The 56,132-nt window shown below is 70.1% G+C and carries 54 protein-coding genes (2 of these 54 running past the window's edge); 19 read left to right on the forward strand and 35 right to left on the reverse strand.

Features of this window, described 5'->3' with window-relative positions; all coding sequences use genetic code 11:
- A protein-coding gene (locus tag ACQCO7_RS08065; RefSeq protein WP_464071162.1) for a hypothetical protein crosses the window boundary here: on the forward strand, positions 1-288 show its 3' portion. The gene continues 1,731 nt to the left of window position 1, outside the view; 288 of the gene's 2,019 nt are visible here — the last part of the coding sequence; its start codon lies off the left edge, out of view; it ends in the stop codon at positions 286-288.
- Between the two features lie 320 nt (positions 289-608).
- Here ACQCO7_RS08065 and cbiE read toward each other — a convergent pair whose 3' ends face one another.
- The 5 genes from cbiE to ACQCO7_RS08090 form a co-directional block, all read right to left on the reverse strand.
- Complete coding sequence (cbiE, locus tag ACQCO7_RS08070) at positions 609-1,808, reverse strand: precorrin-6y C5,15-methyltransferase (decarboxylating) subunit CbiE (RefSeq protein WP_464071163.1); 1,200 nt, start codon at positions 1,806-1,808, stop codon at positions 609-611.
- Between the two features lie 81 nt (positions 1,809-1,889).
- Positions 1,890-2,528: a GNAT family N-acetyltransferase gene (locus tag ACQCO7_RS08075; protein WP_464071164.1), complete on the reverse strand. Its 639-nt coding sequence runs from the start codon at positions 2,526-2,528 to the stop codon at positions 1,890-1,892.
- A 133-nt stretch (positions 2,529-2,661) separates the two neighbouring features.
- Positions 2,662-3,498 (reverse strand): MetQ/NlpA family ABC transporter substrate-binding protein, encoded by an 837-nt coding sequence (locus ACQCO7_RS08080; RefSeq protein ID WP_464071165.1) that lies wholly within the window; start codon positions 3,496-3,498, stop codon positions 2,662-2,664.
- A 66-nt stretch (positions 3,499-3,564) separates the two neighbouring features.
- Complete coding sequence (locus tag ACQCO7_RS08085) at positions 3,565-4,290, reverse strand: methionine ABC transporter permease (RefSeq protein ID WP_464071166.1); 726 nt, start codon at positions 4,288-4,290, stop codon at positions 3,565-3,567.
- Complete coding sequence (locus ACQCO7_RS08090; protein WP_464071167.1) at positions 4,287-5,321, reverse strand: methionine ABC transporter ATP-binding protein; 1,035 nt, start codon at positions 5,319-5,321, stop codon at positions 4,287-4,289. The genes ACQCO7_RS08085 and ACQCO7_RS08090 overlap by 4 nt, the downstream gene beginning before the upstream one ends.
- Positions 5,322-5,701: 380 nt before the next feature.
- On the opposite strand from ACQCO7_RS08090, the gene ACQCO7_RS08095 reads away from it, so the two are divergent.
- Entirely contained in the window at positions 5,702-6,061 is a 360-nt protein-coding gene (locus ACQCO7_RS08095) for a hypothetical protein (protein ID WP_464071168.1), read from the forward strand.
- The gene (locus tag ACQCO7_RS08100; RefSeq protein ID WP_464071169.1) at positions 6,042-6,470 is read left to right on the forward strand and encodes a hypothetical protein; all 429 of its coding nucleotides are present in this window, start codon (positions 6,042-6,044) and stop codon (positions 6,468-6,470) included. Before ACQCO7_RS08095 ends, ACQCO7_RS08100 begins: the two co-directional genes overlap by 20 nt.
- 84 nt (positions 6,471-6,554) lie before the next feature.
- Here ACQCO7_RS08100 and ACQCO7_RS08105 read toward each other — a convergent pair whose 3' ends face one another.
- Both ACQCO7_RS08105 and ACQCO7_RS08110 read right to left on the reverse strand, forming a co-directional pair.
- Complete coding sequence (locus ACQCO7_RS08105) at positions 6,555-7,052, reverse strand: GNAT family N-acetyltransferase (protein WP_464077172.1); 498 nt, start codon at positions 7,050-7,052, stop codon at positions 6,555-6,557.
- A 109-nt stretch (positions 7,053-7,161) separates the two neighbouring features.
- Positions 7,162-8,343, reverse strand: a complete 1,182-nt coding sequence (locus ACQCO7_RS08110; protein WP_464071170.1) for a glycerophosphodiester phosphodiesterase — start codon at positions 8,341-8,343, stop codon at positions 7,162-7,164.
- A 205-nt stretch (positions 8,344-8,548) separates the two neighbouring features.
- On the opposite strand from ACQCO7_RS08110, the gene ACQCO7_RS08115 reads away from it, so the two are divergent.
- Positions 8,549-9,238, forward strand: coding sequence for a lysophospholipid acyltransferase family protein (locus ACQCO7_RS08115; RefSeq protein ID WP_075825572.1), 690 nt, complete (start codon positions 8,549-8,551; stop codon positions 9,236-9,238).
- 71 nt (positions 9,239-9,309) lie between these two features.
- Here ACQCO7_RS08115 and ACQCO7_RS08120 read toward each other — a convergent pair whose 3' ends face one another.
- From ACQCO7_RS08120 to ACQCO7_RS08150, 7 genes are all read right to left on the reverse strand, one after another.
- Complete coding sequence (locus ACQCO7_RS08120) at positions 9,310-10,824, reverse strand: MFS transporter (RefSeq protein ID WP_464071171.1); 1,515 nt, start codon at positions 10,822-10,824, stop codon at positions 9,310-9,312.
- The gene (locus ACQCO7_RS08125) at positions 10,821-11,372 is read right to left on the reverse strand and encodes a TetR/AcrR family transcriptional regulator (protein ID WP_464071172.1); all 552 of its coding nucleotides are present in this window, start codon (positions 11,370-11,372) and stop codon (positions 10,821-10,823) included. The genes ACQCO7_RS08120 and ACQCO7_RS08125 overlap by 4 nt, the downstream gene beginning before the upstream one ends.
- A gap of 79 nt (positions 11,373-11,451) precedes the next feature.
- Entirely contained in the window at positions 11,452-12,399 is a 948-nt protein-coding gene (locus ACQCO7_RS08130; RefSeq protein WP_464071173.1) for an aldo/keto reductase, read from the reverse strand.
- Between the two features lie 55 nt (positions 12,400-12,454).
- Positions 12,455-12,676 (reverse strand): hypothetical protein, encoded by a 222-nt coding sequence (locus tag ACQCO7_RS08135; RefSeq protein ID WP_464071174.1) that lies wholly within the window; start codon positions 12,674-12,676, stop codon positions 12,455-12,457.
- 105 nt (positions 12,677-12,781) lie between these two features.
- The gene (locus ACQCO7_RS08140) at positions 12,782-13,279 is read right to left on the reverse strand and encodes a hypothetical protein (protein ID WP_464071175.1); all 498 of its coding nucleotides are present in this window, start codon (positions 13,277-13,279) and stop codon (positions 12,782-12,784) included.
- A 53-nt stretch (positions 13,280-13,332) separates the two neighbouring features.
- Positions 13,333-14,763, reverse strand: coding sequence for an argininosuccinate lyase (gene argH, locus ACQCO7_RS08145; protein ID WP_464071176.1), 1,431 nt, complete (start codon positions 14,761-14,763; stop codon positions 13,333-13,335).
- 88 nt (positions 14,764-14,851) lie between these two features.
- A complete protein-coding gene (locus ACQCO7_RS08150; protein ID WP_464071177.1) occupies positions 14,852-16,045 on the reverse strand; it encodes an argininosuccinate synthase in 1,194 nt (397 codons plus the stop codon).
- 221 nt (positions 16,046-16,266) lie between these two features.
- Here ACQCO7_RS08150 and ACQCO7_RS08155 point away from each other — a divergent pair, with 221 nt between their 5' ends.
- The 7 genes from ACQCO7_RS08155 to ACQCO7_RS08185 all read left to right on the forward strand — a co-directional run bounded on the left by ACQCO7_RS08155 (position 16,267) and on the right by ACQCO7_RS08185 (position 26,576).
- Positions 16,267-17,160 carry a hypothetical protein gene (locus ACQCO7_RS08155; RefSeq protein WP_464071178.1) on the forward strand — a complete coding sequence of 298 codons (894 nt, stop codon included), beginning with the start codon at positions 16,267-16,269 and terminating at the stop codon, positions 17,158-17,160.
- 155 nt (positions 17,161-17,315) lie between these two features.
- The gene (locus ACQCO7_RS08160) at positions 17,316-22,151 is read left to right on the forward strand and encodes an HD domain-containing protein (protein ID WP_464071179.1); all 4,836 of its coding nucleotides are present in this window, start codon (positions 17,316-17,318) and stop codon (positions 22,149-22,151) included.
- Positions 22,148-22,495, forward strand: coding sequence for a hypothetical protein (locus tag ACQCO7_RS08165; RefSeq protein WP_464071180.1), 348 nt, complete (start codon positions 22,148-22,150; stop codon positions 22,493-22,495). Before ACQCO7_RS08160 ends, ACQCO7_RS08165 begins: the two co-directional genes overlap by 4 nt.
- Positions 22,495-23,109, forward strand: a complete 615-nt coding sequence (locus ACQCO7_RS08170) for a hypothetical protein (protein ID WP_464071181.1) — start codon at positions 22,495-22,497, stop codon at positions 23,107-23,109. The genes ACQCO7_RS08165 and ACQCO7_RS08170 overlap by 1 nt, the downstream gene beginning before the upstream one ends.
- A 126-nt stretch (positions 23,110-23,235) precedes the next feature.
- Positions 23,236-24,618 carry a ferredoxin reductase family protein gene (locus tag ACQCO7_RS08175; RefSeq protein WP_010350232.1) on the forward strand — a complete coding sequence of 461 codons (1,383 nt, stop codon included), beginning with the start codon at positions 23,236-23,238 and terminating at the stop codon, positions 24,616-24,618.
- A gap of 64 nt (positions 24,619-24,682) precedes the next feature.
- Entirely contained in the window at positions 24,683-25,789 is a 1,107-nt protein-coding gene (locus tag ACQCO7_RS08180; protein ID WP_464071182.1) for an FMN-binding protein, read from the forward strand.
- A 49-nt stretch (positions 25,790-25,838) separates the two neighbouring features.
- On the forward strand, positions 25,839-26,576 hold the full coding sequence (locus ACQCO7_RS08185; protein ID WP_464071183.1) for an FAD:protein FMN transferase: 738 nt from the start codon (positions 25,839-25,841) through the stop codon (positions 26,574-26,576).
- 42 nt (positions 26,577-26,618) lie between these two features.
- On the opposite strand, the gene ACQCO7_RS08190 is transcribed toward ACQCO7_RS08185, so the two are convergent.
- The 6 genes from ACQCO7_RS08190 to ACQCO7_RS08215 all read right to left on the reverse strand — a co-directional run bounded on the left by ACQCO7_RS08190 (position 26,619) and on the right by ACQCO7_RS08215 (position 34,384).
- Positions 26,619-27,143, reverse strand: coding sequence for an arginine repressor (locus ACQCO7_RS08190; RefSeq protein WP_010350234.1), 525 nt, complete (start codon positions 27,141-27,143; stop codon positions 26,619-26,621).
- A 17-nt stretch (positions 27,144-27,160) separates the two neighbouring features.
- Positions 27,161-28,345 carry an acetylornithine transaminase gene (locus ACQCO7_RS08195; protein WP_464071184.1) on the reverse strand — a complete coding sequence of 395 codons (1,185 nt, stop codon included), beginning with the start codon at positions 28,343-28,345 and terminating at the stop codon, positions 27,161-27,163.
- Positions 28,342-29,274, reverse strand: a complete 933-nt coding sequence (argB, locus tag ACQCO7_RS08200; RefSeq protein ID WP_464071185.1) for an acetylglutamate kinase — start codon at positions 29,272-29,274, stop codon at positions 28,342-28,344. Before argB ends, ACQCO7_RS08195 begins: the two co-directional genes overlap by 4 nt.
- Positions 29,271-30,422, reverse strand: coding sequence for a bifunctional glutamate N-acetyltransferase/amino-acid acetyltransferase ArgJ (argJ, locus tag ACQCO7_RS08205; protein WP_464071186.1), 1,152 nt, complete (start codon positions 30,420-30,422; stop codon positions 29,271-29,273). The genes argB and argJ overlap by 4 nt, the downstream gene beginning before the upstream one ends.
- Positions 30,419-31,447: an N-acetyl-gamma-glutamyl-phosphate reductase gene (gene argC / locus ACQCO7_RS08210; RefSeq protein WP_464071187.1), complete on the reverse strand. Its 1,029-nt coding sequence runs from the start codon at positions 31,445-31,447 to the stop codon at positions 30,419-30,421. The genes argJ and argC overlap by 4 nt, the downstream gene beginning before the upstream one ends.
- Positions 31,448-31,591: 144 nt before the next feature.
- On the reverse strand, positions 31,592-34,384 hold the full coding sequence (locus ACQCO7_RS08215) for a YfhO family protein (RefSeq protein WP_464071188.1): 2,793 nt from the start codon (positions 34,382-34,384) through the stop codon (positions 31,592-31,594).
- Between the two features lie 274 nt (positions 34,385-34,658).
- Here ACQCO7_RS08215 and ACQCO7_RS08220 point away from each other — a divergent pair, with 274 nt between their 5' ends.
- Positions 34,659-35,033 carry a VOC family protein gene (locus ACQCO7_RS08220; protein WP_464071189.1) on the forward strand — a complete coding sequence of 125 codons (375 nt, stop codon included), beginning with the start codon at positions 34,659-34,661 and terminating at the stop codon, positions 35,031-35,033.
- Between the two features lie 27 nt (positions 35,034-35,060).
- Positions 35,061-35,693 carry a hypothetical protein gene (locus tag ACQCO7_RS08225; RefSeq protein ID WP_464071190.1) on the forward strand — a complete coding sequence of 211 codons (633 nt, stop codon included), beginning with the start codon at positions 35,061-35,063 and terminating at the stop codon, positions 35,691-35,693.
- Between the two features lie 109 nt (positions 35,694-35,802).
- On the opposite strand, the gene ACQCO7_RS08230 is transcribed toward ACQCO7_RS08225, so the two are convergent.
- Positions 35,803-36,384: an ABATE domain-containing protein gene (locus ACQCO7_RS08230; RefSeq protein WP_464071191.1), complete on the reverse strand. Its 582-nt coding sequence runs from the start codon at positions 36,382-36,384 to the stop codon at positions 35,803-35,805.
- Between the two features lie 90 nt (positions 36,385-36,474).
- On the opposite strand from ACQCO7_RS08230, the gene ACQCO7_RS08235 reads away from it, so the two are divergent.
- Positions 36,475-37,707: a cysteine desulfurase gene (locus ACQCO7_RS08235; protein ID WP_464071192.1), complete on the forward strand. Its 1,233-nt coding sequence runs from the start codon at positions 36,475-36,477 to the stop codon at positions 37,705-37,707.
- Between the two features lie 64 nt (positions 37,708-37,771).
- Positions 37,772-38,203, forward strand: coding sequence for a carboxymuconolactone decarboxylase family protein (locus tag ACQCO7_RS08240; protein WP_464071193.1), 432 nt, complete (start codon positions 37,772-37,774; stop codon positions 38,201-38,203).
- On the opposite strand, the gene ACQCO7_RS08245 is transcribed toward ACQCO7_RS08240, so the two are convergent.
- Positions 38,190-40,664, reverse strand: a complete 2,475-nt coding sequence (locus ACQCO7_RS08245) for an alpha-L-arabinofuranosidase C-terminal domain-containing protein (protein ID WP_464071194.1) — start codon at positions 40,662-40,664, stop codon at positions 38,190-38,192. The genes ACQCO7_RS08240 and ACQCO7_RS08245 overlap by 14 nt on opposite strands.
- Positions 40,665-40,790: 126 nt before the next feature.
- Here ACQCO7_RS08245 and ACQCO7_RS08250 point away from each other — a divergent pair, with 126 nt between their 5' ends.
- Complete coding sequence (locus ACQCO7_RS08250) at positions 40,791-41,234, forward strand: DUF6314 family protein (protein WP_464071195.1); 444 nt, start codon at positions 40,791-40,793, stop codon at positions 41,232-41,234.
- Positions 41,235-41,236: 2 nt separating this feature from the next.
- Here ACQCO7_RS08250 and ACQCO7_RS08255 read toward each other — a convergent pair whose 3' ends face one another.
- Positions 41,237-41,674, reverse strand: a complete 438-nt coding sequence (locus ACQCO7_RS08255) for a GNAT family N-acetyltransferase (RefSeq protein WP_464071196.1) — start codon at positions 41,672-41,674, stop codon at positions 41,237-41,239.
- 55 nt (positions 41,675-41,729) lie between these two features.
- The gene (locus ACQCO7_RS08260) at positions 41,730-42,950 is read right to left on the reverse strand and encodes a glycoside hydrolase family 10-like protein (RefSeq protein ID WP_464071197.1); all 1,221 of its coding nucleotides are present in this window, start codon (positions 42,948-42,950) and stop codon (positions 41,730-41,732) included.
- A gap of 131 nt (positions 42,951-43,081) precedes the next feature.
- Here ACQCO7_RS08260 and ACQCO7_RS08265 point away from each other — a divergent pair, with 131 nt between their 5' ends.
- Both ACQCO7_RS08265 and ACQCO7_RS08270 read left to right on the forward strand, forming a co-directional pair.
- The gene (locus ACQCO7_RS08265; RefSeq protein WP_464071198.1) at positions 43,082-43,942 is read left to right on the forward strand and encodes a 3-hydroxybutyryl-CoA dehydrogenase; all 861 of its coding nucleotides are present in this window, start codon (positions 43,082-43,084) and stop codon (positions 43,940-43,942) included.
- 204 nt (positions 43,943-44,146) lie between these two features.
- On the forward strand, positions 44,147-44,413 hold the full coding sequence (locus ACQCO7_RS08270) for a hypothetical protein (protein ID WP_464071199.1): 267 nt from the start codon (positions 44,147-44,149) through the stop codon (positions 44,411-44,413).
- Between the two features lie 8 nt (positions 44,414-44,421).
- Here the strand turns inward: ACQCO7_RS08270 and ACQCO7_RS08275 are convergent, their stop codons facing one another.
- The 10 genes from ACQCO7_RS08275 to infC form a co-directional block, all read right to left on the reverse strand.
- A complete protein-coding gene (locus ACQCO7_RS08275; RefSeq protein ID WP_464071200.1) occupies positions 44,422-44,952 on the reverse strand; it encodes an NUDIX hydrolase in 531 nt (176 codons plus the stop codon).
- Between the two features lie 189 nt (positions 44,953-45,141).
- Complete coding sequence (locus ACQCO7_RS08280) at positions 45,142-46,482, reverse strand: transcriptional regulator (RefSeq protein WP_464071201.1); 1,341 nt, start codon at positions 46,480-46,482, stop codon at positions 45,142-45,144.
- Between the two features lie 189 nt (positions 46,483-46,671).
- Positions 46,672-47,595: a PP2C family protein-serine/threonine phosphatase gene (locus ACQCO7_RS08285; RefSeq protein WP_464071202.1), complete on the reverse strand. Its 924-nt coding sequence runs from the start codon at positions 47,593-47,595 to the stop codon at positions 46,672-46,674.
- 294 nt (positions 47,596-47,889) lie between these two features.
- Positions 47,890-50,379 carry a phenylalanine--tRNA ligase subunit beta gene (pheT, locus tag ACQCO7_RS08290; protein ID WP_464071203.1) on the reverse strand — a complete coding sequence of 830 codons (2,490 nt, stop codon included), beginning with the start codon at positions 50,377-50,379 and terminating at the stop codon, positions 47,890-47,892.
- Positions 50,379-51,500: a phenylalanine--tRNA ligase subunit alpha gene (pheS, locus tag ACQCO7_RS08295; RefSeq protein WP_464071204.1), complete on the reverse strand. Its 1,122-nt coding sequence runs from the start codon at positions 51,498-51,500 to the stop codon at positions 50,379-50,381. Before pheS ends, pheT begins: the two co-directional genes overlap by 1 nt.
- A 136-nt stretch (positions 51,501-51,636) precedes the next feature.
- Positions 51,637-52,743 carry a sensor histidine kinase gene (locus tag ACQCO7_RS08300; protein ID WP_464071205.1) on the reverse strand — a complete coding sequence of 369 codons (1,107 nt, stop codon included), beginning with the start codon at positions 52,741-52,743 and terminating at the stop codon, positions 51,637-51,639.
- Between the two features lie 44 nt (positions 52,744-52,787).
- The gene (locus tag ACQCO7_RS08305) at positions 52,788-53,633 is read right to left on the reverse strand and encodes a TrmH family RNA methyltransferase (RefSeq protein ID WP_464071206.1); all 846 of its coding nucleotides are present in this window, start codon (positions 53,631-53,633) and stop codon (positions 52,788-52,790) included.
- An 82-nt stretch (positions 53,634-53,715) separates the two neighbouring features.
- On the reverse strand, positions 53,716-54,099 hold the full coding sequence (gene rplT, locus ACQCO7_RS08310) for a 50S ribosomal protein L20 (protein ID WP_010350261.1): 384 nt from the start codon (positions 54,097-54,099) through the stop codon (positions 53,716-53,718).
- A 97-nt stretch (positions 54,100-54,196) separates the two neighbouring features.
- Positions 54,197-54,391, reverse strand: a complete 195-nt coding sequence (rpmI, locus tag ACQCO7_RS08315; RefSeq protein ID WP_003977225.1) for a 50S ribosomal protein L35 — start codon at positions 54,389-54,391, stop codon at positions 54,197-54,199.
- 111 nt (positions 54,392-54,502) lie between these two features.
- Positions 54,503-55,228 carry a translation initiation factor IF-3 gene (gene infC, locus ACQCO7_RS08320; protein WP_464077173.1) on the reverse strand — a complete coding sequence of 242 codons (726 nt, stop codon included), beginning with the start codon at positions 55,226-55,228 and terminating at the stop codon, positions 54,503-54,505.
- Positions 55,229-55,603: 375 nt separating this feature from the next.
- On the opposite strand from infC, the gene ACQCO7_RS08325 reads away from it, so the two are divergent.
- Positions 55,604-55,948 carry a DUF1844 domain-containing protein gene (locus ACQCO7_RS08325; RefSeq protein ID WP_464071207.1) on the forward strand — a complete coding sequence of 115 codons (345 nt, stop codon included), beginning with the start codon at positions 55,604-55,606 and terminating at the stop codon, positions 55,946-55,948.
- A 60-nt stretch (positions 55,949-56,008) separates the two neighbouring features.
- Here the strand turns inward: ACQCO7_RS08325 and ACQCO7_RS08330 are convergent, their stop codons facing one another.
- Positions 56,009-56,132 carry the final stretch of an SseB family protein gene (locus ACQCO7_RS08330; protein ID WP_464071208.1) on the reverse strand. 602 nt of this gene lie beyond the right edge of the window, so only the last 124 of its 726 coding nucleotides appear in the window; the start codon falls outside the window, past its right edge; its stop codon occupies positions 56,009-56,011.

Raw genomic sequence — 56,132 nt, forward strand, 5'->3', positions numbered from 1 at the left:
GCCGACGCCGTACCCCGTGCCGTGAACCCCCGGCACGGCCTGCTGGGCGTAGCCCGCGTGGACCGTCTCCACCACCGGCTCCGGCGCGGGGGGTGCCACCTCGTTGCCCCAGGCGCTCTGCGCGCCCGGCATGAGGAGTTGGTCCTCGTCCTCGGTGGGGGTCTCGGAGAGGTAGGCGTACGCGGGGGGTGTGAGGACGCCCGGCTGCTCCACCGTGCCTGCGTTCTCCGGCCCCTCGCCCGGGATCTGGCCGGTGTCGGTCATGCGTACCCCTCGCCCATCGGTTAGTGCTCCTTCGGCCGGCTCACCGGAACGGCGCACCGTCCGCCCCGCTGTGAAGAACGAGCCTCGGCGCTCAGCGGCACGAACGACCCTCCCGAAAAAGCGACAAAGCCATTCAGTGGCATTGTCCCGGTCATGGTCATGGCGCGACAGGTCGCCCCGCGACGCCCCGCTGTGGACTGCGCCACGTTGCGCGGCCCTCCGGTTCGTGTCGTACCGCACGTGTCCAAAGCGGACGCGCTTTCCGGACATTGGCTGATGAACTGCCGGTGCCGGAAAGCGGTACGACGATCGGCCAGCCTACAGCGCGCAGTACGACAACAGGATCACAGCCCGCGATCCGGAAGCACCCCGCTGAGCAGGAACGCGACGCTGCGGTGGCGCTCCGTCCAGGCCCGGGTGTCGAGTTGGACGGACTGGAGGAGGGCGCACTCGACGTGGTAGCCGTGTTCGGTCAGGTCACGGCCGAGGCGTTCGGCGGCGTCGCGGGTGAGGGCGTGGGTGACGATGCGTTCGGGGCGGCGGTCGGCGACGGCGGAGACGACCGCGGGGCCGCCCCCGCCGACGCGGACGACGTCCGGTTCGGGGAGATCCTCCAGGACGTGGGGGGCCTGGCCCCGGACGATCTGGAGCTGGACGCCGAGGTGCCGGGCCGTCGCGTCGGTGCGGGCGCAGGCGTCGATGTCCTGGTCGACGGCGAGGACGGCCGCTCCCGTGCGGGCGGCCTCCGTCGCGAAGGCGCCGGTGCCGCAGCCGATGTCCCAGACGAGGTCGCCCACGCGCGGGCCCAGGCGGGCCAGTTGGGCGGTGCGCAGGAGCTGGGACTCGCCCTCGCCGCGGCCGTCGGCGTACACGTGACCGCGCGGCCCCACGGCCGGGTCGCGGCCCGCGATCCACTCGCCCTGGCCACCCGCCGCGGCGGGTCCGCCGATCGCGATGACGACGTTCGGGTCCCGCCAGCTGCGGTCGGCGGCCTTGTCGGACGACAGGACGCTCACGCGCTCGCGTTCGGTGCCGAGTTCCTCGCAGACGACGAACGTGCGGTGCACGCCCTCCAGGAGCAGGCCGAGTTCGGCGGGGCCCGCGCCGGGTGAGGTGAGGACGGCGACCTTGGTGTGCGCGCGGCAGACGTTCACCGCGCGGCGCAGGGTACGGCGGTGGGCGACGACCACCTGTGCGTCGTCCCACGGCATCCCGGCGCGCGCGAAGGCGGCGGCGACCGAGGAGACGGCGGGGACGACCTCGACCTCCAGGCCGAACTCCGGTGCGCGCAGGGCCCGTACGACGCCGAAGAAGCCGGGGTCGCCGTCGGCGAGGACCACGGCCGTGCCCCGGTGGTGGCCGGCGATGCGGCGGGCGGCGAGGGCGACGCTGCCGAGGCGGATGCGTTCGGCGCCGGGGGGTACCTCGGGGAGGGCGAGGTGGTGTGGGGCACCCGCGACGAGGTTGGCGGCGGCGAGAGCGGAACGCGCCGCCGCGTTCAGGGGCGAGCCGTCCCAGCCGATCACCGTGACGCGGTCGGCCATCTCGTCAGTCTCCCGGGGATTCACGCAGGCAGCGGGCTCCGTGAGGGTACCTGGTCCCGCCTGGCCGGGGGGCTGCCGGGATCAGTTCCAGTCGGCGTACGTCGGATAGCCGCCGCTCTCCGCGAGTCGCTCCCCCGCGCCCTCCAGGTCCTCGGGGAGGAGGCTCCAGACGATGTAGTCGGTGCGGGCCTCGGTCCAGGTGCCGTTCTCCGCGCGGACTCTGACTATGGAGGCGCCGCGCAGGACGCCCTCGCTGATGCAGCCGATCTTCTGGGCGACCTGCTGGGAGGCCGTGTTGTCGGCGGCGGTGCGCAGTTCGATGCGTTCGAGGCGCTGGTCGGTGAAGAGCCAGTGGGCGGTGGCGAGGGCGGCCTCGGAGGCGTAGCCCTCGCCTCTGGCCCAGGGGGCGATGACGTACGACATCTCCGTGGCGCGGACGTGCCAGTTCGTCTTCGTCAACTGGAGTACGCCGACGAGGCGTTGCGTGAGGAACTCCGTGACCGCGAAGTCGATGCCGCGGCCGGCGGCGCGTTCGGTGGGGGCGTACTCGGTGATCCAGCGCAGGGCGTCGGTCTCGCCGAAGGGGTGGGGGACGGACGTCCAGGCCGTGACCTGCTCGTCGGCGGCCATCTCGATGAGCGCGGGGACGTCGTCCTCGTCGAGGGGGCGCAGCACCAACCGCTCCGTGCTGATGGAGACGTTGGGGAAGGTGCTCGTCATTGCGCCGCTCCGTAACTTCGGGAGAAGCCTTGTGGGTTCCTCCGCTGAACTGCCCAGCATGCAGTATGCGGGCCGCGTGACACACCACGGGGGGTCCGTACCCGTCAAGGTACGGACCCCCCGTGCCGGTTGCTCAGAAGGACGGGATGACCGAGCCCTTGTACTTGTCCTCGATGAACTTCTTGACCTCGGGCGAGGTGAGGAGCCCGGCAAGCTTGACGACGCGCGGGTCCTTCTCGTTGCCCTTCTTCACCGCGAGGAAGTTGCCGTACGGGCTGTCCTTGGCGGACTCCAGGACGATCGCGTCGGTGGCGGGCTTGAGGTCGGCCGCGATGGCGTAGTTGCCGTTGATGACGGCGGCGTCGACGTCGTCCAGGGAGCGCGCGGTCTGGGCGGCCTCGACCTCCTTGAACTTGAGGTCCTTGGGGTTCTTGGCGATGTCCTGCGGGGTCGCCTCGCTGCCCGCGCCGTCCTTGAGGGTGATGAGCCCGTTGGCGGCGAGCAGCTTGAGGGAACGCGCCTCGTTCACCGCGTCGTTGGGGATGGCGATCGTCGCGCCGCTCTTCAGCTCGTCGGCCTTCTTGGCCTTCTTGGAGTAGAGGCCGAGCGGCTCCAGGTGGACCGTCACGACGGGCACGATGTGGGTACCGCGCTTCTTGTTGAAGTCGTCGAGATACGGCTGGTTCTGGAAGTAGTTGGCGCCCACCGAGCCGTCCTCGGTCGCGGTGTTCGGGACGATGTAGTCCTGGAACTCCTTGACCTCCAGGTCGAGTCCGGCCTTCTTCGCGAGGTTGTCCTTCACGTAGTTCAGGATCTCGGCGTGCGGGACGGGGCTCGCGGCGACGACGAGGGGGCCGCTGTAGTCGGTGGACGAGGAGGCGTTGTCCTTGTCCGAACCGCAGGCGCCGAGCGCGAGGGTGAGCGCTCCGGCGGCGAGGACAGCGGTGGTGAGTTTGGCGGTGTTACGCACGAAAAGTGCCTTTCCTGAGGGTGTGACGATCCCGCGAAGGGTGGTGCGGGGAGACATCGGAGAGGGTTACGCGGTCTTGCTCGGGGCCGTAGCCGCCTTCAGCAGCCGCAGTTTCGGCGCCGGGCCGGAGCGTCCGCCCCGCCGGTGCAGGGAGCGTGCCGCGTAGTCGCCGGCGAACTGGATGAGGGAGATGACGACCGCGAGGATGAGGACGGTGATCCACATCAGCTCGGTCTCGAAGCGCTGGTAGCCGTAGCGGATGGCGATGTCGCCGAGGCCGCCCGCGCCGATCGTCCCGGCCATCGCCGAGTAGCCGATGAGCGCGACGATCGTGGTGGTCGTCGACGCGATCAGCGACGGCAGCGACTCGGGGACGAGGACCTTGCGGACGATCGTCCAGGTGTTGCCGCCCATCGACTGCACGGCCTCCACGAGCCCGCCGTCCACTTCGCGGACAGCCGTCTCGACGAGGCGCGCGAAGAACGGGATGGCGCCGATCGCCAGGGGCACGATCGCCGCCTCGCGGCCGATCGTCGTACCCGTGATCGTGCGGGTGAAGTTCATGAGCGCGACCATCAGGATGATGAACGGCATCGAACGGGCGACGTTCACGATCTGGCCGATGACCTTGTTCGCGACGACGTTCTGGAGGAGGCCGCCCCGGTCGGTGAGGACGAGGAGGATGCCGAGCGGGAGGCCGCCGACGACGGCGATCAGGGTGGACCAGCCGACCATGTAGAGGGTGTCCCAACACGCCTGCGACAGCAGGGGCTGCATCTCGGACCAGGTCACTGGGCACCGTCCTTCACCAGTACGGGCTCCTGGCCCACGACGTCGATCTGGAGGCCCTGTTCGCGCAGGAACCCGATGGGCACCACGTTGTCCTCGTACCGGCCGGGCAGTTCGATGCGCATCCGGCCGACCTGGAGGCCGCCGACGGTGTCGATGGCCGCGCCCAGGATCGAGATGTCGATGTTGTAGGTCCGCGAGAGCTGCGAGATGACCGGCTGCGTCGCGGCCTCGCCCTGGAAGGTGACGTCGACGACGGTCCGGTCGGCGTCGGTGGACTCGCCGCTGACCGGGAAGAGCGCGGCGGCCAGCTCCGAGCCCGGCGTCGCGAGGAGTTCGCTGACCGTGCCGGACTCGACGATCCGGCCGTCCTCCATCAGCGCGGCGGAGTCGCAGATCGACTTCACGACGTCCATCTCGTGCGTGATGAGCAGGACCGTCAGGCCGAGCTGGCGGTTCAGGTCGCGCAGGAGCCGAAGGATCGAGCGGGTCGTCTCCGGGTCGAGTGCGCTGGTCGCCTCGTCGGAGAGGAGCACCTTGGGGTCGCCGGCGAGGGCGCGGGCGATGCCGACGCGCTGCTTCTGGCCGCCGGAGAGCTGCGCCGGGTACGCCTTCGCCTGGTCGGCGAGGCCCACCAGGTCGAGGAGTTCGAGGGCCTTCGCCGTACGCGCCCTGCCGCTCAGGCCGAGGATCTCCAGCGGGAGTTCCACGTTGTCCTGGACGGTCCGCGAGGAGAGCAGGTTGAAGTGCTGGAACACCATGCCGATACGGCTGCGCGCGCGGCGCAGCTCCTTGCCGGCGCGGGGGCCGCGGCCCGCCAGCGCGGTGAGGTCACGGCCGTCCACGGTGACCGTCCCCGCGGTGGGGCGCTCCAGGAGGTTGACGCAGCGGATCAGCGAGGACTTTCCGGCGCCGGACTGGCCGATGACGCCGTACACCTCGCCTTCGCGGACGTGCAGGTCGACGCCGTCGAGGGCGGTGACCTCTCGGCCGCGGGTGCGGTAGACCTTGGTCAGGCCCGTTGTGGTGATCACTGGGGTTCCGTCACTGTCGAGTACGGGCGTGGGTGTGCCCTGGTACGAGAGGGGGGCGGGCGCGCGCGGTCACGTGCGGATGGTTCCGTACGGAGGTGGGGCGCGGCGGCGCGGCTCGCTTCAGGGGCGCGAGCGCAGGGGGGTGGTGCGGGGGCCCTCTAGAAGGCGCGCATTCGACACAGACAACGAGCACCGGGCGTCATGGTCGCCTCGGTCGCAAGGGTGCGGCTGCTCGTCGTGGTCATGCGATCAGTAAAGCAGACGTATGGTGCTGACAGGGAGCGGGGTGTCCGGATGCTGGACAGACGTGGACACCTTGGTGCCGGGTGCGTTCGCGGCCCGGCGTCCGGGGGCTGATACCGGCGTAATAAGGTCGCCGCATGCTTGTTGCCCTCACCGTGGTGACGTCCGTCGCCGCGCTGCTGCTCGCCGCGTGGTGCGGCTGGGCGGCGTACCGAGATCAGCCGACCAAGGACTGGCACTTCATCGGGATGGCCGTGGTGACGGTGCTGGCCGTCGTCCAGCTCGTCGTCGGGGTCGTGCAGCTCGCGCGCGGCGACAAGCCGGATCAGGGGACGACCATCTTCGTCGCCTATCTGCTGGGGGCCTTCGCGTGTGTGCCCACCGCCGCGTTCATGTCGCTGGCCGAGCGGACGCGGTGGGGGTCGGTGACGGTCGCGGCGAGTGGCGTCGTGCTGGCGGTGCTGGAGGTGCGGCTCTATGACATCTGGGGAGGCTGACGTGGTGAGTGGTCGCCGGTTGATCGGTGGGCCGGGGATGCTGCTCGTGTGGTTCTACGGGGTGATGGTCGTCGGTGCGGTGTCGCGGTCCGTCTACCAGATCGCCACGGAGTTCGACCGGGCGCCGCTCGCCTATACGTTGTCCGCCGTCGCCGGGGGCGTGTACGGGTTCATCACGTACTCGCTCGTGCGGGGTGGGGAGGCGGCTCGCAAGGCGGCGCAGGTTTGCTGCGCCGCCGAACTTGCGGGGGTGTTGGTCGTGGGGACGTGGACGCTTTTGGATCAGGCCGCGTTTCCGGATTCGACGGTGTGGTCGGATTACGGGATGGGGTACGTGTTCATCCCGGTGTTGCTTCCGGTGTCCGCGTTGTACTGGCTGCGGAAGGCGCCTTCCCAAAGGGGTGTCTAAGGTTCGATTGCGGCTGCTGCGCCGTCGTGGCTTGTCGCGCAGTTCCCCGCGCCCCTAAAAGACAAAAGACGACGGCGTCCGCACTCAGGCCGTTTTGGCGTACTCCCCTGCCTGCTTCTCCAAGACGATCATCGGGACGCCGTCCGTGCCCTCTGACGTGCCTACCGTTTCGTAGCCCACCTTGCGGTAGAGGCGGAGGTTGCCCTCGCTGCGGTGGCCTGTGTGGAGGCGGAACTTCTTGGCTCCCCGTTCCTCCGCCAACGCTGCTTCTGCCGCTCGCAAGAGCCTCGCTCCGATTCCGTGGCCCTGTAGGCGGGGGTGGACGCAGAGTTTGCCGATCGAGGCCGCGCCGTCGTCCGTGATGTGGCCCCGGACGGAGCCGACCACCTCGTCGCCCAGGCGGGCTACGAAGACGCAGTCGGTGGTCAGCTCCTCGCGGACGGAGTCCAGGGACTGGACGAGCGGGTCGATGCGGTAGTTGCCGTACAGGGCGGCCTCACTCTGGAAACACAGGTACTGAAGCCTGAAGATCTGCTCGGCTTCCTGCTCGGTCGCGCCCGAGATGGTCACGCTCATGCCCATGTGCGCACGCCTCCCGCTCATCTGATCGTCGCTAGTTCTCCACTCCTATCCCCGCGCTTGCCGGGTCGCAACCTCCCGGACACTCAGCAGTGCTGTGACATACCCGACGTCACGCGTTCCGGAAGTCCTCGCGGGCGAGCACGCCGGTGTCCGGGTTGTCGGTGAAGACGCCGTCGATGCCGGTCGCGAAGTACGTACGGAACGCGCCGAAGGGGTCGCCGTACCCGTCCGCGTCCGTGCCCTTGCGGTACTCCGCCGGGAGGAAGGGGTTCTCGTTGCGCATCGTGTAGGGGTGGAGGATCAGGCCGGCCCGGTGGGCGTCGTGGACGAGGGCCGTCGGCGTGGTCAGCCTGCCGTTCGCGTCCTTCGGGATGACCAGGTCGAGGGTCGGGCCGATGCCCTGCGCGTACCCGGCGATCTCCCTGAGGCCCTTGGGGGTGATCAGGTCGGCGGTCGTCCGGGGGTCGCCGTTCTCGACGAAGTCCCAGGGGCGGGACTCCGCCGAGGAGAGCAGGACGACGAGGGGGTTGCCGACGAGCTTGTCCAGGCGCTGGATGCTGGTCGGCTCGAAGGACTGGAGGATCACCGGGGAGTTGTGGCGGTCCTTGCCGTGCTTGCGCAGGAGCTTCGCGACGCGCTCCTCCAGGCCGAGGCCCAGCTTGCGGAAGTACGTGGGGTGCTTGGTCTCGGGGTAGATCCAGACCTGCTTGCCGCGCTTACGCGTCTGCTCGTCCTGCCACTTCAGGACCTCCTCGAAGGTCGGGATCTCCCAGCGGCCGTCGTACAGCGTGTTGTGCGGGCGGTTCGCCGGGATGCGCTCGACGGCGCGCAGCCGCTTCAGCTCCGCCAGCGTGAAGTCCTCCGTGAACCAGCCGGTGACCGTGACGCCGTCCAGGACCTTCGTGCGCTTGCGGTCCGTGAACTCCGCGTGCGCGGCGACGTCCGTCGTGCCGCCGATCTCCGGTTCGTGGCGGCAGACGAGGTGGCCGTCCTTCGTGGGGACCAGGTCGCCCGCCTCGACGATGTCCGCGCCCATGTCCAGGGCGAGTTGGTAGGAGCCGAAGGTGTGCTCCGGGCGGTAGCCGCTGGCTCCCCGGTGGCCGATGACCGTCGGGACGGGGAGGGACTTGAGGCCGGCGCCGTGTCCCTGCGTCTGTGTCCGGGCCTGCGTCTGGGGCGTCGCTCTCGCCGTGCCCGCTGTTCCTACGACCGTTCCCGTCGCGCCCAGTACCGCCGCGCCCAGCAGTGCGCGCCGTCCCGTACCCCGTGTGCCCTCGTCCTGCGTCGCCATGGACCGCTCCCCTGTCGTCGTCAGCTCGTGCGTGCGCGCTGATCGTAGAGGCGTGAACATGGCTACCGGGAGAACACGAACGGGTTTCGCGGCCGTCCCGCAGGTAAACCCGTGTCAACACTGCGTAAGACCTCGGTGTCCCGATGTGCGTCACCCGGGTAGCCGAGAGTAACGTGCCTACCTGCACGGACTTATACACAATCCCTTGACATCGGAGGGCCCGTTGTCCCGCTTCTCGCTCCTCAAGGCAGTCCTCGGACCGGTCATGCGTCTGTGGTTCCGGCCGCAGGTGGAAGGAGTCGAGAACATTCCCGGGGACGGGCCCGTCATCCTCGCGGGCAATCACCTCACGTTCATCGACTCCATGATTCTGCCGCTGGTCTGTGACCGGCAGGTGTTCTTCATCGGGAAGGACGAGTACGTCACCGGGACGTCGCTGAAGGGGCGGCTCATGGCCTGGTTCTTCACCGGGGTCGGGATGATTCCCGTCGACCGTGACGGGGGGCGTGGGGGTGTCGCCGCGCTCATGACCGGGCGGCGGGTGCTTGAAGAGGGCAAGGTGTTCGGGATCTATCCCGAGGGGACCCGGTCTCCCGACGGGCGGTTGTACCGGGGGCGGACCGGGATCGCTCGGCTGACGCTGATGACCGGGGCGCCGGTGGTGCCGTTCGCGATGATCGGGACGGACAAGTTGCAGCCGGGGGGTGCGGGGATTCCTCGGATGGGGAAGGTGACTGTGCGGTTCGGGGAGGCGATGGAGTTCTCCCGGTATGACGGGATGGGGCGGGATCGGTATGTGTTGCGGGCGGTGACTGATTCGGTGATGGCTGAGGTCATGCGGTTGTCGGGGCAGGAGTACGTGGACATGTACGCGACGAAGGCAAAGGCCGCCTAAACGCCGTAGGGGTTCTGTCGTGGGGCGGGGAACGGTGCGTTGTGGCTGGTCGCGCAGTTCCCCGCGCCCCTTTAGGCCAGCTTGCGTCCACGGAGTAGGAACCAAGCTGCTACTGATGCGGCCAGGAGTACCACTGCGCCTACCCCTGCTGCCACCGACAGGCCGTCCATGAAGGCTTCTCTCGCTGAGGTCAGTAGGGCTTCTGCTGTGTGTTCCGGGAGCGTTGTCGCCACTTCTACCGCGCCTCCCAAGGATTCGTGCGCTGCCTCGGGAGTCCCTGCCGGTGCTTCGAAACCCCTGTACACGCCCGTCACTATCGAGCCCAGCGCCGCGATTCCCAGGGCCGCGCCCAGTTCGTACGCCGTTTCCGAGACCGCTGAGGCCGAGCCCGCTCTTTCCTTCGGGACCGAGGACAGGATGACGTCCGCTGTCACCGTGAAGGAGAAGCCCGCGCCTACGCCTACCACCAAGAGGGATGCGCCCAGCAAGGGGTAGCCCGTCGAGGCGTGGAGTTGGGTCAGTGCCGCCAGGCCGATGCCTATGGCCGCCAGGCCTCCTGAGACCACCGCGCGTACCGAGTAGCGGCGGGCCGCTCTGCCCGCGAGCAGGCCCGCTGCCACCGCGCCTATCGCCGCGGGGAGTTCGGCCAGGCCCGCTTCCAACGGGCGGCGGCCCTGGACGAGTTGGAGGTACTGGGAGAGGAAGAAGACCACGCCCGAGAGGCCGAGGATGGTCAGGAGGTCGGCCAGGACCGCTCCGCTGAAACCCCGGTTGCGGAACAGGTGCATGTCCAACAGGGGGGTGGGAAGCGTCAGTTGGCGGCGTACGAAGGCGTACAGCGCGACCGCGCCCAGGATGCCGACCGTCAGCGCGACCGGTGTCACGCCGTGGACCGCCGCCTCCTTCACGCCGTACACCACCGCGACCATGCCGACCAGGGAGAGCAGGACGCTCGGGAGGTCCCAGGGGCCGGGGTTGGGGTTGCGGGACTCGGGGAGGAGTTTCGCGCCGATGAGGACCAGGGCCGCCATCACCGGGAGGTTGATGAGGAAGACCGAGCCCCACCAGAAGTGTTCGAGGAGGAAGCCGCCGACGATCGGGCCTACTGCCGTACCGGCGGAGGCGGTTGCTCCCCAGATGCCGACCGCGAGGCTGCGTTCGCGGGGGTCCGGGAACAGGTTGCGGATCAGGGCGAGGGTCGCCGGCATGAGCGTTGCCCCGGCCACGCCCAGGAGCGCGCGGGCCGCGATCATCAACTCCGGTGTCGTGGCATAGGCGTTGAGGACCGATATCAGGCCGAACGCGGTCGCGCCGACGAGCAGGATACGTTTCCGGCCGATGCGGTCGCCGAGGCTGCCCATGGAGACGAGCAGACCGGCGATGACGAAGGAGTAGACGTCGCCGATCCACAGCAGCTGCGTGCCGGACGGCTTGAGGTCCTCGCTGATGTACGGGGTCGCGAGGCCGAGGACGGTGGCGTCCACGGCCACCAGCAGTACGGCGAGTACGAGGACGGCGAGGCCGAGCCAGCGGCCCGGGCGGTTCGCCGCCTCCGTCGTACCCGTCGTCCGCACGGTGCTGGTCATGATTCCTCTCTCCTGAGCGCGCCGCCGAGCAGCAGCTCGACGGTCATGTGGTGGAAGTCCTTGGGGGCGCCCTTTCCGCACTGGACCATCCAGGCGGCGGACCCGAGCAGGCCGTACAGGGCCTCGGTGAGCCAGACCGGGGTGAGGTCGATGCGGAACTCGCCGGCCAGCTGGCCCCGTCTGAACAGCGCCGCGACCTGTTCGTCCATCCGCTCCCAGCCCTCGTGCAGGCTCTCGCCCTCGAAGAGCTGGTTCTCCGTGTAGAGGAAGGCGATCAGCGCGGCGGAGGGTTCGAGTTCGCGGACCAGGCGGCTTACGGCGTCCCGCGCCGTCCCCTCGTCGAGCCGTGCCGCGGCCAGCGCGGCCTCGCACTCCTCGATGCCGTGCGCCTCCAGGGCGCGGATCAGGGCGTCGCGGCCCGCGAAGTGGCGGTGCAGGGTCGCTCTGCTGATGCCGGCCGCTTTCGCCACCTCGTCCATCGTGGCGGTGGCTCTGCGGGTCAGGAGGGCTGCGGCGGTGCGCAGTACGTGGTCACGGTCGACGGCCATGAGACGACCATAGCCCACATGAGACATCTTTGTCTCATTGGGAGCATGAACGTCTCAGGACTTCCTACTGAGAGGGGATTCAGTGCCAGGGCAGGGCGCTGCGGGTCGCCCAGTACGTCGCCGGGTCCTCCGCGAGGGTCGCCAGAGCTTCCTTCTGCGCCTCGTCCAAGGTGATCGTCTCGGCCTTCAGGTTGGCCGTGAGCTGGGTGGTCGTCGCCGCGCCGGAGAGGGCGAAGCCTGTCCAGGGCTGGGCGAGGATCCAGGCCAGGGCGATCGCGTCCGGGCCGGTGCCGGTCTCCTCGGCGATCTTCCGTACGGCTGCCGGAGCCTGTTCGCCCGCGAGGCGGCCGTTCGCCATGCCCTCCTTGACGATCACCGTGAGGCCGACGGCGTGCGCCTCCGCGAGGGCCGGGGCCGCCGAGGTCTCCAGCACGTTGTACGTCGACTGGACCGTGCTGAACAGGGGGGTGCCGTCGACCGTGATCGCGAGGGCCGCTCTGATCGCGTCCGGCTGGGCGGGGCCGCTCGTCGAGAAACCGACGGGGGTGCCGGACTCCGCGAGCCTCTCGTGCAGGGCCTTGTCGGTCAGGGCGGGGCTGTCCGGGGTGACCGAGTGGATCTGGTAGAGGTCGAGGCGGTCGCCGAGCAGGTCCGCCGTCTCGGCGCGCTGGCGGTCGTACGTCGTGAGGGTGTGGTCCTTGACCTCGTGCTTCTCGGCGTTCGTCGTCCAGTCCGCCGTGTACGTGTAGCCCCATTTGCTGCCCACGGCCACGTCGTCGATCTGCGGGTTCTCGTCCAGCCAGGTCGCCAGGAACTCCTCCGACCTGCCGTACGAGCGGGCGGCGTCCAGGTAGCGGATGCCCGCTGTGTGGGCCGCGGTGAGGAGGTCGTGCGTGCGGGTCCGCAGGGCGTCGATGCTTCGGTCCTCGCCCAGGTCTCGGTCCCGGCCGAGGTTGATGTAGCCGGGGCGGCCCACGGCGGCCAGGCCGAGGCCCAGGCGGGGGGTGGGGAGGGCGGTCAGACGCATGGGGGGGGTCCTGTTCACAGAGGCTCGTGTTACCCCGCCAACGTAACCCGGCCCGTCACGGAGCGGCCTCGCGGCTGTCCTCCAGGGCCTTTCGGACGTACGTCACGTACCGCGCGAAGACCTCCGGGCGGGCGGCCCGGGTGATGTCCAGCACCGGGGAGTCGGCTCGGCGGACGCCCGGGAGGTAGGGGGAGGTACGGCAGCGGCCCGTCGTGCCCTCGGGGTCGACCAGCACGACGTATCCGGTGGGGAGTTGCCTCGTGTAGCGGACGGTCATCCGCCCGAGGTGTCCCTCCGCCGCGAAGTCCGCCGCGACCCGGGAGAGTTGGCGGGCCGCGTCGGCCGCGCGGGCGGGGAGACCGGGGTCACCGAGGCTGTCCGCCTACGCGGTGAGCAGCGGGGCGTCGGGGTCGGCGACCAGGTAGGTGATGTGCACGCCTCGGCGCAGCAACTGCCGTACGGGGTCGGTGAAGTCGCGTTCGGGGCGGGAGACGAAGTAGCCGGTGAGGCTGCGCAGGGTGACGCCCACCTCGATGATCTCGGTGCGGGCCTCGGCGATGAACGCGGTCTTCTCGGCGGGTGCCGGACGGCCGTGTGCGTGGACGCGCAGGCCGCCGGTGCCGTCGCGGGTGTCCAGGGCTGCCGTCAACTCCCGGAGGAATCCCTCGCGTTCGGCGTCCCTGAGGAACAGCTCGTAGTAGAAGGGAACGGCCACGCCCGCCGCCGCGAAGAGGGCGAGTTCGTTGAGGACGGCCCAGCCGAAGCCGTCGCGGCCGTTCGAGAGCAGGGCCAGGGACAGGCCCGCCAGCAGGACGCAGAGTGCGAGGGCGACGCGGAATCTGCGGAGCAGGCCGCGGGCGCCGGGTGTGCTGTTGTCCATGGTTCCCCCCGCCTCCCTGTCTGCCCGGGGAGGCGGGGGTTCATGTGGTGCGGCTACTGCTTCTTGGCGTCGGCCCAGGTGTGCTGTTCGGCCACGTCCGACTTCAGTTCCGCCAACTGGATCGCCACCGCGCTGGGGGCCGTGCCGCCTCGGCCGTCGCGGGAGGAGAGGGCTCCGGGGACGTTGAGGACCGTGCGGACCTCGGGGGTCAGGTGGGGGGAGATCTCGGCGAACTCTTCGTCCGTGAGGTCGTTCAGTTCCTTGGCCTGGGACTCCGCGACCTTGACGCACTCGCCCGCCACCTCGTGGGCCACGCGGAAGGGGACGCCCTGCTTGACCAGCCATTCGGCGATGTCCGTGGCCAGGGAGAAGCCGGCGGGGGCCAGTTCTTCCATGCGGTCCCGGTGGATCGTCAGGGTGGCGATCATGCCGGTGAACGCGGGGAGGAGGACTTCGAGTTGGTCGCAGGAGTCGAAGACCGGCTCCTTGTCCTCCTGGAGGTCGCGGTTGTAGGCCAGGGGGAGGGCCTTCAGGGTGGCGAGGAGGCCCGTCAGGTTGCCGATCAGGCGGCCGGACTTGCCTCGGGCCAGCTCCGCGATGTCCGGGTTCTTCTTCTGGGGCATGATCGACGAACCCGTCGAGAACGCGTCGTGGAGCGTGACGAAGGAGAACTCCTTCGTGTTCCAGATGATGATCTCCTCGGCGATGCGGGAGAGGTTGACGCCGATCATCGCCGTGATGAAGGCGAACTCGGCGACGAAGTCGCGGGACGCCGTGCCGTCGATCGAGTTGCCGACGCTGCCGTGCTCGAAGCCGAGGTCCGCCGCGACCGACTCGGGGTCGAGGCCGAGGCTGCTGCCGGCGAGCGCGCCGGAGCCGTACGGGGAGACGGCCGTCCGCGCGTCCCACTGGCGCAGGCGTTCCGCGTCGCGGGTCAGGGGCTGGACGTGGGCCAGCAAGTGGTGGGCGAACAGGACCGGTTGGGCGTGCTGGAGGTGCGTGCGGCCGGGCATCGCGACGTCCGGGTGGGCCTCCGCGAGGCCGATCAGCGCGTCCTGGAGGTCGGCGATGAGGCCGCCGAGGATCCGGGCGTGGTCGCGGAGGTACATCCGGAAGAGCGTCGCGACCTGGTCGTTGCGGGAGCGGCCCGCGCGGAGCTTGCCGCCGAGGTCGGGGCCGAGGCGCTCCAACAGGCCGCGTTCGAGGGCGGTGTGGACGTCCTCGTCGGCGATCGTGCCGACGAACTCACCCGACGCCACGTCCGCTTCGAGCCGGTCCAACCCGGCGATCATGCGCGTGAGTTCGTCCGCCGTGAGGAGGCCCGCCTTGTGCAGGACGCGCGCGTGGGCGCGGGAGCCGGCGATGTCGTAGGGCGCCAGACGCCAGTCGAAGTGGACGGACGCGGACAGCTTCGCCAGGGCCTCGGCGGGACCGTCGGCGAAACGGCCGCCCCAGAGCCGTACGTCACCGCTGTTGCTGCTCACTGCACTTGCTCCTCAAAGCCTCAAGGCTGATGATGTGCCACCGCCTCCCCAACGCGGGTGCGCGGGGAGGCGGTTGTCACGCTATCGGTTACGCGAGGTCCCGCTTGGCCGCGATCTTGGACGACAGGCTGTAGATGTCGATGAAGCCCTTGGCGGCGGCCTGGTCGAACGAGTCGCCCGTGTCGTACGTGGCCAGGTTGAAGTCGTACAGCGACGTGTCCGAGCGCCGGCCCGTGACGACCGCGCGGCCACCGTGGAGGGTCATCCGGATGTCGCCGTTGACGTGCTGGTTGGCCTCGTCGATGAAGCCGTCCAGGGCGCGCTTCAGCGGGGAGAACCACTGGCCGTCGTAGACCAGTTCGCCCCAGCGCTGCTCGACCTGCCGCTTGTAGCGGGCGAGTTCGCGCTCGACGGTGACGTTCTCCAGCTCCTGGTGGGCCGTGATGAGGGCGATCGCGCCCGGAGCCTCGTACACCTCGCGGGACTTGATGCCGACGAGACGGTCCTCGACCATGTCGATCCGGCCGATGCCCTGGGCGCCGGCGCGCTCGTTGAGCTGCTGGATGGCCTGGAGGACGGTGACGGGCTTGCCGTCGATCGCGACCGGGACGCCCGCCTTGAAGGAGATGATCACCTCGTCGGCGTCGCGGGCGGCGGCCGGGTTCTGCGTGTACTCGTAGATGTCCTCGATCGGGGCGTTCCAGATGTCCTCCAGGAAGCCCGTCTCGACCGCGCGTCCGAAGACGTTCTGGTCGATGGAGTAGGGGGACTTCTTGGTGGTCGCGATCGGGAGGTTCTTCTCCTCGCAGAACGCGATCGCCTTGTCACGGGTCATCGCGTAGTCGCGGACCGGGGCGATGCACTTGAGGTCGGGGGCGAGGGCGACGATGCCGGCCTCGAAGCGGACCTGGTCGTTGCCCTTGCCGGTGCAGCCGTGGGCGACCGTGGTGGCGCCGTGCTTCTGGGCGGCGGCGACGAGGTGCTTGACGATCGTCGGCCGCGACAGCGCGGAGACCAGCGGGTAGCGGTCCATGTAGAGGGCGTTGGCCTTGATCGCGGGGAGGCAGTACTCCTCGGCGAACTCGTCCTTCGCGTCGGCCACTTCGGCCTCGACGGCGCCGCACGCGAGGGCGCGCTTGCGGATGACGTCCAGGTCCTCGCCGCCCTGGCCGACGTCGACCGCGACGGCGATGACCTCGGCGCCCGTCTCCTCGGCGATCCAGCCGATGGCGACGGAGGTGTCCAATCCGCCTGAGTAGGCGAGTACGACGCGCTCGGTCACGGGTTTCTCCTCACAGTGCATTCGCTGACATGCATGAGTATGCAGAACTCTGCATGGTTCGTCAATCTGGGGTCCCGGGGAGGTGACGGCGTTCACTTTCCTGACCCGCCTGTGAAGATCTCTTGGGCCGGGTTTGAACAACGGCAACCGCTTGCTCGTACTTCCCACCGAACGCAGGCGCCGCGTTGAACACCCACTCCTGACCCAAGTGAGGCATCTCCATGTCCAGGGCTCTTCCGAAGTACAACAAGCGTCGCGTCGGCCTCATCGGTGGCGCCGCCGCAGTCGTGCTGTCCGGCGCCGTCATCGCTGGTACCGCCCTCGCCGGCCAGGACTCGTCCGACAACAACGCGACGAACGCCAAGACCCTTGCCGCGAGCCCAGGCACCGTCTCCTGCCCGGACGTCGCCTCGCAGCTCCCCGCGATCCCCGCGTCCGCGCAGGCCGAGGTCACCCGTAACCTCCAGCTCCTCCAGACGCAGATCCAGGAAGCCAACGACCGGATCGTCAAGACCGTCGGGCAGGGCGGCCCCAACTTCGTCCAGAACGCGATCGTCGGCCCGCTGAAGGACAAGCGCGTCGCCACGATCAACCGCATCGCGACGGCCATCGGCCGCACCGCCGCCAAGCCGGTCGGCCTCGACGCGCTCGCGCCGTGCAGCGTGGGCAACGCCGGGGCGAACGCGGGTGGGAACACCGGGAACAACGGCAACGCGGGGAACACCGGCAATGCCGGGAACACCGGGAACGCGGGGAACACCGGCAACGCCGGGAACAACAACGGCAACGCGGGCAACGGCAACGCCGGGAACGCGGCCGGTGCGGGCAAGATCTCCTGCCCGGACGTCGCCTCGCAGCTCCCCGCGATCCCCGCGTCCGCGCAGGCCGAGGTCACCCGTAACCTCCAGCTCCTCCAGACGCAGATCGACGAGGCCAACACGCGCCTGGTCAACACCGTCGGACAGGGCGGCCCCAACTTCGTCCAGAACGCGATCGTCGGCCCGCTGAAGGACAAGCGCGTCGCCACGATCAACCGCATCGCGACGGCCATCGGCCGCACCGCCGAGAAGCCGGTCGGCCTGGACGCACTGGCGCCCTGCGCGGTCAACCAGTGACGTGACACACCGCAGCAGCCGCCCCGAGGAAACACCGGCCGGGGCGGCTGCTGCGGTGTGTACGCGGGTACGGGGTTCTCGGCGTCGCCGAGGGCCCTTCGGTCGTACCCGCTCGGTGCCATCATGTTCTCCTTGCTCGGGGAGGGGACAGGGACATGGCACAGGCGCGCAGGGCTCTGCTCATCGGGGTCGGGCGGGCACCGGAGACCGCCGGCGTGCTGGAGCCGCTGGAGGACGCGGTCGGTGCTGATCTGCGGCTGCTGGACGCGACGTTGCGGGCTTCGGGGTACGCGGTCGAGGTACTGCCCGACGCGGGGCGCAATCGGATCAAGGTGACGATCGACCAGACGGCCCGTCATGTTCCGGCCGGTGGAACGCTGTTGGTGTACTTCAGCGGGCACGGTGTGCGGGTCGGGGGCGCCGACTATCTCGTTCCCGCCGACGCCATAGCCCCGGCGGACGGGGTGTGGAGCGAGGTGCATCTCGACTCCCTGGTGTCCGCCAACATCAGTCCCCTGCTGAAGGGCTGTGCGGCCGAGACCGTCCTGTGGTTCGTCGACGCGTGCCGTAACGAGCTCGACGGTGATGCCTTCGCCAATCAGGCGGTCAGTGGTCCTCCCCGGGGTGGGTTCGCCTTCATGGCCGGGTGTTCCGCCGGGGAGTTCAGCGGGTCCACCCCTGAAGGGAGCTTCTTCACCCGGGGGTTGGCCGAGGCGCTCGGTCCCATGACGCCGGCTCGGACCGTCGAGGACGTCCTTGCCGCTGCCCGCGCCGCCACCGTCAAGGCCGCTCGGCGGCACGGGGTGCGGCAGAGTCCGTGGTTCCAGTACGGGTCCTTCGAGGAGGACCGGACCAGGAAGACGGAGATCTGCGAGGGGCGCGCGCTGCTGGAGGCGTGGCAGGGGGCCGTTCGGGAGACGTCCCTGTGGGAGCACGTCGATGCGGGTGAACGGGCCTCTCTCGTAGGGGTGTTGGAGGAGTTCGTCGAGGACTGTGCCCGGCGTGTGCATCTGGCTCAGGAGCGGTGGCCCGAGGCCGATCCGTGGGGCGACGACTCGTTTCCGGTACGGGTGTTGCGTGACCGGCTGCCCTCGCTGTTGCCGTCGGACGTCTCGCTGTCCATCGTCGAAGTCGTCGCTCTGGTCGCCTCGCCGTTTCTGCATGAGGTGGCCTGGGCCGAGCGGTTGAGTCAGGCCGTCGAGGTGGATCCCTACGACATCGCGCGGCGGGGTGGGAGTGCTCATCGGCTGCACTACGAGCAGATCGTCGAGCAACACGGGCGGGTTGCGCGGAAGTTGGTGGACTGTCGGGGGCGGGTCGAGGACGTTGCCGCGTTGACGATGTGGCTCGTCCACCGCTGGATCGCGGACCGGTTCGAGACGGACGACGAGGTCGTGCCGGTGGCGCCGGCGGTCTCGCTCGCGGGGCGGCTGGGGCTCGCCGAGGACCGGGCCCAGGATCTCGGGGAGTTGTTGCGGGCGGTGGCTTCGGGGGTGGGGTCTGACGAGGCGGTCGAGGCGTGGGAGTCCCGGAAGGTGCCGCTGCCGGGCAAGGGGCATCAGGTGCTGCGGGTCGGGATGCTGAGGGCGTTGCTGCGGCTCGCCTCGCTGCTGGCCGTGGATGTCCGGGTGCTGCCCGATGTCGTGGCGGATCACCTCGCCGTGTCCGATGCGGTGCTGCCTCAGCAAGTGGTGGGGGTCGCGCGGGAGTTGAGCTGGCATCGGGAGGGGAGCGCGCTGCATCTCGATGCGCTGTGCCCGCATCAGGCTGTACATGCCGCCCTGTCGGAGGTGGTCGAGGAGGCGGACCGGGTCGCCGGGCGGATCAGCGGGGTTCTCGCGGATGTGCCGGGGCGGGTGACCGATCGGGATCTGCGGCCCTCCCGGGTCGGCGGGCGGGAGTCGTACGAGGTGCCGTTGCTGCGGTTCCATCTCGCGCAGACCGAGGTGCGGGAGCTGCTGATGGGTGAGCAACTGTACGGGGGCGAGCCGGAGTTGGCCCTGCGGGAGCTGTACCAGAACGCGATGGACGCGTGCCGGTACCGGGGGATGCGGTGGCGGTATCTGGAGAGCGTGGGGGCTCATCCCGTCGAGTGGAACGGGCGGATCGTCTTCACCCAGGGGGAGGACGAGCGGGGGCGGTACGTGGAGTGCCGGGACAACGGTGTGGGGATGAGCAGGGAGCAGCTCAAGCAGACGTTCACGCGGGCGGGGAGCCGGTTCGAGCGGTCCTCCTCCTTCCGGCGTGAGCAGTCGAAGTGGCTGCGGCACGATCCCGGGTTGCGGCTCTATCCCAACAGCCGGTTCGGGATCGGGGTGTTCAGCTACTTCATGCTCGCGGACGAGATGAGCATCGTGACGCGGCAGGTGAGCCCGGAGGGGATTCCCGCGGAGCACGCGCTGCGGGTGGACATTCCGAGCAGTGGGAGTCTGTTCCGGGTTCAGCGGCACGACGGGGCGGATGACGGGGTGGCGGAGGGGGGTACCCGGGTTCGGCTCTATCTGCGGGATGACGCGCGGATTCGGGAGTTGTCGTGTGTGCGGGTGTTGCGGGAACTGGTGTGGGTGAGTGAATTCCGGGTCGAGGCGCGGGATGTGGGCGGGCTGGAGCATGTGTGGAGCCCGGGGGAGTTGCAGGCGGGGGCTCCTCCGTCGTTGGAGGCGGTTCCCGGGACGCTGTGGTGGGTGGACGGGAGTGGGGCGATCCTGTGCGACGGGATCGCCACCGATCAGGAGCCGTTCGGTTATGTGGTCAATCTAAGCGGGGCACACGCGGGGAAACTCAGCGTCAGCCGGAAGGAGTTGCAGGGGTACGACACCGAGTGGGTGAAGTCGCTCTGGCGGCGGGGGGCGGGGGTGCTGACCGACTCGCCGCTGCTGTCGCTTCCCTGGATCTGGCGACTGGACCAGCGGAGCCCTGTCGTGGCGAGAGTGCTGGACTCGGAGTGGCGAGGGGAGGGGACACGGGTCAGTGCGCCGGGGAGAAAGCCGATGTCCTTGGACCGGGTGGGCTGGTTCCATTGGGACGAGGACCTGGTCGAGAACCCGAGTTCGCGAGTGGGTCATAGGACATACCTGCCCTGGCGCGTCAAGGTCTTCGGGATATCGCGGCGTTTCCAGGACCTGGCGGCGCCGACCAGCCTTGTCGGGTACCCGGTTCCCCTTCCGGGGGATGCGGACCTCGTCCAGCACATCCCCGTCCCCTGGCATCAAGTCCTCTATTGGTCCGCCGTGCAGGAGACGAGCCCCGAGCACGTACAGCGCCGGCTCAGGGGGCTGCGGGTCGCGCATCGGCAGTACGCTCCGCTGCCGCACCGGGGAGAGACTGCGACCGAGGTGCCGGACCACGACACTCTGTTCACGTGCCTCGATCCGCACAACGAAACAATGTTCCAGGTGCACGGCGGCGACGGCACCCTCCACTGGGGCTCCCTGATCGCGCTCTCCGCCCGGTCGTCCCTCTCCCTCGGCGAACTGGTACGGCGACTCACCCCCTTCCAGCCCCTGCTGCCCTCACCGCTGCCCGTGGTCCCGGAACACCTCCAGGACCACGTCTGCACGAGCGTCAACCTCCAGCGGATCTTCCTCCCCTCACCCGGCGCGAGATCCACGGTCTGGACCCTGCCCACCACACCCATGGGTCTGCGACAGGTCGCCAAGAGCGCCAGCCTGAGCGTGCCGGAAGTGCTCGATGACCTCGCCGAGTTCTCCTGGCTGGGCTGGACGGTCCCGACGGAGGAGGCGGACCTTGCCTGGCCTCTCATCGGCGGCGGCCTCCAAAACGTGGTGGAGACCTTCGCCCGGGATGATCTGCTGCCGTGGGCGGCGACCGTGGCCTTCGCCGACACTCTGGGCACCGACCTGCGTACGGCGGAGAACCGGCTCGCGCAAGTGGCCGGGGACTTCGGACTGCGCCATGAACGCCGGTACGCCTCCGACACCGAGGCGGCCCGAACGCGCCCCACGACGGGCGCGGCCATCCTGGTCCGACGTCTGGCGTTCCTGGGTGCCCTCCTGGAGGACGCGTTGACCGTCGAGTCCCTGTACCTGGCCTACAAGGCGGATTCAGGCATCGAGGACCTGAATCTCGCGGTGGAGGATCTGCGGAGCGCTGGTGTCAGTGTCCCGGACGACCTCTCGATCGTCCTCGACTGGGACACCCTGTCGCTCCACGACCGCTACATCCTGTCCGGCAAGGAGGCGTCCGTATCAGATGAGGACTACCCCGCCTACGCGATGACCTCCGCCGTCCTGTTCATCGCTGCGGACCGCCTCAACGAAACGCTGGCCGAAGTATGGGGTTCAGCCGCCGCGTATACCGAACGCTTCGGCTTCACGTTGCCCCACCTCCCCGCAGCCCTCCGTGACTGCCACCCGACTTGGCTCATGACAACCGCCCTGCTAGCCCACCTACCCAACCCGAACCAGGCATCCGGCACCCCCGTGTGGAAACCCCTGCGCCCCCGGAACCTGGCGGTCTACGCCCACTGGCAGGCAACCGACCCAGCCACGGCCTACGCCCACCTCCTCCCCCTCCGCGCGATCGGCGCCCTCGTACCCGACCTCTCCCCCGAGCAACTCGACGCCCTCTCCCCCCAAGTCCCCGACCAGTACGACCTCCTGGCCCTGGCCGACACCCACCGAGTCACCCCGCCCGACACCCCCTACACCCCCCTAGACCTCCTCAGCATCGCCGCCCGCCTAGGCGAACCCCTCCCCCGCACAGCCGCCCGCATCACCCCGTACCTCCCCCTGACCGAAACCCCCACCCCCCTCCCCCCGGTCCCCGACCTCGTCCCCCTCTGGCAGGACCTCGCCATCCTCAGCCGCCACCTCGACGGCCTCCTCCCCGCCCTGGAGGGCCAAGTCACCGCGCAGCACATCCAGTTCGCCGCGGAGGCCACCGGCATGGACGAGACCTGGGTGACGCACCGCCTCTCCCACTACGCCGACATGTTCAGCCTGACCTTGGACCAGAAGACGCACCCATGACCACGCACACCCACGACACCCCCTACGCCGAAACCCACGTCGGCGACACCGCGACCCCCTTCACCCTCCACACCTCCCCCGACGGCGAGACGGTCACCGTCCGGGGCGTCTGCCCCCGCTGCCAAGGCGCCACCGCGTCCCCGCACGCCTACGGCATCCCCGGCTCCGGCACGAAGGGCTTCTTCAGCCGCCGCACCCCACCCCAGACCCCCGAATCCGCCCTCCTCCAGGAGATCCACTACTGCGAGTGCGGCCACCCCCACCCCTCCATCCCCTCGGACGTCCCCTTCATCGGCTGCGGAGCGAGCTGGACGGTCACCAACCTCCAAGCGGGCGCCCCCTGATGGCGAACCCCGTCGACAGACGCAACCGGCGTTGGGCCGAGCTCGCCAGGGAGCTGGAGTTCACACAGCTCCCGGAACTCCGCCGCCAGGCGGAGGGCTGGCGGTCGGGCCTCACCGGCCTCACCGCACTCCTCGCGATCCTCGTCACCCTCAAGGGCAGGGACGACCTCTCCAAGACCCCGGACTGGTCCCGCTACACGGCCGGCACCCTGACGGCAACGGCGTTCGCCCTGCTGCTCACCGGCTCGATCCTCGCCGTGAGGGCCGCGCACGGCACTCCCGAATCCACTCTCCTCCTCGCAGGCCAGGCGCTCCGCAACTGGACCAGGGCGGAGATCAAGCGAGTCACCCGATATCTCCGTTACGCAACCCTGTGCTGTCTGGCCGGAATCACCCTGGCGTCAGCCGCAGTGATCGTCGTATGGGCGACGACCGAGGCAGACCCCGCCCCCACCCACCTGATCCGGGTCACGACGACGACCGGCGAGCGGTGCGGGGAGATGCTGGGCGCGGGCCCGGGCGGCGTACGTATCAAGCCGGGCGGCGGCAAGGAGACGTTGCTCCCCGCGGCGCAGGTGACCTCGGTGACGCCGGTCACGAGCTGCACCTCGTAGGACCCCGTAGGACCCCCCTACAGAAAGATTGCGTAGAAATCTCGGAGCCGATATCCGCCACCGGCTGAACACTCTCCGCCTCCGCCGCGTATCTGTGGGCCAAGGGTCAAGTCCCACGGAGGAACCGTGACCACCACGATCGCAGGCGGACGCGCCGCCCGCCGCCAGACGATGCGCCGCATCCGCCCGCGCCGGTCCCCGGCAGTCCCTCTGCTGCTCGCCGTGTGGGCGGGTGCGGTGGGTGTGCTGTGGCTGTGGTGGGACAACACGCCGAACGTCGCGAACACCGACAGCATGATTCTCAACGCGGGCCGTATCACCGGCCTGTTGGCGGGATATCTGATGGCGCTGGTCGTGTTGCAGATGGCGCGGGTCCCCGTGCTGGAGCGGTGGGTCGGCTCCGACCGGGTCGCGCGGTGGCACGCGATGAGCGGCCGGTACACGCTGTGTCTGACGTTCGCGCACGTGTTCCTGATCGTGTGGGGCTACGCGCTCCAGGCGGGCAAGACGCTCGGCGACTTCGTCCAGCAGACGCTGGACCTCGTCAACCAGCTGCCGGACATGGGCAAAGCGGCGATCGGCACCGGCCTGCTGGTCCTGATCGGCGTGGTCTCGGTGGGCGGCGTGCGCAAGCGGATGCCGTACGACACCTGGTACCACATCCACCTGATGACGTACGCGGCCGTGTTCCTGACGTTCTGGCACCAGCTCACCACGGGCAACGAGTTCGTCGTCAACTCGACGGCGAAGACGGTCTGGTACGGCCTGTACGGCACGGTCACCGCGCTGGTGGTCTGGTACCGGGTGCTGACGCCGATCCGGCTGAACCTGCGCCACCGCATGTACGTCGAGGCGGTCGTCGAGGAGGCACCGGGCGTCGTGTCCGTGCTGATCGGCGGGCGCAAGCTGCACCGGATGGGCGCCGAGGCGGGCCAGTTCTTCCGCTGGCGGTTCCTCTCCCCCGGCATGCGGTTCAGCTCCCACCCGTACTCCCTGTCCGCCGCGCCGCGACCCGGCATGCTGCGGATCACGGTGAAGGCGAACGGCGACCACAGCTCGGCCCTGCGCGGTCTCACGCCCGGTACGAAGGTGTGGGCCGAGGGCCCGTACGGCGCGATGACCGCGTCGCGCCGCAGCCGGGGCAAGGTGCTGCTGGTGGCCGGCGGGGTCGGCATCACCCCGATGCGCGCCCTGTTCGAGACGCTGCCCGGCGCCCCCGGTGACCTGACCCTGCTCTACCGCGCCAACAGCACCCAGGACCTCGCCCTGTGGGACGAGCTGGCGAAGATCGCCGACGAGCGCGGTGCCCGCCTCATGTACGCCGTGAACAGCCCCGACGGCGAGCGTCCCGACATCTCCGCCGAGTCCCTGGAGCGGAAGATCCCGGACATCGCCGAGCACGACGTCTTCATGTGCGGTCCGGGCGGGTTCGCGCAGTCGGTGTACGAGTCGCTGCGCGGCGCCGGAGTTCCGGCCCGCCGTATCCATCACGAGTCGTTCGAGATGTAGCACCGGCGCTCCCTCGGCGCCCCCAGACCTCTCCTTCCACGGATATTCAGGAGCCCAGAAACACATGAGGAAGAGCCACCCGCTTCGGCGTGTCGTGCTGGCCAGTGCGGCCACCGTGTCCGGGATCGTGCTGCTGCTGACGCTCAAGCCGTCCTCCGACCCCGGTTCGTCCGCGCAGGCGTCCGGTGCGGGCGCGCGGGGGCAGGAGGCGGCCCAGGGCGGCGCCGGCGCGCCCGTCACGGGCACGGTCACCGGGGACGCCATCCAGACGCAGTACGGCAACGTCCAGGTCAAGCTGACGATCGACAGCAACCGGATCACCAAGGCGGAGGCCGTCCAGGCGCCGTCCGGCGGCCAGAGCACGCAGAAGACCGCGGACGCGGTGCCCAAGCTCAACGCGGCCGTCGTCGCCAAGCAGTCGCCGGACATCGACACGGTGTCGGGGGCGACGTACACGTCCGAGGGCTACAAGAAGTCGTTGCAGTCGGCCATCGACAAGGCCAACTCGGGTGGTGCGCAGGGCGGTTCCGGGAAGGGCGGCGGTCAGGCGCAGGCGTCCGGCTCGTTCACCGGTGACGTCGCGCAGACGCAGTACGGCGACGTCCAGGTGCGGATCACCGTCGCGGGCGGGAAGATCACCAAGTCCGAGGCCGTCAAGGCGCCCACGGGCGGGACGAGTACGCAGAAGACCGAGCAGTCCGTTCCCAAGCTGAACTCCGAGGTCCTGGCGAAGCAGTCGGCGGACGTCGACACGGTGTCGGGGGCGACCTCCACGTCGGAGGGGTACAAGAAGTCCCTCCAGTCGGCGATCGACAAGGCCAACGCCGGTTCAGCGCAGGGGGGTTCGCAGCAGGGCCAGCAGCAGGACCAGGGGGCGGGCGGCGGTCAGGCGCAGGCGTCCAAGACGTTCACCGGCGACGCCGCGCAGACGCAGTACGGGGACGTCCAGGTCCGCGTGACCGTCGCCGGGGGCAAGGTCACCAAGGCCGAGGCCGTCAAGGCGCCCTCCGGCGGGACCAGCACGCAGAAGACCGAGCAGTCCGTCCCGAAGCTCAACTCCGAGGCGGTCGCCAAGCAGAGCGCGGACATCGACACGGTGTCGGGAGCGACGTACACGTCCGAGGGCTACAAGAAGTCCCTCCAGTCCGCCCTCGACCAGGCCGGAGTCTGACCCGGTGACCCCCGAAGCTCCCGCCGCGGTACGTCACGTGGAAGAAGTCATGGGGACTGTCTTCTCCTTCGACGTCCGCGGCGGGGACCCCGTCCGGATCGGCGCGGCGCTGGCGGAGGCGGTGGCGTCCCTGCACCGTGTGGACGAGGTCTTCAGCACGTACCGCGAGGACAGCGAGATCTCCCGGCTGGCGCGGGGCGAGCTGACCGTCTCCGACTGCTCCCCCGAGGTCGCCGAGATCCTCGAACTGGGCACGGAGGCCGAGGAGTTGAGCGGCGGCTGGTTCAGCATGCGCTACGAGGGCCGGCTGGACCCGACGGGGATCGTGAAGGGCTGGTCCACGGAACGGGCGGCCCGCATGGTCGCGGCGGCGGGAGCGACGGGGGTAAGTGTCAACGGGGGTGGAGACGTACAGCTGTTGGGGGTACCGGGTTCTGAACGCCCGTGGCGGGTAGGGGTGTCGGACCCGTTGCGCCCGGGAGGTCTGGCGGCGGTGGTATCAGCGGCGGGCGCACCGGAGTTGGCGGTGGCAACGTCGGGCACGGCTGAACGGGGCGCGCACATCGTGGACCCCAGAACGGGCCACTCGGCGGTAACGGACCTGGTGGCGGTGACAGTTGTGGCCCCCACCCTCACCTGGGCGGACTGCTGGGCGACAGCGGCATTCGCGATGGGTTCGAGGGAGGCGTTGGCATGGCTGGAGGACCTGCCGGACGTGGAGGCTCTACTGATCACGGCGGGGGACGAGGTCAGATGCACCGGTGGCTTGGCATCGCGCCTGGGCTGAGGTCCGACCACCCGCAGCCGGCCAACCGCAGCTCCTCTCACGTCAGTTGCCGTTCTGAGCCAACCGCAGCAGATGATCCGCGAGTGCCTGCCCCCCACTGGGCTCCCGGCTGATCAACAGCAATGTGTCGTCCCCGGCGATGGTCCCCAGAATGTCGTGCAACTCGGCCTGGTCGATGGCGGACGCCAGGAACTGGGCCGCCCCCGGCGGCGTACGCAGCACCACCAGATTCGCGGAAGCCTCCGCGGAGATCAGCAACTCGGAGGAGAGCCGCCGCATCCGCTCCTCCTTCGCGGACTCCCCGAGGGGAGCGCGAGGCGTACGGAAACCGCCCTCGCTGGGCACGGCGTAGATCAAGTCCCCGTCCGTATTGCGGATCTTGACCGCGTTCAGCTCGTCGAGGTCACGCGACAGCGTCGCCTGCGTGACACTCAGCCCGTCGTCGGACAGCAGCTTCGCCAGTTGGCTCTGCGACCGCACCGGTTCACGGTTGAGGATGTCCACGATCCTGCGATGACGCGCGGTGCGCGTCTGGGGAACGGCCGGCCCAGCGGCAGCGTCACTCATCGTCGTCTCACTCCGGCTCAGTCCCCGTTCACGGCATCGAGGATGCCGGGCAGCGCCCGGAGGAACGCGGCCACCTCGTCGTCGCCGAGATTCAGCGGCGGCATGAGCCGTACGACGTCGGCGGCGGGCGCGTTCACCAGGATCCCGGCCTCCTGGGCCGCCTGCTGCACCTGCGCGGCGTACGGCCCGGTGAGCACGATACCCAGGAGAAGGCCCGCGCCCCGGACATAATCGATCATCGGATGCCCGAGGCCGTCGATCCCGTCCCGCAACTTCTCGCTCTGCGCCTTGACGTTCTCCAGCAACCCCTCGTTCTCGATGGTGTCGAGGACGGCGATCCCGGCGGCGCAGGCGACGGGGTTGCCGCCGAAGGTGGTCCCGTGCTGACCGGGTCCCAGGAACTCGGCGGCGCGCCCGAAGGCGACGGTCGCACCGAGCGGCAGCCCGCCCCCGAGCCCCTTGGCCAGCGTGACCACATCGGGCAGGACGCCTTCGTGCGCCTGGTACTCGAACCAGTGCCCGGTACGCCCGATCCCGGTCTGCACCTCGTCGAGAACGAGCAGCGCGCCCGTCGCGGCGGTGATGGCGCGCGCGGCCTTGAGGTACCCGGCGGGCGGTACGACGACGCCGTTCTCGCCCTGCACGGGTTCGATGATGACGAGCGCGGTCCGGTCGGTGACGGCGGCGGCGAGGGCCTGCGCGTCGCCGTACGGGACGTGCGTGACGTCACCCGGCAGCGGGTGGAACCCGTCCTGCTTGCCGGGCTGTCCGGTGAGCGCGAGGGCGCCCATGGTCCGCCCGTGGAAGCCGCCGGTCGTGGCGACCATGTGCGTACGGCCGGTGAGGCGCCCGATCTTGAACGCGCCCTCGTTGGCCTCGGCGCCGGAGTTGCAGAAGAACACCTTGCCGTCGCGCCCGAACCGGGCGAGGAGCCGTTCGGCGAGGGCGACGGGCGGTTCGGCGACGAAGAGGTTGGAGACGTGGCCGAGGGACGCGATCTGCGTGCTGACGGCCTCGACGATCGCGGGGTGCGCGTGGCCGAGCGCGTTGACGGCGATGCCGCCGACGAGGTCGAGGTACTCGTTGCCGTCGGCGTCCCACAGCTTGGCGCCGGCGCCGCGCACGAGCGGGAGGCGGGGGGTGCCGTAGTTGTTCATGAGCGCGCCCTGCCAGCGGGCGGTCAGCTCCTGGTTGCCGGTCATACCGTGGCCCCCTCCTGCTCGTCGTTCTGGTCGTCGTCCTGCCCATCGGGGACGACCATCGTGCCGATCCCGTCGTTCGTGAAGATCTCCAGCAGGATGGAGTGCTGGACGCGGCCGTCGATGACGCGCGCGGTCTGCACGCCGCCGCGCACCGCGTGCAGGCAGCCCTCCATCTTGGGGACCATGCCGGCGCTCAACTCCGGGAGCAGCTTCTCCAGTTGGGAAGCGGTGAGGCGGCTGATCACCTCGTCGGAGTTCGGCCAGTCCTCGTAGAGTCCCTCGACGTCCGTGAGGACCATGAGGGTCTCGGCTCCCAGTGCCGCAGCGAGTGCCGCAGCAGCCGTATCAGCATTGACGTTGTAGACATGTCCGTCGTCCTGGCTGCGCGCGATCGACGAGACGACCGGGATCCGGCCGTCCGCGAGGAGCGCTTCGATGGCGCCGGTGTCGATCGCGGTGATCTCGCCGACGCGTCCGATGTCGACCAACTCGCCGTCGATCTCCGGCAGATGCTTGGTCGCGGTGATGGTGTGGGCGTCCTCGCCGGTCAATCCGACGGCGAGCGGCCCGTGTTGGTTGAGGAGGCCGACCAGCTCGCGCTGGACCTGCCCGGCGAGGACCATCCGTACGACGTCCATGGCCTCGTCGGTGGTGACGCGCAGGCCGGCCTTGAACTCGCTGACGATGCCGTGTTTCTCGAAGGCGGCGTTGATCTGCGGGCCGCCGCCGTGCACGACGACCGGCTTGAGTCCGGCGCGGTGCAGGAAGACGACGTCCTGGGCGAACGCGGCCTTCAGCGCCTCGTCGACCATGGCGTTGCCGCCGAACTTGATGACGACGGTCTTGCCGTTGTGCCGGGTGAGCCAGGGCAGCGCCTCGATGAGGATCTGCGCCTTCGGGAGGGCCTTGTGCTTGCGGGTTTCACTCATGACGAGTACGCGCTGTTCTCGTGGACGTAGTCGGCGGTGAGGTCGTTGGTCCAGATGGTCGCGGTCTCGGTGCCGGCGGAGAGGTCGGCGACGATGTGGACCTCGCGGTAGCGCATGTCGACCTTGTCGCGGTCCTCGCCGACGCCGCCGTTCTCGCAGACCCAGACGCCGTTGATGGCGACGTTCAACTCGTCGGCCTCGAAGGCGGCCCCCGTGGTGCCGATGGCGGACAGGACGCGGCCCCAGTTGGGGTCCTCGCCGTGGATGGCGCACTTGAGGAGGTTGTTGCGGGCGATGGACCGGCCGACCTCGACGGCGTCGTCCTCGGTCGCCGCGTTGATCACCTCGATCTTGATGTCCTTGCTGGCGCCCTCGGCGTCCCGGATGAGCTGCTGCCCGAGGTCGTCGCAGACCTGGCGGACGGCTTCCGCGAACTCGGCGTACTCCGGCACGACTTCGGAGGCGCCGGAGGCGAGCAGGAGGACGGTGTCGTTGGTCGACATGCAGCCGTCGGAGTCGACGCGGTCGAAGGTGGTCCGCGTCGCGTCGCGAAGTGCCTTGTCCAGCAGGTCGCTCGGGAGGTCGGCGTCGGTGGTGACGACGACCAGCATGGTGGCGAGGCCCGGCGCGAGCATCCCCGCGCCCTTGGCCATGCCGCCGACGGTCCAGCCGTCCTTGGTGACGACGGACGTCTTGTGGACGGTGTCGGTGGTCTTGATGGCGATGGCGGCCTTCTCACCGCCGTGCTCGGACAGTTGGGCGGCAGCCGCTTCAACTCCCGGCAGCAGCTTGTCCATCGGGAGCAGGACACCGATAAGTCCCGTGGAGCAGACGGCCACTTCGCCCGCGCCGACGTTCAGCACCTCGGCGACCTTCTCGGCGGTCGCGTGCGTGTCCTGGAACCCCTTCGGGCCCGTACACGCGTTGGCGCCCCCGGAGTTGAGGACGACGGCCGCCAACTGGCCGGTCTTGAGGACCTGTTCGGACCACAGCACCGGCGCGGCCTTCACGCGGTTGGAGGTGAAGACACCGGCGGCGGCCCGGCGCGGCCCGGTGTTGACCACGAGGGCCAGGTCCGGGTTGCCGCTCTCCTTGATCCCGGCGGTGATGCCCGCCGCCGTGAATCCCTTTGCTGCCGTCACGCTCACGGTGCGACTCCGATCGTGGAAAGACCCAGCTCCTCGGGGAGACCGAGGGCGATGTTCATGCTCTGTACGGCACCGCCGGCGGTGCCCTTGGTGAGGTTGTCGATGGCGCTGATCGCGATGATCCGGCCCACGGCCTCGTCGAGGGCGACCTGGATCTGTACGGCGTTGGAACCCTGGACGGACGCCGTCGCGGGCCACTGCCCCTCGGGCAGCAGGTGGACGAACGGCTCGTCGGCGAGGGCCTTCTCGTACGCGGCGCGGACGGTCTCGGCGGTGACTCCCGGCTTGGCCTGTGCGCTGCACGTGGCGAGGATGCCCCGGGACATCGGCGCGAGGGTCGGCGTGAACGAGACGGTGACCGGCTCCCCCGCCGCCGCGCTGAGGTTCTGGATCATCTCGGGGGTGTGGCGGTGGCCGCCGCCGACGCCGTACGGGGACATGGAGCCCATGACCTCGCTGCCGAGGAGGCTGGCCTTGGGCGCCTTGCCCGCGCCGGAGGTGCCGGAGGCGGCGACGATGACCGCCTGGCTCTCGGCGAGGCCGGCCGCGTACGCCGGGAAGAGGGCGAGGGAGACGGCTGTGGGGTAGCAACCGGGGACCGCGATGCGCTTGGACCCCTCCAGCGCGGCGCGGCCACCCGGAAGTTCGGGGAGGCCGTAGGGCCAGGTGCCGGCGTGCGGGGAGCCGTAGAACCGCTCCCAGTCGTCGGCGTCCTTCAGCCGGAAGTCGGCGCCCATGTCGACGACCAGGACGTCCGGGCCGAGCTGCTCGGCGACGGCGGCGGACTGGCCGTGCGGCAGCGCGAGGAAGACGATGTCGTGCCCGGCGAGCGACTCGGGCGTGGTCTCCGCGAGGACCCGGTCGGCCAGCGGCAGCAGGTGCGGCTGGAGTCCACCGAGGCGCTGGCCCGCGTTGGAGTTCCCGGTCAGCGTGCCGATCTCGACCTCGGGGTGCGCGAGGAGCAGGCGCAGCACCTCACCGCCCGCGTACCCGCTCGCTCCGGCGACTGCCGCACGTACCACCATGGACTCCTCCTCCTGAATGGCATGACTATACGTCTCGCTGCACGTTTATGCAATCGATTGCATACGTCGACGCACGGCGGCCGGGGGAAGTCCTCCCCCCGGCCCGGAGCGGGAAAACCGTGGCGTACCTCTCGTGGGTGGGGCTCAGGACGTCATGACCAGGTCCTCGCGGGGTTCGGCGTGCGCCTGTGTGCGCCGTCGCCCGCCGAGCGCGGTCCACGCCGCGAGCAGCAGCGTCCCGGCCAGCGCAACGCCCCCGACACCGAGTCCCAGCCGTAGGCCCGGTGTGTGGAACGTACAGGTCAGGGCGGACGAGGTGGGGTTCAGGGGAGCCGCGATCAGGCCGTGGAAGTCCTGCGCCGGTACGGCCGGGGCGTCGCCGATCGCGCAGCGCCAGCCCGCGATGCGGGGGGCCGCGACCACCGCGAGACCCCGGCTTCCCGGCGGGAGTTCGGCGCGGATCGTGCCGTCGTCGACGGTCACCTTCGTCGCGCCGGTCGCCCGGAGGCGGTCCGCCGCGGCGCGCAGTTTGCCCGTGTCGAGGCAGCCGATCGAGCCCTGGCCCGGCATACGGCTCGCCCGGTTCGGGGCGAGGGTGACGCGGACCTCGCCCGAGGCCGGGACCTGGCCCAGTCTCGCCATCGCCGCGATCTTCTTGCGCAGGTCCGAGCGGGACCTGCCGGTGAGGTCGCCGCCCGCCAGGCGGGCGGTGCCCGCGTAGCGCGGCGCGTAGAGGTACGCCTCGCTGCCCGCCGGGCACCGCGCGGTGAGGCTCGTGCCGCGCAGGGTGACCCTCGGCACCGTATAGACCGTCGTCCCCAGCAGCAGCTCCTGGTTGCGGTACGGCGACGTACCGAACTGCGGCCGTACCGTCTTCGGCCGTACCGTCACCAGCGGCGGTACGTCCTGCCTGGTCACCGTCTCGCCGGTGCCGTCCTGCGGGAACCAGTCCTGGTGCGGGTCCGGCGGGGAGTGCACGCGCGCGCCGACGGAGAAGACCGTGTCCGTGACGGCGTTGTCGAGGCTCTGGAGACTGCGCCCGCCGGAGGTCCAGCCGTCGCCGAGGGCGGTGAGGGTGCGGTACAGCACGTCGGACGTGTGGCTGCTGTAGTACTGGGCGCCCTGTCCGCCGACCATCAACGGGTCGTTCCCGACGGTCTGTTCACGACCGGGGTCGGTGCGGTAAGCGGGCCAGCCGTCCGCCGACTCAACGGCCTCGGCCTGCGCGGTCTGGCGGGCGCCCCAGGGGGCGTAGTTGTCGAAGTGGGCGAGCCGGAGACGGGTGGTGACGGCGGAGGTACCGGCGGCTTCGCCGAGCTGGAGGGTGAGGAGAAGGGCAACGGCGAGGGTGGCGGGGAGGGGGCGGCGGAATCTCCTACGGGGCTTCAGTGCGGGCGCGACGGCTGCGCCGGGCACCACGGCTCCGCCGGACACCTCGGGCACGGCGAGCGCTGCGGCCCCCGGGCGGGCGGCGGGTTCGGTGCGGGCGGCAGCCCCGGCGCGGGCGGCGGATTCGTTACGAGCCGCAGCCCCGGCACAGGCAGCAGCTTCGGTGCGGGCAGCGGATTCGTTACGGGCGGCAGCCCCGGCACAGGCGGCAGCTTCGGTGTGATCATCCGCTTTGCGGTCGGCCGCGTCTCCTCCCCCGGCCGCACCCTCTCCCCCGCCCGCAGCCCTCCCCAGCAGCCACAACCCCGCCAGTACCCCCGCCGCCACCACCCCCGCGATCGGCAGCACGAACGGGCGGACCAGGTGGCTTCCGCTTGCCAGTGTCCCCATCGCCGCGAGGGTCCCGCCCGCGATCCCCAGCGCCCGTACCCCCGGCACCCCGTACGACAGCCCGTACCAGGCCGCCAGTACCAGGAACCCGCACAGGACGAACGCCTCCCGGTACCCCGAGCCCTGCGGTGTCGTGAAGCCGTGCCAGGCCAGCTGCGTCGGTTCCCACTGCATCGACGCGAACATGAGGGCGATCAGGCCGGACCAGGCCCACCGCACCCGGGACGGCACCGCGCGGTGGAACGGCAGGGCGAGCGCGAGCAGCAGCGCGGTCGTACCGACGTACAGGCTCGGCGTGGCGAAGCCGTACGTCGTCGGCATCAGGCGGGCGAGGACGTCCTCCGTGCCGGAGGGGACGAAGCCGCTGAAGTGGCCCGGCGAGGCGTGCTCGCTGCCGAAGTAGACGACGGTGACCAGGGGCGCGGCGAGGCCGATACCGAGGGCGCCGGTGAGGGCGGCGCGGCCCAGCGTGGCGAGGGTCTCGCGGCGCGGCGGGGCGAGGAGGACGAGCCGTACGGCCAGGACCAGGGCGGCGCCGAGCGTCGCCATGTACGCCGTGTAGAAGTTGGCGGTCCACGCGAGCGCCACGACCAGGACCCCCACGACGTACCGGCGCCCGGCGAGCAGCCACTCCCCCACCATGCACAGCACCGGCAGCGCGATCAGCCCGTCGAGCCACATGAGGTTGTACGACGCGTCGGCGAGGCTCCACCCGCACAGCGCGTACGAGACGCCGAGGAGGACGGCGGCCCAGCGCGGTCCGGGCCGCAGCGTGAGGAGGAGCCAGGTCATGGCCGCCGCCGCGCTCGCCGTCTTCAGCGCGGTGATGACGTACACCGCGAGGTCGATCTCGTCGCGCGGGAACACGCCGACGAGGAGCGCGAAGGGGCTGCTGACGTACGTCGCGAAGTCGGGCAGGAAGCTCGCGCCGAAGCCGGACTGCCAGTTCATGACCAGGCCGCCGTCGGCGCGCCCGTGCAGGAGGTCCCAGAGGTGCGCGTGGTACGGCAGGTACTGGTTGCCGAGGTCGTTGACGTTGCGCGTGCGCGGGCCGAACGGGAAGCTGCGGGCGATCGCGTCGGCCGCGCAGAAGACGGCGAGCGTGAGGAGCGCGGCGAGTCCTGCGGCGGTGCGGCGGGTACGGGTGGTCGTTTCCACGCAGGCTCAGAGTCGGGCGGGGGTGCGGGGGTTGCCGGGGTTCCGGAAGGTTCACCGGGTTGTCGACGGCTGTTCCCCTCGATTGCGGGTTGTCGGCCGCCGTCGCCCTTGGCTAGGGTCACTCCCATGAACACCGGACCGGCGCGCAGGCGCCACGCACGGATCGGCTACCCGGTGGCCGACTGATCCTCGGGCGGGGTCGAGCCCCGCCGCACGCTCGGAGACGACGACGCGTTCCGCGGTTTCCGTTCCGAGCCAAGAGGTCGACCACTACATGCCAGCTTCCTTCAATCACACGATCATCGCGTCCAAGGACCGCCAGGAGTCCTCCCGGTTCTTCCGCGAACTCCTCGAAGTCGACGAGGCCCCGTCCTGGGGTCCCTTCGCGAACATCCTGCTCGCCGACGGCACGCTGCTCCAGTTCGCGGAGCCGCCGGTCGAGATCCAGATGCAGCACTACGCGTTCCTCGTGGACGACGAGCTGTTCGACCGTGCCTATCAGCGGCTGTGCGAGGCCGGTGTCACGCACTGGGCCGACCCGCAGATGACCCGCCCCGGTGAGACGAACACCGAGCACGACGGCCGTGGCGTGTACTTCAAGGACCCGTCGGGCCACGCGATCGAGCTGCTCACGAGGCCGTACCTGTAACCCGTCCGACCTGCGAGGATGACCGGCGTGAAGATAGCGAACACGCCGGTCACCGGGCTCGGCCTCACCGGTTTCACCGAGGTCGGGTCCGGCCTGTGGCAGGACGGGGCGGGGCTGCTCCTGTCCGTGCACTTCTTTCCTCTCGTCCCCGATCTCCCGGCTCCCCTGAGCGACCCCGCACGTCTGCGTGCCGGTGCCGCGCAGGGGGTAGCCGGGAGCGGGGGCGGGCTCGTCGAGGCCGAGTTCGGGGCGGTCGACGGGGTGCCGGCGGTGTGGCAGCTCGTGAAGATGCCGCTGGGGTCGCGGCCGGGTCAGGCGTTCCTGGCGTCGTGGACCGTGCCGAGGGACCGGTGCAGCGTCGTGGTCAAGGCGCAGGCCGCCGAGGGGCCGGTGACCGGGATGCGGGAGGCCATGCTCCTGGCGGAGCTGGGGCCCGAGGAGTACTTCCGGCCGCATCCGTACGGGGCTCAGGGCGGACTCCCGTACCACGTGGGCGACTTGGAGCAGTGGGACGCGCGCTTCCCGGACCATCCGCTGACGCGGGTACGGGCGACGCTGCGCCGGGTGACGCCTACGGTGACGCTGCACGAGGAGTTCAAGGGGTTGCCGGGGTTCGGGGAGGAGCGCAGGCGGAGGTGGTTCCGGCGCCGAGGCGTCTAGGACCGGCCGGCAGCTGGAGGGCGGCGTCGCGGGGCTGGGCACGCACCTTCTCCCGCCCTCCAGCTGCCGGTCGGTCCAAGCCCTGTTTTCCTTCGGCTTCCCCTCCTCTTCAGGCCCCTCGTTCCTTCTTCGCCGCGTACGCCCGCGCCGCCCTGACCCGGTTGCCGCACTTCGTCGTGCACCAGCGGCGCGCCCCGTGGGAGCGCAGGAACCAGCGGGCGCAGCCCTGTGCCGCGCACTCCGTGAGCTGGTCCGCGTCGGGGCCGGTGAGGAGGTCGACGGTGTCCTCGGCGAGGAGGGCGAGGGCGGCTGCGGCCGGGTTGCCGGTGTCGGGGTCGGTGGTGCGGCGGGGTCCTGCGGCGGGCCAGGTGAGGCGGGGCGTCGAAGGGGCGGCGGCGAGCGCGGAGTTGAGGGCGGCGAGGCCGGCCTCGGGGGGCGGTGTCCGCCTCGCGTACGCCGTGAACACGTCCCGGACCGCGTCCCGTACGCCGAGCAGCCTGCCGAACTGCCTCCCGTTCAGGGCGATATGGTCGGGCAGCAGGGCGTGCCGCACGAGCCACAGGTGCGCGGCGTCGGGGTCGGCGAGCAGGTCGACCGGTCCATGGGTGAGCGCGTACCGCGTGTTGACCAGGGCCAGCGACACGTACCGCTCCTCGCCGGGCACGGGCGTCTGATGCAGGTGGACAGGCACGGCTCTCATGCTAACCGGCAGGGTTCTCCGTGAGGAAGAGTTACCATCCTCACGGGGGACGAACTCCGAAACCGTGAGAGGTGGCCGACCGTGAGCTTCGACGTGGACGTGGTGCGCGAGGACTTCCCGATCCTGCGCCGGACCCTGGACTCGGGCGCCCCGCTGGTCTACCTGGACTCGGGCGCGACCACCCAGAAGCCGCTGCGGGTCCTGGACGCGGAACGGGAGTTCTACCTGACCCGCAACGCCGCCCCGCATCGCGGCGCGCACCAGCTCTCGGTGGAGGCGACGGAGGGGTACGAGGACGCGCGGCACACGGTCGCGGCGTTCATCGGCGCCGAGGACGACGAGATCGTGTTCACGAAGAACACCACCGAGGGCATCAACCTGGTCGCGTACGCGCTCGGCAACGCCGGCCGCCTCGGTCCGGGCGACCGGATCGTCGTCACGGAGATGGAGCACCACGCGAACCTGGTCCCCTGGCAGCAGCTCGCCCAGCGGACGGGCGCCACGCTGGACTGGTTCGGCCTCACGGACGACGGCCGCCTCGACCTGAGCCGCGTCGACGAACTCCTCGACGAGCGCACGAAGGTCCTCGCGCTGACCCATCAGTCGAACGTCCTCGGCACGATCAACCCGGTCCGTGAACTCGCCGACCGCGCGCATCGGTTCGGCACGCTGGTCGTCGTGGACGGCGCCCAGTCGGTCCCCCACCGCCCGGTCGACGTACGGGAGCTGGGCGCGGACTTCCTCGCCTTCTCGGGCCACAAGATGCTCGCGCCGAACGGCATCGGCGTCCTGTGGGGGCGCGGTCGACTCCTCGCGGAACTCCCGCCGTTCCTCACCGGCGGCTCGATGATCGAGATCGTCGAGATGGACCGCTCGACGTTCCTGCCGCCGCCGCAGCGCTTCGAGGCGGGTGTGCCGATGACGTCCCAGGCGGTCGCCCTCGCGGCGGCCATCGACTACCTCACGGCCCTGGACATGCGCGAAGTCGCCGCGCACGAGGACCGGTTGACGGCGTACGCGCTCCAGGAACTCCAGCGGGTCGACGGCGTACGGATCATCGGCCCCACCGACCTCGCCGACCGGGGCGCGACGCTCTCCTTCACCGTGGAGGGCGTCCACCCGCACGACGTCGGCCAGATCCTCGACGAGCGCGGCGTCGCCGTACGCGTCGGGCACCACTGCGCGCGGCCGATCGTGAAGCGGTACGGGATTCCGGCGACGACGCGGGCGAGCTTCTACGTGTACAACACGGCGGCGGAGGTCGACGCGCTGGTGGAGGGCGTGCGGGCGGCGCAGAAGTACTTCGGCGTCTGAGGAGATACCGGCACGGGGAAACGCGCTTGCGCTGGAGCGCGCTCCAACTCCTACCGTCTTTCCCATGACGAACTCCGAGACGGACAAGAACCCGAGCACCACCCGCGACGAGCGTTTCGCCCACGGCCTCGAAGTCCTGCGCGCGGTCGACGGCGAGGCCGGTCAGCGGGTCATCGACTCGCTGGCCGACATCAACCCCGAGCTGGGGCACCAGATCGTCGCCTGGGGCTTCGGCGAGATCTACTCCCGCCCCGAACTGGCGCCCCGCGACCGCCAGTTGGTGACGCTCGGGATGCTCACCGCGCTCGGCGGCTGCGAGCCCCAGCTGGAGGTGCACATCAACGCCGCCCTGAACGTCGGCCTCACGCCGACGCAGATCACGGAGGCGCTGATGCACGCGGCCGGGTACTGCGGTTTCCCGAAGGCCCTCAACGCGACGTTCGTCGCGAAGAAGGTCTTCACGGAGCGGGGGATCCTGCCGGCTACCTCTGCTTGATCCGCAGGAACGTCACCGAGTTCGCCGGGAAGGTGTACGTGAACTTCCTGGCGATCCCGTCGACCGTGGACGTCACGGGCGCGACCGGCGTGGCCGTCTCCGTGTTCACCGCGTCGGCGGCGGCGGCCAGCGTGACGGCCTTCGCGCGGGACGCGACCCGGGACGTGCCGAGGTCGATCGCCGTACGGGCCTCAGTGGCCTGCGCGTTGACGACCTTGACGATCAGCTCACCGGTCCTCGCGTCGCGCGTGACGACCTGGCGGAACGGCTCGGCCGGCTTGTCGTCGGTGAAGCTGCCCCACTCCTTGCCGTCGATGGACAGGGTGACCTGACGGCCCCGGACCTTGACGTCGACGTCGTAGGCGCGGCCGGTCTCGACGCTGCCCGCCTTCGAGATCAGCGTCGACTTGCCGCCGTCCACGGCCTGTTCGACTGCGGTCTGGGTGTTGTTCCAGCCGCCGATGTTGAACCAGTAGAAGTTCCCGGTGTCCTTGACGCCGAACGCGACCAGGAACCCTTCTTTCCCTGCCTTCTTGGTGGCCTTCACGTGCAGGTCGTAGTCGTGCCAGCTCGGGTCGCCCGCGCTGACCAGGGTGTTCTCGGCGGCCGTGTCCGTCTGGACGTAACTCCCGTCCTGGACGCTCCAGTTGCCGGCACCCGACGGGGTCCACTTCGAGGCGTCACCGGAGAAGTCGTCGCTCAGCAGGGTCGTGCCGTCGGCGCCGGTGACCTTGACGTCGTCGTAGGCGGCGCTCGTCGCCCACGTCGAGAGGCCGACCGCGCCCGTGATCGGGCCCTGGAGGGACGGGGTGCCGGTGGCCGTCGAGGGGACGACGCGGTCACCGACGTTGGTCATGAACAGTTTCTGGACCTCGTAGTTGGCGGAGTTCCAGGAGGCGTGGTTGTTGAACCAGATCAGGTCGGGGCGCCACTGGACGTAGTCCTCGTTCGCGAACAGCGGTGCGTACGAAGCGAGTTCGACGACGTCCGCGTTGCGCTCCAGGCCCGTCATGAACGCGGCTTCACTGAGGCCGTTCTTGAACGCGTTGCCCCAGGAGGCGTATTCGCCGAGGAAGACCTTCGGGCCGCCGCGGTCGTACGTGTCGTAGCGGTCGTTGTTCTGGAGGAACCACTGGGGGCTGTTGTAGTAGTGCTCGTCGACCATGTCGACCTTGGCGTCCCGGTTGAGCTGCCAGGCCGTGTCGAAGGTCGAACCCGAGTCGTCCGGGCCGGAGTTGGAGATCACCGTCATGTACGGGTACTTGGCCTCGATGGCCGCCCGGAACTGCTGGAAGCGGTCGAAGAACTCGACGGGGAGGTTCTCCTCGTTGCCGACCTCGATGTGCGTGAGGTGGAACGGCTTCGGGTGGCCCATCCGCGCGCGGAGCCCGCCCCACTGGGAGGTGACGGGTCCGTTCGCGAACTCGATGAGATCCAGGGTGTCCTGAATGTGCCGCTGGAGGAGCGCGGGGTCGTCGACGGCCTTGTTCTGGCCGCAGCCGGTCACCAGCGCCGGGACGACGGGCAGTGGCATCGCGCCGATGTCCTCGGAGAAGCGGAAGTACTCGTAGTAGCCGAGGCCGTAACTCTGGTTGTAGCCCCAGACGTTCGAGTTCGTCGCGCGGGTCTCGACCGGGCCGACCGTGTCCTTCCACTGGTACGAGCGGGCGCGCTGCCAGCCGGACTCCGCGCTGTAGTCCTGCATGGAACCGGTGTTGACCAGGCAGCCGCCGGGGAACCGCACGAAGCCCGGCTTCAGGGCGGCGACCTTCTCGGCCAGGTCCTTGCGCAGGCCGTTGGGTTCGCCCTTGTAGGTGTCGCGGGGGAACAGCGAGACCATGTCCAGCGCGGCGGCCCCGGTGGAGGCGACGGTCAGGCGGCCGGCGCTGCTCGTGCGGGTCGCCGTGAGCGTCACCTTGTACTGCCGCCAGCCGCCCGCCCGTACGGCGACCTGCCGCGCCGTCGCCAGGGTGCCGTCCGCGTCCTGGAGGGTGACCGTCAGCGCGGCGGCGGACTCCGCGCGCGCCCAGACCGAGAAGTCGTACTTCTTGCCCTGGTCGACATGGATCCCGGTGTTGTAGCCGGAGTTCGTGACCGCCGAACCGGCGGCCAGGGCGAGGTAGTTGCGGTTACGGTCGTTGAGGCGGCCCGCGTCGTCCACGACGTTCGCGGAGCCGGTGACCGTCCACGCCGTCAGCGGGGTGTACGAGCGGTTGTCGACCGTCGAGTACTCGAAGGAGCGGTTCTGGACGAGTTCGGCGTACAGGCCGCCGTCCGCGGCCCTGTTGATGTCCTCGAAGAACACGCCGTACATCGTGTCGTCGATCTTCGCGCCCTGCGCGGCGGGGTCGACGGTGATCGCGTAGTCGGTGGGGGCGGCGTGTGCGGTGGCCGGCAGTGCGGCCGTGGCCAGCAGGAGGGCGGTGGCGCCGAGACCTAGTCTCAGGCGGGTGCGTGACATGGGGGCTCCGCGGCTCGATGTTCGAAATGTCGGACAATGGTCAGCACTTCGAACGGCAAGATAAGGAGGGGGCGGGGAGGCGTCAATGAGTCGCGCGGTACCGAAAGTGTCGGAAGGCGGGGACGGGTGAGCGGGTGGTGGGCGGTTCCGGATGTTCTCGGCCATCTCGCGGGGACGTGGGCGGTCGAGCGGTCCGTACGGGACCTCGCGAGCGGGGACGCCGGTTCGTTCACCGGTACGACGGACTTCCGGCCCCTGGAGCCCGCCGGGTTGCTGCACCTGGAGTCCGGGACGTTCACCTGGCAGGGCGTCGCCCGGCCCGCCTCACGCACCCTGCGGTTCCTGCCGGGGGCGACGCCGGGCGCTGCCGACGTCCGCTTCTCCGACGGGCGGCCCTTCCACGGCCTCGACCTCACGACCGGCCACCATGTCGCCGAGCACCCCTGTTCCGCCGACCTCTACCGGGGCGAGTTCACGGTCGTGGACCCGGACCGCTGGCTGACGGTGTGGCGGGTGGGCGGCCCGGCGAAGGACCTTGTCCTCACGACGCGTTACACCCGCCTGCCCTGAACTCACCCGAAGTGCAAGGCCATCCACCGGTCCGGCCGCTCCAGCGCCGCGAACCCCAGCTTCTCGTACACGCCGTGCGCGTCGTGCGTCGCGAGCAGCATCCTGCGGATGCCGAACGCCGCCACGTGATCCCGGACTCCGGCCACGAACGAGGTCCCGATCCCCTTCCCCCGCACACTCGGATCGACGTACACGTCACACAGCCAGGCGAAGGTGGCCCGGTCGGTGACCACCCGCGCGTACGCCACCTGCTCCCTCGAACCCACCGCGTACACCCCGAAGTTGAGCGACCCGGCGATAGCCGCGTCCTGCTTCTCCCGCGCCCTCCCGAGCGCCCAGTACGCATCGGTGGACAGCCACTTGTGCACCCGCTCGGCGTCGATGCGGTCGGTGTCGTGCGAGAACTCGTATCCCTCGGCGAGGGGGAAGGTGTCGGTCATGGGAGGAGGGTCGCAGGTGGGGGCGGCCGGCGTCGAAGGGGTTTGCCGGACGGGCTCACCCCACGGCCGCCTTCTTGTAGTGGTCCTTCACCACCCGCGAGAACGCCCCGATCGGGTCCGCCTTCACCTCGCGCGCCGCGAAGTACACGTGCCCCCGCACCTCGGGCCGGGTGTCCGCGAGGGTGAGGTGCTTCGACAGTTCGGCCGGGTCCTGCCAGGGGGCGGCCTGCGCCGGGTCGCCCGCCTTGTACAGCGCCTCGCCGATGTAGAGGTCCGTACGGCTGCCCTTCGCGACCTCCGCCCACCACGGCACCAGCTTCGCGTAGTCCGCCGCCGCGAAGCCGATGTTCCAGTACACCTGGGGGACGATGTAGTCGATCCAGCCCTCGCGCACCCACTTGCGGGTGTCCGCGAAGTTGTCGTCGTAGGACTGGGCGGCGCGGGTGTCGGAGCCGAGGGGGTCGGTCGTCTTGTTGCGCCAGACACCGAAGGGGCTGACGCCGAAGCGGGTGGCGGGGCGGACGGCCTTGACGCGGGCGGCCATGTCGAGGACGAAGCGGTCGATGTTGGCGCGCCGCCAGGAGGCACGGTCGGGGAAGCCCTTGCCGTACGCCGCGTAGGCCGCGTCGTCGTCGAAGACCTGGCCCGCGACGGGGTACGGGTAGAAGTAGTCGTCGAAGTGGACGGCGTCCAGGGGATAGCGGCGGACCGCGTCGAGGATCGCCGTACGGACGAAGGCGCGGACCTTGGGCAGCCCGGGGTTGTAGTACATGCGCCCGCCGTACGTCACGACCCACTCGGGGTGGACGCGGGCGGGATGCGTGGGGACGAGCTTCGTGGGGTCCGTGTGGTTGGCGATCCGGAACGGGTTGAACCAGGCGTGGAGCTGGAGCCCGCGCGCATGGGCCGCCGCGACGGCCGTACCGAGCGGGTCCCAGCCGGGGTTCACGCCCTGCGTGCCGGTGAGGACGGCGGACCAGGGCTCGTACGGGGACGGCCAGAGCGCGTCGGCGGTGGGCCGCACCTGGAAGATCACGGTGTTGAGCCGGGACCGGACGGCGAGGTCGAGCCAGGAGACCAGCTCGGCACGCTGCTGGGCCGCGGTGAGGCCGGCCCTGGAGGGGAAGTCCCGGTTGGCGACAGTGGCGAGCCACATGCCCCGCATCTCACGCCGGGCAGCCCTCCCCGGCTCCCGCCCCGCCGCAGCCGCGTCGCTCCCTCCCGCCAGCACCGACAGCGCCGCCACCGCGAACGCCCGCCGAGTCAATCGCCCCATAGCAGAACCCCTTGGAAACTCGATGTGCGGATCGTCTCGGGGCACAGCATGCCCGACCCCGGCGATCGATCATCGATACTTGCTAGTAACGTGCACGTTCGGAGCAGGATCAGCACCGTGAGAGGAGCGATGTGACCGACATCGAACGCGTCGGAGTGGTCGGCTGCGGCCAGATGGGCGCCGGTATCGCCGAGGTCTGTGCCCGCGCCGGACTCGACGTGAAGGTCGCCGAGACGACCGGCGAGGCCCTGGAGTACGGCCGGACCCGGCTGCTCACGTCGCTGACGAAGGCCGCCGAACGCGGCAAGATCACCGAGGAGGAGCGGGACGCCACGCTCGCCCGCCTCAGCTTCACCACGGACCTCGGCGAGTTCGCCGACCGGGACCTCGTCATCGAGGCGGTCGTGGAGAACGAGCAGGTGAAGGCGGAGATCTTCCAGGTCCTGGACCAGGTCGTGACCCGCCCGGACGCGATCCTCGCCTCCAACACCTCGTCGATCCCGCTGGTGAAGCTCGCGGTCACGACGTCCCGCCCGGACCACGTGATCGGCATCCACTTCTTCAACCCGGCCCCGGTGCAGAAGCTCGTCGAGCTGATCCCGGCGCTGACCACCAGCGAGGGCACCCTCTCCCGCGCCCAGCACTTCGCCGAGAAGCTCCTCGGCAAGCACGCGATCCGCGCCCAGGACCGCTCCGGCTTCGTGGTGAACGCGCTGCTGATCCCCTACCTCCTGTCCGCGATCCGGATGTTCGAGACGGGCATCGCGAGCCGCGAGGACATCGACAACGGCATGGAACTGGGCTGCGCACACCCCATGGGCCCGCTGAAACTGTCGGACCTGATCGGCCTGGACACGGTCGCGTCGGTCGCTGCGTCGATGTACGACGAATACAAAGAACCCCTGTACGCCGCTCCCCCGCTGCTCCAGCGCATGGTGGACGCGGGCCGGCTGGGCCGGAAGTCCGGCGCGGGCTTCTACCCGTACGCCTGATCACGCACCGTCACCCGGAACGGGCCCGGCGCTCTTCGGAGCGCCGGGCCCGCGCCATTCACACACCGTGTGCGCGCCGGGCCCGCATATGCCCTCCGCACACTCTCCCGCCGCGCCCACCAGGGAGGTTCACTCTTCATGCGCATGCAAGGGATGGCGTTCCGTTACGGACCATCACGGATCATCGCGGAGAGGAGCGGAGAGGTGACCGGCGATCCGGAACATCCCACCAGGACGATGAAGGCTGAAGAACTCGCAGAGTTACGGCGCCGGCTCGACGTGGCATATGCCCGCGTCGAAGGCGGTCTCGCTCTGCTGACCCACCGTACCGAGGAGACCGCCAAGGAACTCGACGAACTGAACAGCCGGATCATCACCCTGGAACACCGCCGCTGGCCGCTTCCCTCACTGGCCGCGGTCACGTCCATCGGCGCTCTGGTGGCCACCCTCTGGGAGAGGATGGGGCGTTGAGCTGAGGATCACCCCAGCCTGAGGTGGTGCAGGAGCATCAGGGCGGCGGCCATGTTCGCGGCCGGGACCTCCCCACGGGCGACCATGTCGGGGACGAGCTTGAGCGGGACCCACTCCCTGCGGTCCGACTCGAAGTCGTCGACCGGGTGTCCGACGTACTCCCCCTCGTCCGCCCAGTAGATGTGGTGGCGGGCGTCGGTGAGTCCATTGGACGGCTCGACGGTCATCAGGTGGCGGAGGGGTCCCGGCCGCCAGCCGGTCTCCTCCTCCAGCTCCCGCGCCGCCGCGTCCGCGACGTCCTCGCCGTCCTCGACGACGCCGGCCGCGAGTTCCCACCCCCAGCTGTCCGTGATGAAGCGGTGCCGCCACAGCAGCAGCACCTCGTTCGCGTCGTTGACCACCGTCGCGACCGCGACCGGCCGCAGCCGGATGAGGAAGTGGTCCAGGTGCCGCCCGTCGGGCAGTTCGACGTCCGCGAGATTGACGCTGAACCACCGGTTCACGTACACAACCTGTTCGTTTTTTTTCGTCCACTGCACGGTTCTGCCACCTTCCGTCGGGTAAGGGGCAATATCGCAGCAGGGGATGTGCGGCGGAGAGGTACGGAGGTGGAAGCGGGAGCACACGGGGGGCGGATCGGGGGTGAACCGGGGGGCGCCTTCCCGGACGCGGACAGGGGTCAGTGGTGCGGCTTCCCCGTACGCCGCAGATCAGTCGTACGGGTCTCCCTACAGCGGCACCCGCAGCGCCCCGTCGATCAGCTCGGCCGCCTCGGCCGTACCGGCGCCGCCGCTGCGGGCCAGGTGTTCGCGGACCTCGCGCAGCCGGTCGCGCAGCCGCTGGGACTCCATCCCCCGCGCCTGCTCGGCCATTTCGACGGCCGTGACGACCGCTTTGTCCGCGTTGCCCTGCCGCAGCTCGATCGTGCTGAGCATCGCCAGCCGGTGGACGCGGCCCCGGTCGTGCGCCGGGGTGTCGACGGCAGCGGCGGCGTGCTCGGCGGCGGCCGTGATGTCGCCGAGGCTCAACAGGGCTTCGGCGACCTGGACGTTGACCAGGCCCGGCTGGACATAGCCCGTCTCGTCGGGTTCGTGGCCGCGCCGGATGCGGTCGGCCGCTGTCTCCGCGCGCCGGATGCAGGAGATCGCGCTCGTCCCGTCACCGAGGTGCGCGTACGCCTTCGCCTGCATCGCGTACAGGTCGGAGGCCAGCGCGGGGGTGATGTGCTTGCCGGCCGTCCGCAACGCCGCTTCCGCGAACGCGACCGCCTGCCGGAACTCCCGCATGAACAGGGCCTGGTTGACGAGCAGCACGATCACGTACGCGCCGAGTCCCCGGTCGCCGCTGGCCTTTGCCAGGCGCAGCGCCTGGTGGAAGTAGCGCTGCGCGAGGCCGTGCGCGTCCGAGTCGTACGCGCAGATACCGGCGATCGCCACCAACCCGCCTGTCGCGCGGTGCAGTTGGCGGCCCGTCGCGTCCGTGTAGCCGCCCCTCAGCAACGGGGCCGCCTCCGCGTTCAGGAACCCGACGATCCGCGCGCGCGTCGCCACGCCGCCCGCCTTGCGGTACATCTGCTCGTAGTGGGCGCGGGCCGCCCTCAGCATCTCGATGTCCCCGGCGGTGACGCGGTGGCGTCCGCCGCGGCTCACGTCCACGTCCTCCGGCGGGTTCTCCCACTCCCACACCGGCATCACCGCGGGGGTTCCGGTGACCGCCGGGGCGCCGAGGATGTGCGGGCGCTGCTGTTCGTCCGAACGCCACAAGGCCGTTGCGCGCTCCACGAAGCCGGAGAGCGTGCCCGAGTGGGGGGCGCCGGGTTCGCCCGGGACACCGAGCCCTATGTCGTCCAGCGTCACCGGGCGGTGCAGGCGCGCCGCCAGCACCTCGCAGATCAGGTCCGGGACCTGGCCTCTCGGGCGCTGGCCCTTCAACCAGCGGGCCACGGCGGTGTGTTCGTACCGGAGGGCGAGTCCTCGTCTGCGGCCCACCTCGTTGACGTGAGCGGCGAGGCCCGCGTGGGAGATGCCGGCTTCGTCGAGGATGGCGTCGAGGAGGGTGTTGGGCTGCATGCTGGCCCCCGTTGTGGCTCGGTGGGTCCAGCGTAGTGGGGGTGGGTTCACACGGGGTGTGAAGGGAGCGCTCGTGAATGTGGGGTGCGTACGGTGTCGGCGGGGTGGTGGTGCCGGTTCACTGGAGTGCCTCCGGCCGGGGCGGCGGCTCCCCCTCGAAGTTGCGACGTCCCGGTCGGAGGGTGGGGACTAAGGATGTGGGGCCAGAGGTGAGTTGTCGGGTGCGGACCGCATGGGGCTGGTCGCGCAGTTCCCCGCGCCCCTAAAAGAGCTACCTGAGCGGGCGTTGCAAAGTGCGAGTAGCGCTGCGTCATCCCCCGGCCTTCCCGCAGCGTGTCGCAGCAGGTCCGCCAAGACCGCCGTCACCAACTCCTTCGGTGAACCGCCGTGTTCTGCCGCCGCTCTCTCCAGCATGTACGGGAGCGGGAAGAAGCGGCCCCTTCTGTCCCTCGCGTCCTCCGCGCCGTCCGTGAACAGGACCAGCGACTCTCCCGGGAGCAAGAACCCGTGCTCCGCTGCCAGGTCGGCCGGCAGGGGGAACGGGCCCAGGGGTGGGAGGGGGTCCGCTCTCGACAGGGGGAGGACCCGGCTGCCCGTGATCAGGTACGGCCACGGGTGGCCGCAGTTCAGCGCCAGTACGCCGCCGTCCGCGCCGATCTCCAGCAACAGCACGGTGGCGAACTCCTCCCCCACCGGCCCCGACTCCGACTCCAGCCCGCTGGAAGGGTGTTCGGCGAGAGCGCGGTCCCGTAGGTGCCGGCCGAGCGTACGGTCCAACCGGCGTAGCACTCCCCCGAGTTCGGGCTCGTCGTACACGGCCTCCCGGAACCCCCCGAGCAGCGCCGCGACGGTCCCCAACGCCGCGAGCCCGTGCCCCCGTACGTCCCCCATCACGACCCGCACCCCGAACTCGGTGCCGACGACGTCGTACAGATCCCCGCCGACGGAGGCCCCCCGCTCGGCGGAGACCTGCACGGCGGCGACGCCGAGCCCCTCGACGCGGGGCGGTAAGGGCCGCAGCACCACACTCTGGGCAACCCCGGCGACGTACCGGGCCTGCTTCAACTCACGGCGTACGTACAGCGCGACGCCACCTTCGGCGGCGAAGAACACCGCCCCACCGACAAACGGACAGACAACTTGATACGACGTGACAGCCACTGCGCCACACACCACAGACGCAACGACCCACCCCAACGACCGCCTGACGCTGAACATCCCCGACGGCCCCCCATCTAGGCCAGGAACGAAAACAGACCGGCCCCGAAAGACCGGTCTGCATTCTGTCGACGGGATGGCCGAAGGGGGCTATCCAGCCGGGACTTGTCACCCAGATGAGTGAACCCACCCAGGGGCGCGGGGAACTGCGCGCTCAGCCACAATCCACCCGCACCCGGCAGCGATAGATCAACCCCGCAGGACAGCCCCCGTACGCTCCCCCGCGAGAGCGACAGCCGCATCCCGAGCAGCCGAAGCCTCATCGACCGTCAACGTCCGGTCCCCGGCGCGGAAGCGCAGCGCGTAAGCCAACGACTTCCGCCCCTCCCCCAACTGCTCCACGTTCTCGTACACGTCGAACAACCGGATGGACTCCAGCAGCTCCCCGGCCCCTTCCCGCAACGCCGCCTCGACATCGGCGGAAGGAACCCCGCTCTCCACCACCAGCGCGACATCCTGCGTGGCAACGGGGAACGACGAGATCCGAGGCGCCTCAAGGAGCCCCTCCCCGGCCGCCTCCACCGCGTCCAGGTCGATCTCCATCGCGGCGGTGCGGGCGGGCAGCCCGAACGTCTTGACCACTCGGGGATGCAGCTCGCCCGCGTACCCGACGACGGTCTCACCGATCACGAACTCGGCGCACCGACCGGGGTGCCAGGGCCCGTACTGCCCCTGCCGCACCACGACCTCCGCCCCGGCCTCACGCACGACCAGCCGCCCCGCCTCGACCGCGTCGGCCCAGTCGGCGGGGCGCCCCTTGCCCCACCACCCGGCCTGCTCCCGGGCACCGGCGAGCACGACCCCGACATGCCGAGGCTGAACCGGCAACACGGCGTCCAGGGAGGCGAGTTCCTCGTCCGTGGGCCGCCGGTCGACCGGCAGCACCGCGGCGACGGCCCGCTCCTCCCGAGGATGGAACACCAACCCCGTCTCGAACAGGGCGAGATCATGAGTCCCCCGCCCGTCGTTGCGCCGCAGCGCACCGAGCAACCCGGGCAGCAACGACGTACGGAGCGCGGGCTCCTCGTCGTTGAGCGGATTCGTCAGCTTCACGACCCGGCGACGGACGTCGTCCGCGTCCAGCAGCAGCTGATCGAAGACCTGCTCCCCGATGAACGGGTAGGACGGCGCCTCGACATACCCGGCCCCGGCCAGCGCACGGCCCACCCGGCGATGCAACCGCTGCCGCCCGGTCAGACCGCGCCCGGCGGGCGGCTTGGGCAGCGTGGAGGGCAGGTTCTCGTACCCCTCCAGCCGGATGACCTCTTCCGCGAGGTCGTTGGGCGCGGCGAGGTCGGGCCGCCAGGACGGGACCGTGACGATCAGCTCGTCCTGCCCGTACACGTCGCAGCCGATCTGCTGCAACCGCCGTACGACGGTCTCGCGCCCGTACGCGACCCCCGCGACGCTGTCGGGGTGGTCGGCCGGAATGCGAACCGTGTGCGGCGCGGACGGCGAGATGACCTCGGTGACGCCCGCCTCGGCGGTGCCACCGGCGAGCAGGACGAGCAGGTCGACGGCGCGCTGGGCGGCGGCGGACGCGGCCTGCGGGTCGACGCCCCGCTCGAAGCGGCGGGACGCCTCCGTGGACAGCTTGTGGCGGCGGGCCGTGCGCGCGATGGCGACCGCGTCGAAGTGGGCCGCCTCGATGACGACGTCACCGGTGGCCCCGTCGTCGTCGATCTCCGTGTTCGCGCCGCCCATGACGCCCGCGAGGCCGATGGGCCCGCGCTCGTCGGTGATGACGAGGTCCTCGGCGTGCAGCGTGCGCTCGACGGCGTCGAGGGTGACGAGCTTCTCGCCCTCGGCGGCGCGGCGGACGCCGATCGCGCCCTGGACGAGGGAGCGGTCGTAGGCGTGCAGGGGCTGGCCCAGCTCGGTCATCACGTAGTTCGTGACGTCGACGGCGAGGGAGATCGGCCGCATGCCGACCTTCTGGAGGCGGCGGGTCAGCCAGAGCGGGGAGCGCGCCTCGGCGCTGAGGCCGGTGACCGTGCGGACGGTGAAGCGGTCGCAGCCGAAGGGGTCGCTGACCTGCACCGGGTAGCCGAAGGCGTTCGGCCCGGGGACGTCGAGGAGCGCCGGGTCGCTGAGCGGGAGGCCGTACGCGATGGCCGTCTCGCGGGCGACGCCGCGGATGGACAGGCAGTCGCCGCGGTTGGCGGTGACGGCGATGTCGAGGACCTCGTCGACGAGCTGGAGCAGCTCGATGGCGTCCTTGCCGACCTCGGTCTCGGGCGGCAGGACGATGATGCCCTTGGTGCCGTCGTCGCCCATGCCCAGCTCGTCGCTGGAGCAGATCATGCCGTGGGACGTCCTGCCGTACGTCTTGCGCGCGGCGATCGCGAAGTCGCCGGGCAGGACCGCGCCCGGCAGGACGACGACGACCTTGTCGCCGACGGCGAAGTTGCGGGCGCCGCAGACGATCTCCTGCGGCTCACCGGTGCCGTTGGCGGTGCCGACGTCGACGGTGCAGAAGCGGATCGGCTTCTTGAAGCCCTCCAGCTCCTCGATGGTGAGGACCTGACCGACGACGAGGGGGCCCTTGAGGCCGTCGCCGAGCTGCTCGACGGTCTCGACCTCAAGTCCTGCGGAGACGAGTTTGGCCTGGACGTCACGGCCGGTCTCGGTGGCGGGGAGATCGACGTACTCCCGCAGCCAGGAAAGCGGGATACGCATCAGATCTCACTCCCGAACGGCCGGGTGAAGCGGACGTCACCTTCGACCATGTCTCGCATGTCTTCGACGTTGTGGCGGAACATCAGCAGGCGCTCGATGCCGAACCCGAAGGCGAACCCGCTGTACTTCTCGGGGTCGACGCCGCAGGCGGTGAGCACCTTGGGGTTGACCATGCCGCAGCCGCCGAGTTCGATCCAGCCCTCGGAGGAGCAGGTGCGGCAGGGGCGGTCGGGGTTGCCGACGGACTCGCCCTTGCAGACGTAGCAGACCATGTCCATCTCGGCGGACGGCTCGGTGAACGGGAAGAAGTTCGGCCGCAGCCGGGTCTTCATGTCCGGGCCGAACAGGGAGCGGACCATGTGGTCCAGGGTGCCCTTGAGGTCGGCCATGGTGAGGCCCTCGTCGACCGCGAGCAGCTCGACCTGGCGGAAGACCGGGGTGTGCGTGGCGTCCAGCTCGTCCGTGCGGTAGACGACGCCGGGGCAGATCACGTACACCGGCAGGTCGCGGTCCATGAGGGAGCGGATCTGCACGGGCGAGGTGTGGGTGCGCAGCACCTGGCCGGAGTCGGCGGTGCCGTCGGCGGCCTGGACGAAGAAGGTGTCCTGCTCGCCGCGCGCCGGGTGGTCGGCGCCGATGTTCAGGGCGTCGAAGTTGAACCACTCCGCCTCGACCTGCGGGCCCTCGGCGACCTCGTAGCCCATCGCGACGAAGACGTCCTCGATGCGCTCGGAGAGGGTCGTCAGCGGGTGGCGGGCGCCGGCCGGGATCCGGTCGTACGGCAGGGTGACGTCGACGGCCTCCTCGACGAGGACGCGGGCGTCGCGCTCGGCCTCCAGCTCGGCCTGGCGGGCCGCGAGCGCCTTGTTGACGGCGCCGCGTGCCTGGCCGACGAGCTTGCCCGCGGCGGCCTTGGCCTGCGGGGGGAGCGCGCCGATCTCGCGGTTGGCGAGGGCCAGCGGGGAGGTGCCGCCGGTGTGGGCGACCTTCGCCTCCTGGAGCGCGTCGAGCGAGGTGGCGGCGGTGAAGGCGGCGAGCGCCTCGTCCCGCATGCGCTCGACTTCTTCCGGTTTCAGGGCCTCGACCTCTACTGGGTCGTACGACTTATTCGGTGCCGACATCTCTTCCCGTGCTTCCGATTGGCTGGCTGGAGTCCCCGTGACCGGCTCGGTGAGTGCTCGCTGAGCGCTGTGGGACACAAAGGTGCCAAAGGCCGAGTCTAACGGGGCGTGGATGTTCGAACGCGCCCGTGGCGGCCTAGCTCAGATAAGCAGGCGCTGCCACGGGCAACGTAAATCGGAACTGCGCGCCGCCCTCGGGGGCGCGGCCGACCGTGATGACGCCGCCGTGGGCCTCGACGATGCCCTTGACGATGTAGAGCCCGAGGCCCGTGCCGCCGCGCTTGCTGCCCCGCCAGAAGCGGGTGAAGACGCGGTTCATGGACTCCTCCGGGATACCCGCCCCCTCGTCGCTCACGGTGACCGACGTGCCCGTGTCCTCCCCCTCACGGGGGGACGCGGCGGACGTGACGTCTATCGTGACGGTTCCCTCGCCGTGGCGCACGGCGTTTTCGATGAGGTTGCTGAGCACCTGGTCGACCTTGTCGGGGTCGGCCCACAGCGCGGGCAGGGGCTGGCCGATGCGCAGGAGGAAGCGGTCGGCGGGGAGCCCGGCGGCGACGTACGCCTGGATGTGGCGGCCGACGGCGGCGCCCATGTCGACGGGCTGGCGGCGGACCTCGAGGCGGCCCGAGTCGATGCGGGAGATGTCGAGCAGCTCGGCGATGAGGCGGGTGACGCGGTCCGCGTCGGCGTCGACGGTCTCCAGCATGAGGCGCTTCTGGTCGTCGGTGAAGCGCTCCCACTTGGCGAGGAGCGTCGCGGTGAAGCCCTTGACGGAGGTGAGGGGGGAGCGCAGTTCGTGGGCGACCGTGGCGATCAGCTCGGCGTGGGAGCGCTCGGTGCGGCGGCGGGCCTCGGTGTCGCGCAGACAGACGACGACACGCTGTACGGGGCCCGCGGGGCGGTCGCGGACGTAGCGGGCGGAGACGAGGAACTCGCGTCCGCCGGGCAGGAGCAGGTTGCGTTCGGGCTGGCGCACCCGGGTGGCGAGGCCGCCGTACGGATCGGTGAGCTGCCACCAGCGGCGGCCCTCCAGGTCCTCTAACGGCAGCGCCTTGTCCAGCGGCCTGCCGAGGACGTCGGCCGCCGCGGTGGCGGTCATCCGTTCGGCGGCGGCGTTGAAACAGACGATCAGGCCGCGCTCATCGGCGACCACCAGGCCGTCCGGCAGTTCGTCCGGCCCCACCCCGGGCGGCCACCACACCCTGCGGGCTTCCGGCGTACCGCTCGTGACCGCACTCATCCCCGCACCCCACCTCCCAGACGAGGACCCCCGAGCACGTCACCCTACAAGTTCTCGGTGACGCTGCGGCACCCTCCTGAGGCGCGCTGTGCACGGGCTGACGCATAGAGACATACGGCGGCGGCGGTGGCCAGGTTCAGACTTTCAGCCTTTCCGTGGATGGGGACGCGCACGACGGCGTCCGCGAGCCCCCTGGTCTCCTCCGGGAGCCCCCACGCCTCGTTCCCGAACACCCAGGCCGTCGGGCCGCCCATCGTCCCGTTGTCCAGCTCGTCGTCCAGGTCGTCCTGACCAGCTCCGTCGGCCGCGAGAATCCTGACCCCGGCCGCTTTCAGCCCTTCCACGGCCCGCTCGACCGGCACTCCGACGGCGACGGGGAGGTGGAACAGCGATCCGACGGACGCGCGTACGGCCTTGGGGTTGTACAGGTCCACCGAGGCATCGGTGAGGACGACGGCCTCGGCGCCGGCCGCGTCCGCGCACCGCAGGACCGTACCGGCGTTCCCGGGGTCGCGTACGTGTGCGAGGACGGCGACGAGCTTGGGGCGGGCGGCGAGGATCTCCTCGAAGGGCGTGTCCAGGAACCGGCAGATCCCGACGAGGCCCTGCGGGGTGACGGTGGTGGAGATGTCGGCGACGACCTGCTCGTCGGCGAGATGGACCCGTACGCCCGCGTCCCGCGCGTCCCCGACGACATCGGCGTACCGCTCGGCCGCCTCCACGGTCGCGAACAGCTCGACCAGCGTCCCCTTGGCCGCCTCCCGCACCGCCTGCGGCCCCTCCGCGAGGAACAGCCGCTCCTTGCTCCGGAAGTTCCGCCGGGCGAGCCGCCGGGCGGCGGCGACACGGGGGGAACGGGGGGAGATGAGGTCGGGGGGCAGGGGGGACATGTACGGGTCTCGCCTTCTGGTCAGCAGAACGGACCCGCAGGTAGTCCCACGGGTCCGTGCAGTCAAAGCTCTAGCCCGAGATTCAGGCGGCCTTGGGGGCGTTCACGTCGGCCGGAAGCGCCTTCTGGGCGACCTCGACGAGCGCGGCGAACGCGTTGGCGTCGTTCACGGCCAGCTCGGCCAGGATCTTGCGGTCGACCTCAACGTTCGCGGCCTTCAGACCCTGGATGAAGCGGTTGTACGTGATGCCGTTCGCGCGGGCAGCGGCGTTGATGCGCTGGATCCACAGCTGACGGAAGTCGCCCTTGCGCTTCTTGCGGTCGTTGTAGTTGTAGACCAGCGAGTGGGTGACCTGCTCCTTGGCCTTGCGGTACAGGCGCGAACGCTGACCACGGTAGCCGGAGGCTGCTTCGAGGATCGCCCGGCGCTTCTTGTGGGCGTTGACTGCCCGCTTGACGCGTGCCACTTTGTTTAACTCCTTGTAGCGGGGCCGTGGTTGGACTCACACGACCCGGTATCGATGGGGTCCCGGTGTGAAGGCGTAGGGCGCTGGGCGCCGTACGTCACTTGCCGAGAAGCTTCTTGATCTTCGCGGCGTCGCCCGGGGCCATCTCGGCGTTGCCGGTGAGGCGGCGCGTCACGCGGGACGACTTGTGCTCAAGCAGGTGGCGCTTGCCGGCGCGCTCGCGCAGCACCTTGCCGGAGCCCGTGATCTTGAAGCGCTTGCTGGCACCGCTGTGCGACTTGTTCTTCGGCATGGCGCCGTACTCTCCTCGTCGGTGGCGCTCCGGTGCCCGGTCGTGAAACCGGGCACGGGGTGGAGCGTCGCTGTTCTGTCGGTTCGATCCGAGGGACTCGCGTCCCGTGGATCACGCCTCGGCGGAAGCCTCGGCAGGGGTCTCGTCGACCTCGTCGATCTCGACGGCGTCGTCGAACTCGTCGGTCTCGTCGGTCTCGTCGAGGTCATGGACGTCGGCGTTCACGGCGTCGGCGTCGGCGGCGTTCTGCGAGCGGCCGGGGTTGGCCTTCGCCTCGGCCTTGCGGGCCTCCTGCGCCTGCCGTGCCTCGGCCATGGCCTCGGTCTTCTTCTTGTGCGGACCGAGAACCATGATCATGTTCCGGCCGTCCTGCTTCGGGTTCGACTCGATGAACCCGAGGTCCTCGACGTCCGAAGCGAGTCGCTGGAGCAGGCGGTAGCCCAGCTCCGGGCGGGACTGCTCACGGCCGCGGAACATGATCGTGATCTTGACCTTGTCGCCCTGCTTGAGGAACCGGACGACGTGACCCTTCTTGGTGTCATAGTCGTGCGGGTCGATCTTCGGCCGGAGCTTCATCTCCTTGATGACCGTGTGCGCCTGGTTCTTGCGCGCCTCACGGGCCTTCATGGCCGACTCGTACTTGAACTTCCCGTAGTCCATGAGCTTGCAGACCGGCGGGCGGGCGTTCGCCGCGACCTCGACCAGGTCCAGGTCGTACTCCTGCGCAAGCTCCAGTGCCTTGGCCAGGGGGACGATGCCCACCTGCTCGCCACTGGGACCGACAAGTCGCACCTCGGGAACGCGAATCCGGTCGTTGATGCGGGGCTCGGCGCTGATGAGTCCTCCTCGGTTGCACCACGCGACTCCCTCCGTCGGGCGCCGCGTAACGTCTGTCTCTTAAAGACCTTCAACCATGCCGAGGCAGAAAAAATGCCCCGGACGATCACATGCGGGGTTCCTCGAACTACCGGAACACCGCCGCGGGGATCGCGGGGCGTACTCATCGGACGGCGGCGCCCCCACGAGGGACGGCCGTCTGACCGGTGACCCGCCGCCCCTGGGGGTGGTCGGGTGGGAGTTCGAAGCCTCCACTTGTGGGCCGGGCACAGTCATGCCCAGCCGGTCGTCCTCCAACGTTAACAGTTCGCGTCGGTGCTGGCCAATCCGGGCTCCGTGGTGGACCCTGTGCCGCCTCCCCCTATCGTGTCTCCCATGAGTGACACCCCCGACTTCAACGAAATGACCCGCGACATCGCCGAGGTCCCCGCCGTCGAGGTCATCGTGACGGTCGCCGTCAACCTCATGAGCGCGGCGGCGGTCAAGCTCGGGTTGACCGAGGAGGGCGAGAAGTTCAAGGATCTCGACGAGGCGCGAAAGCTGATCACTGCGTTGGCGGGGCTGTTGGACGCGTCCGCCACGGAGATCAGTTCGTTTCACGCGGCGCCGTTGCGGGACGGGCTGAAGTCGTTGCAGCTGGCGTTTCGGGAGGCTTCTGTCGTGCCGGATGCGGTGGGGCAGGGGCCCGGGGAGAAGTACACCGGGCCTGTTTACGGCTAAAAGACGGGTTGAGTTTCGGCTGACTGCCTGTGGGGGCTGGTCGCGCAGTTCCCCGCGCCCCTAAAGGATCTGGGTGCTGTCCGGTAGTTCGGTTCCGGTCGGTAGTAGTGCCAAGTCCAAGCCCTTTACCAAGCGCGCCCTCAGGGTTTCGTCCGCTGCCAGGCGTTCCGCCACCGCTTGTGCC

Source organism: Streptomyces saintjeani, assembly GCF_055409605.1.

Excerpts from the sequence above, each read along its gene's own strand:
- ACQCO7_RS08125 (WP_464071172.1), bottom strand. The coding sequence starts at position 11,372 with ATGGCCGTCGACCGTGACCACGTACTGCGCACCGCCGCAGCCCTCCTG.
- ACQCO7_RS08185 (WP_464071183.1), top strand. The coding sequence starts at position 25,839 with ATGGGGACTGTCTTCTCCTTCGACGTCCGCGGCGGGGACCCCGTCCGG.
- ACQCO7_RS08255 (WP_464071196.1), bottom strand. The coding sequence starts at position 41,674 with ATGACCGACACCTTCCCCCTCGCCGAGGGATACGAGTTCTCGCACGAC.
- ACQCO7_RS08280 (WP_464071201.1), bottom strand. The coding sequence starts at position 46,482 with ATGCAGCCCAACACCCTCCTCGACGCCATCCTCGACGAAGCCGGCATC.
- ACQCO7_RS08220 (WP_464071189.1), top strand. The coding sequence starts at position 34,659 with ATGCCAGCTTCCTTCAATCACACGATCATCGCGTCCAAGGACCGCCAG.
- ACQCO7_RS08165 (WP_464071180.1), top strand. The coding sequence starts at position 22,148 with ATGACCACGCACACCCACGACACCCCCTACGCCGAAACCCACGTCGGC.
- ACQCO7_RS08300 (WP_464071205.1), bottom strand. The coding sequence starts at position 52,743 with ATGAGTGCGGTCACGAGCGGTACGCCGGAAGCCCGCAGGGTGTGGTGG.
- ACQCO7_RS08135 (WP_464071174.1), bottom strand. The coding sequence starts at position 12,676 with ATGACCGTCCGCTACACGAGGCAACTCCCCACCGGATACGTCGTGCTG.
- pheS (WP_464071204.1), bottom strand. The coding sequence starts at position 51,500 with ATGTCGGCACCGAATAAGTCGTACGACCCAGTAGAGGTCGAGGCCCTG.
- ACQCO7_RS08260 (WP_464071197.1), bottom strand. The coding sequence starts at position 42,950 with ATGGGGCGATTGACTCGGCGGGCGTTCGCGGTGGCGGCGCTGTCGGTG.
- ACQCO7_RS08245 (WP_464071194.1), bottom strand. The coding sequence starts at position 40,664 with ATGTCACGCACCCGCCTGAGACTAGGTCTCGGCGCCACCGCCCTCCTG.
- ACQCO7_RS08170 (WP_464071181.1), top strand. The coding sequence starts at position 22,495 with ATGGCGAACCCCGTCGACAGACGCAACCGGCGTTGGGCCGAGCTCGCC.
- rpmI (WP_003977225.1), bottom strand. The coding sequence starts at position 54,391 with ATGCCGAAGAACAAGTCGCACAGCGGTGCCAGCAAGCGCTTCAAGATC.
- ACQCO7_RS08105 (WP_464077172.1), bottom strand. The coding sequence starts at position 7,052 with ATGGGCATGAGCGTGACCATCTCGGGCGCGACCGAGCAGGAAGCCGAG.
- argB (WP_464071185.1), bottom strand. The coding sequence starts at position 29,274 with ATGAGTGAAACCCGCAAGCACAAGGCCCTCCCGAAGGCGCAGATCCTC.
- pheT (WP_464071203.1), bottom strand. The coding sequence starts at position 50,379 with ATGCGTATCCCGCTTTCCTGGCTGCGGGAGTACGTCGATCTCCCCGCC.
- ACQCO7_RS08110 (WP_464071170.1), bottom strand. The coding sequence starts at position 8,343 with ATGGCGACGCAGGACGAGGGCACACGGGGTACGGGACGGCGCGCACTG.
- cbiE (WP_464071163.1), bottom strand. The coding sequence starts at position 1,808 with ATGGCCGACCGCGTCACGGTGATCGGCTGGGACGGCTCGCCCCTGAAC.
- ACQCO7_RS08305 (WP_464071206.1), bottom strand. The coding sequence starts at position 53,633 with ATGTCCCCCCTGCCCCCCGACCTCATCTCCCCCCGTTCCCCCCGTGTC.
- ACQCO7_RS08075 (WP_464071164.1), bottom strand. The coding sequence starts at position 2,528 with ATGACGAGCACCTTCCCCAACGTCTCCATCAGCACGGAGCGGTTGGTG.
- ACQCO7_RS08190 (WP_010350234.1), bottom strand. The coding sequence starts at position 27,143 with ATGAGTGACGCTGCCGCTGGGCCGGCCGTTCCCCAGACGCGCACCGCG.
- ACQCO7_RS08155 (WP_464071178.1), top strand. The coding sequence starts at position 16,267 with ATGTCCAGGGCTCTTCCGAAGTACAACAAGCGTCGCGTCGGCCTCATC.
- ACQCO7_RS08325 (WP_464071207.1), top strand. The coding sequence starts at position 55,604 with ATGAGTGACACCCCCGACTTCAACGAAATGACCCGCGACATCGCCGAG.
- ACQCO7_RS08140 (WP_464071175.1), bottom strand. The coding sequence starts at position 13,279 with ATGGACAACAGCACACCCGGCGCCCGCGGCCTGCTCCGCAGATTCCGC.
- ACQCO7_RS08095 (WP_464071168.1), top strand. The coding sequence starts at position 5,702 with ATGCTTGTTGCCCTCACCGTGGTGACGTCCGTCGCCGCGCTGCTGCTC.
- ACQCO7_RS08240 (WP_464071193.1), top strand. The coding sequence starts at position 37,772 with ATGACGAACTCCGAGACGGACAAGAACCCGAGCACCACCCGCGACGAG.
- ACQCO7_RS08100 (WP_464071169.1), top strand. The coding sequence starts at position 6,042 with ATGACATCTGGGGAGGCTGACGTGGTGAGTGGTCGCCGGTTGATCGGT.
- ACQCO7_RS08195 (WP_464071184.1), bottom strand. The coding sequence starts at position 28,345 with ATGACCGGCAACCAGGAGCTGACCGCCCGCTGGCAGGGCGCGCTCATG.
- ACQCO7_RS08180 (WP_464071182.1), top strand. The coding sequence starts at position 24,683 with ATGAGGAAGAGCCACCCGCTTCGGCGTGTCGTGCTGGCCAGTGCGGCC.
- ACQCO7_RS08160 (WP_464071179.1), top strand. The coding sequence starts at position 17,316 with ATGGCACAGGCGCGCAGGGCTCTGCTCATCGGGGTCGGGCGGGCACCG.
- ACQCO7_RS08130 (WP_464071173.1), bottom strand. The coding sequence starts at position 12,399 with ATGCGTCTGACCGCCCTCCCCACCCCCCGCCTGGGCCTCGGCCTGGCC.
- argC (WP_464071187.1), bottom strand. The coding sequence starts at position 31,447 with ATGGTGGTACGTGCGGCAGTCGCCGGAGCGAGCGGGTACGCGGGCGGT.
- ACQCO7_RS08120 (WP_464071171.1), bottom strand. The coding sequence starts at position 10,824 with ATGACCAGCACCGTGCGGACGACGGGTACGACGGAGGCGGCGAACCGC.